Annotated in this window: 40 protein-coding genes (2 of these 40 cut by a window edge); 16 read left to right on the top strand and 24 right to left on the bottom strand. The window is 71.3% G+C overall.

Features of this window, described 5'->3' with window-relative positions; genetic code table 11:
- Positions 1–550, top strand: partial view of an SDR family NAD(P)-dependent oxidoreductase gene (locus AC07N1_RS04095; RefSeq protein ID WP_494670643.1) — the 3' portion only. 227 nt of this gene lie to the left of the window's left edge; 550 of the gene's 777 nt are visible here — the last part of the coding sequence; the start codon falls outside the window, past its left edge; its stop codon occupies positions 548–550.
- An 18-nt stretch (positions 551–568) separates the two neighbouring features.
- Here AC07N1_RS04095 and AC07N1_RS04090 read toward each other — a convergent pair whose 3' ends face one another.
- The 4 genes from AC07N1_RS04090 to AC07N1_RS04075 are packed head-to-tail and all read right to left on the bottom strand — an operon-like array spanning position 569 to position 6142.
- Positions 569–3133 carry a polynucleotide kinase-phosphatase gene (locus AC07N1_RS04090; protein ID WP_494670642.1) on the bottom strand — a complete coding sequence of 855 codons (2565 nt, stop codon included), beginning with the start codon at positions 3131–3133 and terminating at the stop codon, positions 569–571.
- Between the two features lie 39 nt (positions 3134–3172).
- Entirely contained in the window at positions 3173–4558 is a 1386-nt protein-coding gene (locus AC07N1_RS04085) for a 3' terminal RNA ribose 2'-O-methyltransferase Hen1 (protein WP_494670641.1), read from the bottom strand.
- A 20-nt stretch (positions 4559–4578) separates the two neighbouring features.
- Positions 4579–4824: a hypothetical protein gene (locus tag AC07N1_RS04080; RefSeq protein ID WP_494670640.1), complete on the bottom strand. Its 246-nt coding sequence runs from the start codon at positions 4822–4824 to the stop codon at positions 4579–4581.
- 1 nt (position 4825) lies between these two features.
- A complete protein-coding gene (locus AC07N1_RS04075) occupies positions 4826–6142 on the bottom strand; it encodes a TROVE domain-containing protein (RefSeq protein WP_494670639.1) in 1317 nt (438 codons plus the stop codon).
- An 857-nt stretch (positions 6143–6999) separates the two neighbouring features.
- Here AC07N1_RS04075 and AC07N1_RS04070 point away from each other — a divergent pair.
- From AC07N1_RS04070 to AC07N1_RS04050, 5 genes are all read left to right on the top strand, one after another.
- Positions 7000–7515 (top strand): RNA polymerase sigma factor, encoded by a 516-nt coding sequence (locus AC07N1_RS04070; protein WP_494670638.1) that lies wholly within the window; start codon positions 7000–7002, stop codon positions 7513–7515.
- An 87-nt stretch (positions 7516–7602) separates the two neighbouring features.
- Positions 7603–8550 (top strand): FecR family protein, encoded by a 948-nt coding sequence (locus tag AC07N1_RS04065; RefSeq protein ID WP_494670637.1) that lies wholly within the window; start codon positions 7603–7605, stop codon positions 8548–8550.
- A gap of 114 nt (positions 8551–8664) precedes the next feature.
- Positions 8665–11034 carry a TonB-dependent receptor gene (locus AC07N1_RS04060; RefSeq protein ID WP_494670636.1) on the top strand — a complete coding sequence of 790 codons (2370 nt, stop codon included), beginning with the start codon at positions 8665–8667 and terminating at the stop codon, positions 11032–11034.
- A gap of 106 nt (positions 11035–11140) precedes the next feature.
- The gene (locus tag AC07N1_RS04055) at positions 11141–11971 is read left to right on the top strand and encodes a glycosyltransferase family 2 protein (RefSeq protein WP_494670635.1); all 831 of its coding nucleotides are present in this window, start codon (positions 11141–11143) and stop codon (positions 11969–11971) included.
- A complete protein-coding gene (locus AC07N1_RS04050) occupies positions 11968–12723 on the top strand; it encodes a polysaccharide deacetylase family protein (protein WP_494670634.1) in 756 nt (251 codons plus the stop codon). The genes AC07N1_RS04055 and AC07N1_RS04050 overlap by 4 nt, the downstream gene beginning before the upstream one ends.
- 6 nt (positions 12724–12729) lie before the next feature.
- On the opposite strand, the gene AC07N1_RS04045 is transcribed toward AC07N1_RS04050, so the two are convergent.
- From AC07N1_RS04045 to AC07N1_RS04020, 6 genes are all read right to left on the bottom strand, one after another.
- Positions 12730–14151, bottom strand: coding sequence for a virulence factor family protein (locus AC07N1_RS04045; RefSeq protein WP_494670633.1), 1422 nt, complete (start codon positions 14149–14151; stop codon positions 12730–12732).
- Positions 14152–14223: 72 nt separating this feature from the next.
- Positions 14224–16815 (bottom strand): bifunctional lysylphosphatidylglycerol flippase/synthetase MprF, encoded by a 2592-nt coding sequence (gene mprF, locus AC07N1_RS04040; protein ID WP_494670632.1) that lies wholly within the window; start codon positions 16813–16815, stop codon positions 14224–14226.
- A complete protein-coding gene (locus tag AC07N1_RS04035; protein WP_494670631.1) occupies positions 16808–17398 on the bottom strand; it encodes a DUF1003 domain-containing protein in 591 nt (196 codons plus the stop codon). Before AC07N1_RS04035 ends, mprF begins: the two co-directional genes overlap by 8 nt.
- A 93-nt stretch (positions 17399–17491) precedes the next feature.
- A complete protein-coding gene (locus AC07N1_RS04030) occupies positions 17492–18853 on the bottom strand; it encodes a HAMP domain-containing sensor histidine kinase (protein ID WP_494670630.1) in 1362 nt (453 codons plus the stop codon).
- On the bottom strand, positions 18850–19533 hold the full coding sequence (locus AC07N1_RS04025) for a response regulator transcription factor (protein WP_494670629.1): 684 nt from the start codon (positions 19531–19533) through the stop codon (positions 18850–18852). The genes AC07N1_RS04030 and AC07N1_RS04025 overlap by 4 nt, the downstream gene beginning before the upstream one ends.
- 49 nt (positions 19534–19582) lie before the next feature.
- Complete coding sequence (locus AC07N1_RS04020; RefSeq protein WP_494670628.1) at positions 19583–19798, bottom strand: hypothetical protein; 216 nt, start codon at positions 19796–19798, stop codon at positions 19583–19585.
- A gap of 217 nt (positions 19799–20015) precedes the next feature.
- Between AC07N1_RS04020 and AC07N1_RS04015 the strand changes: the two genes are divergently transcribed.
- Together AC07N1_RS04015 and AC07N1_RS04010 are read left to right on the top strand one after the other, a co-directional pair.
- Positions 20016–20249, top strand: a complete 234-nt coding sequence (locus AC07N1_RS04015) for a hypothetical protein (protein ID WP_494670627.1) — start codon at positions 20016–20018, stop codon at positions 20247–20249.
- A gap of 128 nt (positions 20250–20377) precedes the next feature.
- Positions 20378–21157, top strand: coding sequence for a thioesterase domain-containing protein (locus AC07N1_RS04010; protein ID WP_494670626.1), 780 nt, complete (start codon positions 20378–20380; stop codon positions 21155–21157).
- 44 nt (positions 21158–21201) lie between these two features.
- On the opposite strand, the gene AC07N1_RS04005 is transcribed toward AC07N1_RS04010, so the two are convergent.
- Positions 21202–27849, bottom strand: coding sequence for a hypothetical protein (locus AC07N1_RS04005; RefSeq protein WP_494670625.1), 6648 nt, complete (start codon positions 27847–27849; stop codon positions 21202–21204).
- Between the two features lie 272 nt (positions 27850–28121).
- Here AC07N1_RS04005 and AC07N1_RS04000 point away from each other — a divergent pair, with 272 nt between their 5' ends.
- Together AC07N1_RS04000 and AC07N1_RS03995 are read left to right on the top strand one after the other, a co-directional pair.
- Positions 28122–31058 carry a M16 family metallopeptidase gene (locus tag AC07N1_RS04000; RefSeq protein ID WP_494670624.1) on the top strand — a complete coding sequence of 979 codons (2937 nt, stop codon included), beginning with the start codon at positions 28122–28124 and terminating at the stop codon, positions 31056–31058.
- Entirely contained in the window at positions 31055–33175 is a 2121-nt protein-coding gene (locus AC07N1_RS03995; RefSeq protein ID WP_494670623.1) for a tetratricopeptide repeat protein, read from the top strand. The genes AC07N1_RS04000 and AC07N1_RS03995 overlap by 4 nt, the downstream gene beginning before the upstream one ends.
- 60 nt (positions 33176–33235) lie before the next feature.
- On the opposite strand, the gene katG is transcribed toward AC07N1_RS03995, so the two are convergent.
- Complete coding sequence (gene katG / locus AC07N1_RS03990) at positions 33236–35416, bottom strand: catalase/peroxidase HPI (RefSeq protein ID WP_494670622.1); 2181 nt, start codon at positions 35414–35416, stop codon at positions 33236–33238.
- Between the two features lie 336 nt (positions 35417–35752).
- Here katG and AC07N1_RS03985 point away from each other — a divergent pair, with 336 nt between their 5' ends.
- The 4 genes from AC07N1_RS03985 (at position 35753) to AC07N1_RS03970 (ending at position 42303) form a co-directional block, all read left to right on the top strand.
- Positions 35753–36355 carry an RNA polymerase sigma factor gene (locus AC07N1_RS03985; RefSeq protein ID WP_494670621.1) on the top strand — a complete coding sequence of 201 codons (603 nt, stop codon included), beginning with the start codon at positions 35753–35755 and terminating at the stop codon, positions 36353–36355.
- A complete protein-coding gene (locus tag AC07N1_RS03980) occupies positions 36324–37307 on the top strand; it encodes a FecR family protein (RefSeq protein ID WP_494670620.1) in 984 nt (327 codons plus the stop codon). Before AC07N1_RS03985 ends, AC07N1_RS03980 begins: the two co-directional genes overlap by 32 nt.
- 105 nt (positions 37308–37412) lie before the next feature.
- Entirely contained in the window at positions 37413–40640 is a 3228-nt protein-coding gene (locus tag AC07N1_RS03975; RefSeq protein WP_494670619.1) for a carboxypeptidase regulatory-like domain-containing protein, read from the top strand.
- Between the two features lie 40 nt (positions 40641–40680).
- Positions 40681–42303 (top strand): alkaline phosphatase D family protein, encoded by a 1623-nt coding sequence (locus AC07N1_RS03970; protein ID WP_494670618.1) that lies wholly within the window; start codon positions 40681–40683, stop codon positions 42301–42303.
- 133 nt (positions 42304–42436) lie between these two features.
- On the opposite strand, the gene AC07N1_RS03965 is transcribed toward AC07N1_RS03970, so the two are convergent.
- The 9 genes from AC07N1_RS03965 to gltX form a co-directional block, all read right to left on the bottom strand.
- On the bottom strand, positions 42437–43453 hold the full coding sequence (locus AC07N1_RS03965; protein WP_494670617.1) for a Rieske 2Fe-2S domain-containing protein: 1017 nt from the start codon (positions 43451–43453) through the stop codon (positions 42437–42439).
- The gene (locus AC07N1_RS03960) at positions 43450–44577 is read right to left on the bottom strand and encodes a hypothetical protein (protein WP_494670616.1); all 1128 of its coding nucleotides are present in this window, start codon (positions 44575–44577) and stop codon (positions 43450–43452) included. Before AC07N1_RS03960 ends, AC07N1_RS03965 begins: the two co-directional genes overlap by 4 nt.
- Positions 44574–45749 (bottom strand): ATP-grasp domain-containing protein, encoded by a 1176-nt coding sequence (locus AC07N1_RS03955; RefSeq protein WP_494670615.1) that lies wholly within the window; start codon positions 45747–45749, stop codon positions 44574–44576. The genes AC07N1_RS03960 and AC07N1_RS03955 overlap by 4 nt, the downstream gene beginning before the upstream one ends.
- Positions 45737–46996 carry a cell division protein FtsA gene (locus tag AC07N1_RS03950; protein ID WP_494670614.1) on the bottom strand — a complete coding sequence of 420 codons (1260 nt, stop codon included), beginning with the start codon at positions 46994–46996 and terminating at the stop codon, positions 45737–45739. Before AC07N1_RS03950 ends, AC07N1_RS03955 begins: the two co-directional genes overlap by 13 nt.
- A complete protein-coding gene (locus tag AC07N1_RS03945; RefSeq protein ID WP_494670613.1) occupies positions 46993–47838 on the bottom strand; it encodes an MBL fold metallo-hydrolase in 846 nt (281 codons plus the stop codon). The genes AC07N1_RS03950 and AC07N1_RS03945 overlap by 4 nt, the downstream gene beginning before the upstream one ends.
- Entirely contained in the window at positions 47835–48836 is a 1002-nt protein-coding gene (locus AC07N1_RS03940) for an NAD-dependent epimerase/dehydratase family protein (RefSeq protein WP_494670612.1), read from the bottom strand. Before AC07N1_RS03940 ends, AC07N1_RS03945 begins: the two co-directional genes overlap by 4 nt.
- Positions 48836–49840 carry a 3-oxoacyl-[acyl-carrier-protein] synthase III C-terminal domain-containing protein gene (locus AC07N1_RS03935; RefSeq protein ID WP_494670611.1) on the bottom strand — a complete coding sequence of 335 codons (1005 nt, stop codon included), beginning with the start codon at positions 49838–49840 and terminating at the stop codon, positions 48836–48838. Before AC07N1_RS03935 ends, AC07N1_RS03940 begins: the two co-directional genes overlap by 1 nt.
- A 142-nt stretch (positions 49841–49982) precedes the next feature.
- Complete coding sequence (gene gltA, locus AC07N1_RS03930; RefSeq protein WP_116565931.1) at positions 49983–51263, bottom strand: citrate synthase; 1281 nt, start codon at positions 51261–51263, stop codon at positions 49983–49985.
- Positions 51264–51330: 67 nt separating this feature from the next.
- The gene (gene gltX, locus AC07N1_RS03925; protein ID WP_494670610.1) at positions 51331–52752 is read right to left on the bottom strand and encodes a glutamate--tRNA ligase; all 1422 of its coding nucleotides are present in this window, start codon (positions 52750–52752) and stop codon (positions 51331–51333) included.
- A gap of 178 nt (positions 52753–52930) precedes the next feature.
- Here gltX and AC07N1_RS03920 point away from each other — a divergent pair, with 178 nt between their 5' ends.
- Together AC07N1_RS03920 and AC07N1_RS03915 are read left to right on the top strand one after the other, a co-directional pair.
- Positions 52931–54991, top strand: a complete 2061-nt coding sequence (locus AC07N1_RS03920) for a ComEC/Rec2 family competence protein (protein WP_494670609.1) — start codon at positions 52931–52933, stop codon at positions 54989–54991.
- 50 nt (positions 54992–55041) lie between these two features.
- Complete coding sequence (locus AC07N1_RS03915; RefSeq protein WP_494670608.1) at positions 55042–55815, top strand: isocitrate lyase/PEP mutase family protein; 774 nt, start codon at positions 55042–55044, stop codon at positions 55813–55815.
- Between the two features lies 1 nt (position 55816).
- Here the strand turns inward: AC07N1_RS03915 and AC07N1_RS03910 are convergent, their stop codons facing one another.
- The 3 genes from AC07N1_RS03910 to lexA all read right to left on the bottom strand — a co-directional run.
- A complete protein-coding gene (locus tag AC07N1_RS03910) occupies positions 55817–56293 on the bottom strand; it encodes a DUF6882 domain-containing protein (RefSeq protein ID WP_494670607.1) in 477 nt (158 codons plus the stop codon).
- A gap of 79 nt (positions 56294–56372) precedes the next feature.
- On the bottom strand, positions 56373–57293 hold the full coding sequence (locus AC07N1_RS03905) for a bifunctional helix-turn-helix transcriptional regulator/GNAT family N-acetyltransferase (RefSeq protein ID WP_494670606.1): 921 nt from the start codon (positions 57291–57293) through the stop codon (positions 56373–56375).
- A 173-nt stretch (positions 57294–57466) separates the two neighbouring features.
- On the bottom strand, positions 57467–57671 hold the 3' portion of the coding sequence (gene lexA / locus AC07N1_RS03900; RefSeq protein ID WP_494670605.1) for a transcriptional repressor LexA. It continues 503 nt past the right edge of the window; 205 of the gene's 708 nt are visible here — the last part of the coding sequence; its start codon lies beyond the right edge, outside the window; its stop codon occupies positions 57467–57469.

The following is a 57671-nucleotide window of genomic DNA, read 5'->3' as shown; positions in this document are numbered from 1 at the left end:
CCAGGCGCTGATCGACAAGGCCGTGGCCCTGCACGGCGGCATCGACATCCTGGTCAACGCCGCCGCCATGGGGGTCTTCGCCTTCATCGACGACATGACCTACGCCGACTGGCGCAGGACCCTGACCGGCGAACTCGACATCGTCTTCCTGGCCTGCAAGGCGGCCTGGCCGCACCTGGTGGCGCGGGGCGGCGGCTCGATCGTCAACTTCGCCTCGGCCAACGCCCGCCAGGCCCTGCAAGGCTCGGGCGCGCTGGCCCACTGCGCCGGCAAGGGCGGAGTGCTGGCCATGACCCGGCAACTGGCCATGGAGGGCGGGCCGCACGGGATCCGCGCCAACACCATCTCGCCGGGCCTGATCGTCACCGCCGCCACCGCGCCGGTCGTCGCCGACCCGGCCTTCCAAGCCGAGGTCCTGCGCAAGAAGATGATCAAGCGCCTGGGTCAGCCCGAGGACGTGGCCTGGCTGGCGACCTTCCTGGCCTCCGACGAGTCCAGCTGGATCACCGGCGCCGACCACGCCATCGACGGCGGCGCGACGGCCTGGTGAGGCGGGCGCGAGGCCCGGCTACAGGCGCGGATCGATCGGCTCGCTCTCCATCGCCAGCACGCCGAAGACGCATTCGTGCACGCGGCGCAGCGGCGCGCGCTCGACGAAGCGCTTGAGCGCCTCGTGGCCGAGGGCGAACTCGCGCAGGGCCAGGTTGCGCTTGCCGCCCAGGCCCCGCGTGCGCAGCTGCTCCAGGTGCTCGGGCGCGTCGTACTCGGGACCGTAGATGATCCGCAGATACTCGCGGCCGCGCACCTTCAACGCCGGTTGCAGCAGGCCCTTGGCGCCGCGGGCGACGAAGTCGCGCGGCTTGACCACCATGCCTTCGCCGCCGCCGGCCGTCAGGGCTTCCCACCAGTCGATCGCGTCGGCGCAGGCGGCCTCGTCGGCCAGGGGAACGACGCGCCAGCGGGTGGGGGCGATCACCTTGTCGCCCGTCGCCGCCAAGCGCTCGGCCAGGCCCATGTGCCAGACGTGGTCCTGGTCGAACCAGACGCGACCCTCGCTGGCCAGCAGGTGGAACGGCGCGACCTTCAGGTCGTCGATCCCCGACACCGGCCAGACATAGGGCGCCCAGGCCTTGGCGTAGAGATCGGCGCGGCCCGCACGGTCCTCGACCCGCGCCAGCAGGTCGCCGACCGGCGCGCCGTGAGCCGCGGCCCGCGACAGCGCCTCGGCCGCCGCCGCCAGGCCCGCGCGCGATGAGGCGGCGACGGGCGCGTACTGGGCGTCGATCAGGGCGCCGGCCTTGGCCGACCAGGGCATGATCTCGGCGTCCAGCAGCAGCCAGTCGGTCGACAGCTCGTCCCACAGGCCGGCGGCGTCGACCGCGCCGCGCAGGCGGCCCAGCAGGCTCTCGGTGGTGTTTGAGTCAGCGAAGAAGGCCCGCCCGGTGCGGGTCCAGATCGCGCCCGTTTCGCCTTCCGCGGCGTCGAATCGCGCCTTGGCGGCCTCCGGCGTCCGGCACAGCGCGATCACCGCCCGCGAGCCCATGTGCTTTTCCTCGCAGACCACCTCGGCGACCCCGCGCTCGCGGTAGTGGGCGAAGGCTTCCTCCGGGCGTTCCAGCCAGCCCTCGCGCGTGCTGGTCTCGACCGGCGACATGGTCGGCGGCAGATAGGCCAGCCATTGCGGGGCCAGGGCGAAGCGGCTCATCACCTCGATCGCGGCCGAGGCGTTCTCCTCGGCCACCACCACGCGACCGCGCAGGGACGTGTCGATCCAGCGGCGGCCGCTGACGTCCTCCATGTCCAGCAGGTCGTCGGCCGCGGCCTGGGCCGAGCGGTCGCCGCCGGCCGGGACCAGCGGGCGCATGGGCTCGCACCAGACCTGGCGGGCGGGAACCTCGACCAGGTCCTTCTCGGGCCAGCGCAGGGCCGTCAGCTTGCCGCCGAACACGCAGCCGGTGTCGATGCACAGCGTGTTGTTGACCCACTGCGCCTCGGGCATGGGCGTGTGGCCGTAGACGACCGCCGTCTCGCCGCGATAGTCGGCCGCCCAATCGGCGCGGACGGGCAGGCCGAACTCGTCGATCTCGCCGGTCGTCTCGCCATAGAGGGCGAACTCGCGCACCGCGCCGGAGCCGCGTCCGATCATCTCGGCCTTCAGGCCGGCGTGCGCCACGGCCAGGCGCCCGCCGTCCAGCCAGACGTGGCTGCGCAGCCCGTCGAGGAAGCCGGGCAGGGCGGCGCGGAAGCCGCGGTCTGTCCCGTCATACTGGTCGATGGTCTGTTGCAGGCCGTGGGCGATCGTGACCTTGCGGCCTTCCAGCCAGCGGCCGAACTTGCGCTCGTGGTTGCCCTGCACGCAGTGGGCAGTTCCGGCCGCGACCATGCTCATGACGATGCGCAGCACGTCGGGCGAGTTGGGACCGCGATCGACCAGGTCGCCGACGAACACGGCCTTGCGGCCGGGCGGCGGGGTCACCTCGACCGAGCGCTCGCCGCCGGTCTCGCCCCAGGCCACGGCGTAGCCCAGCGCGGCCAGCAGGTCCTGCAGCTCGTCGGCGCAGCCGTGGATGTCGCCGATGATGTCGAACGGTCCGTGGTCGTCGCGCTTGTCGGTCCACAGCGGCTTGCGCGCGACGACGGCGGCGTCGATCTCGGCCTCGCTCGACAGCTTCCAGACCTGGCGGAATCCCTCCCGCTGAAGGCCGCCGAGGCCCCGACGGATCTCGGAAGTCATGCGCTGGACGACGCCGATCCCGAAGTCGCGATCGGGACGGGCCTTGTTGCGCGTGAAGCAGGTGTCGACGCCGGGATCGACGACGATCGCCACGGGCAAGGCGTGCCAGCGCCGGGCCAGCTCGATCCAGCCCTTGCGGTCGGCGGCGCGCACGTTGGTGGCGTCGATCACCGTCAGGCGACGGTGCTTGAGGCGCTTTTCGGCGATGGCCTTCACCAGGTCGAAGGCGTCGCCGCTGATCGACTGGTCGGTCTCGTCGTCGATGACCAGCGCGCGGCAACGGTCCGACGAGATCACCTCGGTCGGGGAGAAATGCCTGGCGGCGAAGGTCGACTTGCCCGAGCCCGAGGCGCCGATCAGCACGACGAGGGCGAAGTCGGGGATTTCGAGGGTGGTCATGGGGATGACTTCAAGCAGGAGAACGGGAGCGGAGCGGCGTCAGCCGCCCCGCGTGAAGACGGCCATCTGGGTCGGGGCGCCGAGCGTCTCGTCCAGCTTTCCGATGTCGTCATAGGCGACCGCATAGCCGTGAGCACACGCGACGCCCTCGGCCCAGGCGCGGAACTCCGCCCGCGTCCATTCGAACCGGTGATCGGGGTGGCGGAAGGCGCCGGCTGCAAGGTTCGGAAAGAGGGCGTTGTACTCGGCATTGGGCGTGGTCACGATGACGGTCTTGGGCCGCGCGGCGGCGAACACCACCTTCTGCAGCGCGGGCAGACGGTCGGCGTCGAGGTGCTCGATCACCTCGACCAAGGCCGCGGCGTCGACATCCTCCCAGCGGCGGTCGCGATAGGTGACCGAGCCGTGCAGCAGGGTCACCCGGCCTTCCGGCGGGCCGCCGGCCAGGTGCAGCTTCAGCCGCTTGGCCGCCCATTCCAGGTCGCGGGCCGCGGCGTCGACGCCGATCAGCCGTTCGACCCAGCGCTCGCGCACCAGGCGGGCCAGCAGCTTGCCCTCACCGCAGCCGAGGTCGGCGATCGCCCTGGCCCCGCTGGCGCGCAGGGTCTCGACCACGGCGGCCATCCGCTCGTCGTTCAGGCGCAGCGGCGCCTCCAGCGCGTCCTCGGCCCCGACCTTGCGCTCGGTCGGATCTATGGCCTCGTCGCGGGTCTCGGGCGCCAGGCGCTCCAGCGCGTCGCGGGCCAGGGCCCGCCGGTGGCCGAGATAGCGACGGACGATCAGGTCGCGGAACGGATGTCCGTCCAGCCAACCCTCGCCGCGCCGCAGCAGCTTTTCGACCTCGTCCTCGCCGACCCAGTAGTGCTTGTCGTCGTCGAGCACCGGGATCAGCACATAGAGGTGGGTGAGCAGGTCGCGGAGGCGCGCGGTCCCTGACAGGCGCAGGGTCACGTAGCGCGAGGCTTCGCCGTCGGCGCCGGCAACGGGCTCGATCCGGCAGGTCCAGCCCAGGGGCTCGAACAGCTCGCGCACCAGGCTCTCGCCGCCGCGCGCGGGCAGGGGCGCGACGACGGCCTCGAGCGGAATGGCCGCCTCGGCCAGCTCGGGACGCTCGCGCGAGGTTCCGGCCATGGCCGTGCGCAGGGCGCGGGCCAGGGCCACCGAAAGGAAGGACGAGGCCGCATAGGGGCGATCGTTGACATACTGGTCCAGCAGGCCTTCGCTGCGGCCCTTGCCGCGCACCAGGCCGACGGGATCGATGTCCAGCACCAGGGCCGCCTCGCAGCGGTCCTCGGCGACCTCGGGATAGAAGACGTGCGCCTTGCCGAACGGCAGCTCGGTTTCGTGGGCGCGGCCAGGATGCTTGTGCAGCAGGAAGCCCAGGTCCGTGGCGGGCCGGTGGGTCGTGGCGATCGACAGGAACATCGGAAGCTTTCGAAAACGCGTCAGTCGTCTTGGGTCGATGGATCGGCCGGGTCGAGCTGGTCGTACTCGCCCGGCCGAAGACCGGTCAGTCTGTAGAGGAGCAGCCAGGCCTCGACGGCGGCGGCGACCGGACCGGGAATCGGCAATCCCGCGAACCAGCGGGACACCGACGACCGATCCACACCCAGGGCCTCGGCGAGCCGGGACATCCAGCCCCGGTCGCCGAAGAGGGTGATCGCCGCTTGCCGCAAGGCCTCCGGATCCATCCTAGCGAGCCTCCGCCGTCAGACGTTCGTGCTCGCGGATGAAACCCAGGACGGCTTCGGAAAAACCGTCGACATGGACCCACCGCTCGCCGTAGCCGACGCCGTTCCGGGCGCTGGCGACGTTGACCATATAGGCCTTGGCCGCCTTTGGCGCGGGAACCCGGTCGGCCGACTGTTCGTCGGTGACCACGATCAGCCGGTCGTGGGGCAGGGCGTTGATCCGCTGGATCGCCTTGCCCAGTTCCGTGCCGCCGTGCGGCTGCGAGCCGATCACCGCGTCGACCCCGGCCATGCCGCGACGGGGAGGGACCTCCACCACCTGGTTGGAGAAGGTGAAGACCCGCACCTCGCCCGGAACGATCGAGGCCAGCGTGGCCGCCGCGTCCATCCGGGTCAGGTCCGACCGGGCCGACAGACGGGCGTCCATCGAACCGGAGACGTCGACCAGGATCAGCGTCCGCCCCGTGAAGACCGCGCCTTCCAGCACGGTCTCGGCCAGCGCCTGGTCGAGCCAGGGCTCGAACCTCGGCGCGGCCCGGGCGGCCGCCACGTAGCGGAAGGGCAGGACCCGTTCCGCGCCGCGACGCGCCAGGATCGCCTCCTTGACCAGGGCCTCGTCGACGCCGGCCTGGTCCATGTTCCGGAGGTTCCGGAGCAGGGCCAGGTAGCCCAGCTTCTTCTCGGCCAGCAGGCGCTGGAAGGTCTCGCGCTTGTCGGCCCCGCCCGAGAGCGCGACCTCCCAGGTGTCCGGCGCGGCCAGCGAGCGCGCGGCGACCTGCTTCCACAGGGCCGCCTGTTCCTCGTCCCTCGGCTTGGCGTGGACCAGGAACAGCACGTCGCGCAGCTTAACCGGACCGTCGCGGTCGTACTTGGCCAGCTGGTAGGCGTCGAACTTGCCGAAGGCGGCCGCGAGGCCCTTCTTCATCTGCTTGCTCAGCGGCCTGCGGCCGTGGCGCCAGTAGAGCGCGACGAACTCGGTGAGTTCGTCGGCCCGCTGGATCACGCGCTCGATGGTCTGGGCGACCAGCGGCGCGCCCGAACCCGTCCGGGTCAGGGCGCACAGCAGCATCAGCGGAGCGTGGCGCAGCTTGAAGGTCTCGCGCGCCTCGACGGCGAGCGCCGCAAGGGTCTCCGGCGCGACCGCGCCCGCCAGGGCGTCGATGCGATCGGCGATGGCCTGGCCGTCCTCGTAGAACTCGTTCTCCCACAGGAGGCACGAGAGCACCGACCGGCGCAGTTGTTGTTCAGCCGTGAGAACCACGGCGGGAGCGCCCTCGAAGGTGACGTCGGGGCGCTTGGCGAAGATGTTGAAGCGCATGGCGCTCTTCTCCTGACGTCGCTTGGGGTTTCCAGGCCGGTCGGGAGACGGACGAGACGTCCAGGCCCCGACGGCCGAAACCGGCGTCGGGGAGGTCTAGGGCGGGCAGCCCTGCGGACGTTCAAACTTCAGATTGCTCGAAGTCATGGTCTCGTTCGTCGCCTGATCGGGTCTCCGCGGCGCCGGCGGCGCCTCTTCGAAGACCGGGGTTCTCTAGCCATTCTTGTTGCGCAATGCAACAGGCAGAGTGAAAGAAATGTCGACGGGGAATGATTGGCCCGGGAGGGCGCTTCCGCCAGGTGTTCGCGCACCCGGACTGGGACGTAAGTCCCGGCCGCCCTGTCAGTTGGTGCGAGGAACCCGAAAGCCTTCGCCGCCGTCGACGATCTTTCCGGGGAATGAATGCGCCGCGGAGGTTTCACCCGAAGAAACCGCTGCGCTCGCCGCCGGACAGACTTGAATTCCCGAGGGGGAATATTCGGAAACGGAGTGGCGCTCTACCAGACTGAGCTACGGCCGACTTGCATCGTCCGGAGGGATTCGAACCCTCGACCTCCCGCGTTGCAGACGAAGAAACCGTTTCCTGCGCCGCCCTCGGTACCCGTCGCCGAAACGCCGGGAGCGTCCGTTTAGTGGCTTGCGTTGCGTTGTGCAACAACATTGTTCTCGAAAGTGACGGGCGCGCAGTCGGGGCGCCTCGGGGCTGCGGCCGGCTGGATCTCGGCTCCGAGATGCATATTGCTTGCATCGGCGGGATGTGGTGGTGAAAACGGACGTCGCCGGGTGCATCCCGTAGCGGGTGAATCGGAAAAAGAGCGGGGAGGTCGAGGCTGTCGTCGGTCCAGCGAGCGCCGTCGTTGCTGGCGCTTTACGAGGAAAAGCGCCTCAATCTCGTGCGCCTCTTCACCGCTCGACTGCGTTCGCGGACCGAGGCGGAAGATCTCGTTCAGGAGCTCTATTTCAAGGTCTCGGCGGTCGAGGGCGACGCAGCCTCCGCCGGCGGCGGCGCGGCCTTGCTTTATCGCATGGCCGAGAACCTGATGCTGGACCGCCTGCGCAGCGCCCAGCGCGGCCAGGCGCGGGACGAGCATTGGCGGCGCCTGCAGGGCGCCGAGGTCTCGACCGGCGGCGATCCGTCGGCCGACGCGCCCTCGGCCGAGGCCGTGGTGGAGGGGCGCCAGCGCCTGGCCATCGTGCTGGGCGCCCTGGAAGGCCTTCCGCCCCAGGCCGCGCGCGCCTTCCGACTGCACAAGCTGGACGGCCTCAGCCATTCGGAAACCGCCGCGGCCATGGGCGTGAGCCGCAGCGCGGTCGAAAAGTACGTCAGCACCGCGCTGAAAGCCGTCGCCAGGAGCCTTCATGAAAAATCGTGACGCGGCATGCGGGTTTTTTGGAGGTGATGGCGCGACGGTGACGTCTAGTGGATGGGCGAGCGTCGATGGGCGCGGGGACGGAGTGGCATGAGCCTTTCGCGAAGGGACATGGATGAGGCCGTCGATTGGCTGGTTCGCCTGCAAGGCGAAACGGTCACGGCCGACGACTGGCTGGCCTTCGACGCCTGGCTGAGCGCCGCGCCGGAGCACGGCGAGGCGTATGACGCCGTCGCGGCCCAGGACGAGGCCCTCAAGCGTCTGGCCGAGCTTTCGCCGCCTGCCGCGGTCACGCGCCTGCGTCCTCGGGTCTCCCGGCGCGCCTGGATGTGGAGCGGCGGCGCGGCCCTGGCCGCCGCCTTCGTGGCCGCGGCGGTGCTGGCCCCTGGGTTCGTAAACGCGCCGGCCGGAACGGTCTATTCCACCAGCACCGGCGAGCGGCGGACGATCGCGCTCGAGGACGGCTCGCGCATCGAGCTGGCGCCCGGATCGCGCGTGACGGTGCGCTTCTCGCGGGGGGAACGTCACGTGGACCTGGGCGACGCCCAGGCCTTTTTCGACGTCGCCAAGAACCCGTCGCGTCCCTTCGTCATCGCCGCGGGCGACACCCGGGTGCGCGTGGTCGGCACGCGATTCGACGTGCGCCGGCGCGACGGCCAGGTGACCGTGGGCGTCGAGCGGGGCCTGGTCGACGTGTCGCCGGGCCATCAGAAGACCTATCGCCTGGTTCCCGGGCGCGCCCTGAGCCATGCCGAGGGCGAGACCGGGGCCAAGCTCGGCGATCTGGCTTCCGGCGAGGTTTCGGCCTGGCGCAACGGCCGCCTGATCTATCGCGACCGGTCGCTGACCGAGGTGGCGGGCGACCTCAACCGCCTGTTCCGCAAGCCCGTCCGCATCGTAGGCGCGAAGGCCGGCGAGATGCGACTTTCCGGCGTGTTGATCGTCGACGAGCAGGATGCCATGGTCTCCCGCTTGGCCAAGCTCCTGCCGCTCGAGACCACGGTCGCCGAAGACGCGATCGAACTTCGCGCGCGCTAGCGCCGCCAGGACTTTCCAAGGCGGGCCCCGCGGGGCCAGGGGTGCGGCGTCGACATGCAGGGGGCAGGGGGACGAATGGCGCGGCCGTCATGGCCGTCGCGACTCGCTCGCGCCTTGCTGGCGTCCGCCGCGATCTCGGGCCTTGTCGCCGGCTCCGCCGCGGCCGCCGACCTGAACCTGCACATTTCGTCCAAGAACCGCAGGGACGCGCTCATAGACTTGGGCGTCCAGGCCGGGGTCAGCCTTGGCGGCGCCTCCAACTGCACGGGCCGCGCGCCGGCGCTCGAAGGCCGGATGAGCCTGCGCAAGGCGCTCGAAAGCCTGACGGCCGGCGGCGGCTGCGATTTCCAGATCATCGACGCGTTCACGGTCAGGGTCGTCGACCGCGCCGCGCCGCCCGCGCCGCCCGCCGCGGCGCGTCCTTCTGCGCCGGCCGAGGCATCGACCCAGGTCGACAGCGTGGTCGTCAGCGCCACCAAGCGCGGCGCGCCTCTGAACGCCGCTCCCGGCGGCGTCAGCGTCGTGCATGGCGAGCGCCTGCGTGAACTCGACGCGGTGGACACCACCGGGGTTTCTCTGCGCACGGCCGGCTTCCTGACCACCAACCTGGGCGCGGCGCGCAACAAGATCATGCTGCGCGGCCTGTCGGACGGGGCCTTCACCGGCCGCACCCAGCAGACGGTCGGCACCTATCTCGACGACGTCCCGCTGACCTACAACGCGCCCGATCCGGACCTGCGCCTGATCGACGTCGAGCGGGTCGAGGTGCTGAGAGGGCCGCAGGGCGCGCTCTACGGCGGCGGTTCGCTGAGCGGCATCTACCGCATCGTCACGCGCCGGCCCGAGCTGGACGCCTGGTCGCTGGAGGCGCGCGCCGTCGGCGCGTCGACCGAGTCCGGCTCGGCCAGCGGCAAGATCGAAGCCGTCGCCAACATGCCCCTGGTCGCCGACCGTGCGGCCCTGCGCCTGGCGCTCTTCGACGACGTCGACGGGGGCTATGTCGACGACGTGAACCTGCGCCTGTCGAACGTCGATCGCACGACCCGCAAGGGCGGCCGCCTGGCGGTGACGGCGCGGCTGAACGACGCCTGGACGCTGGACCTGTCGATCGCCGCGCAGGACCTGGCCTCGAACGACACGCAGTATACGACCCCCGACCTGGGCGGTCATCGCCGCGCCAACCAGGTGCGCGAGACGCACGGCAACCGCTTCCGCGAAGCCGCCGCCACCCTGACGGGGGCGGGCGACTGGGGGCAGTTCGAGTCGTCGACCGGCTTCGTGCGCCACCGCTACGCCAGCCGCTACGACGCCACCGCCGCCGTCGAGCAGATGAGCGACACGGCCGTCGATCTCGGCATGTTCGACGAAGGCAGCGACGTGCGCCTCTGGGTCGAGGACATGACCTGGACGTCGCCGTCCGACCGGCGGCTGACCTGGCTGCTCGGCATCTACGGCCTGGTCGGCGAGGAGCGCAGCCGGGGCGAACTGCGGGGCAGCACCACGCGCCAGACCCTGCGGCTGTACTACGACGAAACCCGCGTCGATCGCCGCCGCGAAGGCGCGCTCTATGGCGAGACGACCTGGGCGATCGGCCGGGGCTGGTCGGCCAGCGCGGGCGCGCGGGCCTTCGACAGCGAGGTGCGCACGGTCGCGTCGATCATCGCGCCTTCGCCGGGCCGGTCGCGCGACTTCGACAGGCAGACCGGCTTCTCGGGCGTCTCGACCAAGCTCTCGATCCAGAAGACCCTGAGCGGGGGAGGGATGATCTACGCCCTGACCTCGGAGGGCTATCGCTCGGGCGGCTTCAACTCTGGCGGGCTGACGCCGCCGTCGTCTAGCCTCGACCACTTCTCGCCCGACCATCTGCGCAACTACGAGGTCGGCGCCAGCCTGCGGCCGCTGGCCGGGGCGGTGACCCTGCGGGCGGCCCTGTTCCACGACTTCTGGCGCGACATCCAGACCGACCAGTATCTGAGCTCGGGCCTGTCCTACACGGCCAATGTCGGCGACGCGCGCAACACCGGCCTGGAGCTGGAAGGCCTGGCGCGGCTGGGCGCCGGCTGGCAGGTGCAGGCCAACGCCCTGCTGAACCGGCCGCGGATGGTGCGCATCGCCCCCAGCTTCGCCTCGGTCAAGGACGCGGCCCTGCCCGGCGTGCCGGACCTTTCGGCGGGGGCCACTGTCCGCTACGAGCGGCCGTGGGGCGCGCATCGCCTCGTCCTGACGGCCGACCTCAACTATGTGGGCCGCTCGCGCATGACCTTCGATCCGCGCTATTCGCCGGAGATGGGCGGCTACGTCACCGGTCGCCTGGGCGGACAACTGCACGGCGACGACTGGCGGCTCGGCCTGGCCGTGACCAACCCGGCCAACACCTCGGGCGACACCTTCGCCTACGGCAACCCGTTCTATTTCGGCCAGGTGCGGCAGGTGACGCCGCTGCGGCCGCGCACCTGGACGGTGGAACTCGCCAAGGCCTTCTGACGTTCTTTAGAGTTATCTCGCGTTTTCCTTGAGGGGGTGTTCGCCCGGCGCCGTCTGACCCATGACGGATCTGCGACATGGCGGATCCGATCGGGGGAACTAACCGATGATCGCACTCTCGGGCCTGGTCTGTGCGCACAACGAGGAGGCGCGCCTGGCCGAATGCCTGGCCGCCTTGTCCTTCTGCGACGAGATCGTCGTGGTGGCCGACCGCTGCTCGGACCGTACCGAGGCCATCGCCCGCAAGATGGGCGCGCGCGTCGTTTCGGGCATCTTTCCGGTCGAAGGCGCCCGCAAGACCGCCGGCGTCGCCGCCTGCCGCGGCCAATGGGTGTTCGAACTCGACGCCGACGAAGGCGTGCCGCCGGAGCTGGCCCGCGAGATCCGCGCCGTCGTCGACGCGGCCGACAGCGCCGACTGGTACCAGGTGCCGGTCGACAACTATATCGGCGAGCGACTGGTGCGCCGGGGCTGGGGCGGCTCGTTCGGCGCCTCCTCGGTGGCGCGCCTGTTCCGCAACGGCGTCAAGACCTGGAAGAACGATCGCGTGCACCCCGGCACCGTGTTCACCGGGGAATTCGGCGGCCGCCTGCACGGCGCCATCGCCCACAAGGTGGACGACGACCTCCCCGACATGATCCAGCGCCTGAACCGCTACACCGACCTGCGCGCGCAGGACCTGGCCGAGAAGGGCAAGGTCAAGGGTCTGGCCGACGACGCGTTCCGCGGGGTGCGCCGGTTCTTCAAGTGCTACGTGTCGCGCCAGGGCTACAAGGAAGGCGATTACGGCTTCGCGATCGCCCTGATGGCCGCTCTTTATCCGCTGCTCTCGAACCTGAAGGCGCGCGAGCTGATGGCCGCCCGCCGCACGGTGGTGGTCAGCGCCGAGCCGTCGAGCGGCTCGACCGCCGAACTCGTCCTCGGCCAGGCCGGATGATCGATCGCCTGCTCATCCTGGCCATGCTGGGCCCGGAGCTGGCGCTGTGGCGCCGCGCCGGCCGCCGACCCGTGGTCTGGTGGCGCGACGACGACGCCCGGTGTCCCGGACCCGCGCTGACGCTGCTGCTGGCCCTGTCGGCCCGCCATGCCGCGCCCCTGACCCTGGCCGCCATTCCCGACGGCGACCTGCCGGCCCTGGCGGCCGCCTGCGCCCGGACCTCTGACGTCGAACTGGCCATCCACGGCTTCCGACACGAGAACCGCGCCCCGGCCGACCAGCCGTCGGGCGAGGTGGTCGACGGCGACAGCCTGGCCGACGTGACCGCGAGCCTGGACGTCGCCCTGGCCGCCTTCGGGCGCGCGGGAACGCGGCCCGTGCTGTTCGTGCCGCCCTGGAACAACATCCACCCGACGCTGGAGACGGCCCTGGCCGCCCGCGGTCTTGGCCTTTCGGGCTATGACGGTCCGATCCTGCCGGACGCCGCGCCGCCGCGCGTCGACGCCCATCTGGACCTGATGCGCTGGAAGCCGACGGCCCGGTTCCGCGGCGCGCGCCGCTTCCTGGACCGCGCCCGTCGCCTGCTGGCCGATCGCCGTCGCCGGCAGGCCTGGGACGAGCCCGTCGGCCTGCTGACCCACCACCTGGACCATGACGAGGCCGCCTGGCGGTTCCTCGAACTGATCCTGCCGGTGCTGCGGCCGGTCGCCCGCCCGTCGCTGCCGTTTCGCGTCGTTTCCCAGGCCGCCTGATCCGGGTCAGCCCTGCAGGCCCGCCGCCTGGCTCAGGGCGCGGCCCACGGCGTCGTAGTCGCCGTTGAAGTGATGGTCGCCCGGCAGGCCGATCTTGCGCACCTCGGCGGGGAAGGTCGGGCAGGCGTCGCCGTGCTCTTCCGAGCCGTAGACGCAGACCACCTTCAAGTCCTTCAGCGAGGCCAGCACCGGCGCGATCGGATAGCTGTCCTTGGCACCGACATCGAGCCAGTCGCCGGGGTGGAATTCCAGCTCGCCCGTGGAGTCGGTTCCCAGCAGGGCGACGACGCGGACCTGGCCGCGCAGGTCGGCGGGCAGATGCTGGACGATGATCGGCAGGGCGTCGGCGCCGAAGGAATAGCCGGCCAGGATCACCCGCTTCTTGCCCCAGGCCGCCTGGTAGTGGCGGATCACCGCGGCCAGGTCGTCGGCCGCGGCCTGCGGCGTCCGACGGCTCCAGAAGTAGCGCAACGAGTCGTAGCCGACGACCGGCACGCCGGCCTTCACGAAACCTTCGGCCAGACCCCGGTCGATGCCCGCCCAGCCGCCGTCGCCGGAATAGAACACCGCCAAGGTGTCGCCGTTCGACGCCGTCGGCACCTCGACCAGGGGCAGACCGGCCAGCCGCGCGGCCGAAGCCTGCGGCGCGGCGGGGGAGACGGGCGCGATCGTGGCCAGGGCCTGAGCCGGTGTCGCCGCTATGCGGCCCTGCGGCAACCGGCCGACGAAGTCGCGGATGCTCGCCGCATCGGCTTGGCCGACGATGACGAACGGCGTGCTCAGCTTCGGGTTCGGGGCATAGGCGAAGCCGCCTTGCGGCGCCGTCGCATGGACCAGTCCGCCGTCGCCGGCCAGCAGCGGACGGGTCGTGGCCAGGTCGGCGCTGAAGTCGAGGCCGGTGCCGCCCTGGAATATGCCGGTGGGCGATTGCGCCAGCGTGCCATAGGCCAGCGCCGCGCCGTCGCCCTGGCCGATCAGGATCGGGCGGTGATAGCCCGAGAACTTCAGGGCCTTCTGGGCGGCCTGGGCCAGTTCGGAGAAGTCGCCAGCTGGATAGAGCCCGTGGCTTCCGGCGGCTTGCTCGGCGGCGGGCAGGAAGCGGCGCAGGTCGACGCCGACCACCGTCGCGTCCTCGGCGGCCAGGCGGCGGGCGAGGTCGGTGAACTGGGGCGTCCACCCGGCCTTGTCGGAGATCAGGATGACGAACCGGCCAGGCTCGGCCGTGCGCCGATAGATCGTCACCACGCCGAACGAGCCGTAGCGGTAGGGCGTCTCGGTGAGCGGACCCATGGGGACGGGCTGGGGCGCAGGCGCGGCGACCGGCGCCGCGTCGGCGGTGGCGGCGAGCCGGCCGTGCAGTACAAAGAAGCCGCCGGCGCCCAGGACCAGGGCGGCGCCGGCGCCCAGCAGGATCTTGCGGATGGACATGGGGGAGGCTCTCTCGAACGTGACTGCGAGGCTGTTGTCCCAGGCCCGGCTGTCGCCGGCCTGCCGCCGACCTTACGGATTTGTGAGGGAGGGCGGTTCGCGGCCGATCAGGCGGGTGGCGTCGATCAGGGCCGGCGCCAGGCCCGACGGCGGGGCGGCCAGGTAGCGCGGCGTCCAGACCGGATCGAACTTGCTCTTGAAGGCCCGCAGGCCCTCGAAGCCGTAATAGGCGCCGCCGCGCCGGGCGATCTGGCGTCCGACCTTGTGCCAGAAGGGCGCGAGCCTATGGTCGACCAGGCCCGACAGCGGGGCCATGCCGAGATTGAACCAGTCAAAGCCCCGGGCCTTGGCCCACAGGATCAGTTCGACGAACAGGAAGTCCATGACGCCGCGCGGCGCCTCGGCGACGTGGCGCATCAGGTCGATGGAGGCCTCGGTCTCGCCGCCGGTCCAGATGTTGGCGAAGGCGACGATCTCGTCTCCCTGCCGAACCAGCGCGATCGGATCGTGGCGCAGCACCGCGGCGTCGAACCGGCCCAGCGAAAAGCCCTTCTCGCGACCGCCGTGGTCGCGCAGCCAGGCGTCCGACACCGTGCGCAGGCGCGCCAACAGGTCGTCGGCGATCGGCGGCTGGACGACCTCGAAGGTCAGGCCCTCGCGCTGGCCGCGCGCATGGCTCTGGCGCAGGTTGCGGCGCGCGCCGCCGGCCAGCTCGAAGTCGGCCAGGGGCACGCGGGCCTCTTCGCCCAGCTTGATGGCCGACAGGCCAAGGTCGAGATAGTCGGTGATGCGCTCGCCGCTGGCGTGATAGGCGACCGGCCGGGCGTCCTGGCGGTCGGCCAGTTCGCGGAACTTCCAGAGCAGGGCCTTGCCGGCCTCGCGGTCGCCGACCGGATCGCCCAGCATGATCAGGCTCGCGCCCTCGGCGCCGTACATCAGAAAGGCCGAGCCGTCCTCGGCGGCCAGGATCGCCTTGTCGCCGGTCAGGGCCAGGCGGGCGGTCGTATCGGGCGAGGCCGCGACCAGCGGGCGGATCGCTTCCAGCGCCTCGCGCAGGGCGGGGCGGGCCTCGGCGTGCGGCAGGCGCGCCAGCCGCCAGATGCCGCCGGCGAAGATCAGCGCGCCCAGGAAGGCGATGCTGCGCATGAAGCGGGCGTGGTCGGCGTGATAGCCGAAATGGGTCAGCAGCCGGGTCTCGAACGGCGCGCGCTCGTAGATCCAGGCGCCCAGGGCGATCGAGCCGACGAACACCGCCAGCACGCCGGTCGCCAGCCACGGCGCCAGGGAGTCGCGTTCGATCGCGCCGCGGCGGGTGAACAGGCGTCCTGAGGCGAAGATGGCCGCGGCCAGGGCGAGCGCCACGCAGGCCGGCGCGAAGTCCAGGCCGCGCAGCAGGGCGGTCGAGGCCGCGAGCAAGGCCACTGGCATGGCCGCCAGTCGCGCGGTCTGCAGCCGCCGGAACAGGCCCAGCGACAGCACCATCAGCGCCAGGCCGCTGGCCAGCGAGATCAGGTGGCTGGTCTCGACCACGATCAGCGGCACGACAGACTTCAGCAGGCCCAGGCGGTCGGTGGGGATGCGGCCGACGGCGATCAGCACCAGGGCCCCGCCCAGCACGAAGGAGACGGCGGCGATGGCGGTCGGCCCCGTCGCCCGCCAGGCGCGGCGAACGGCCAGGAGCGCGCCGCGCGCGCCGGACTCCAGGCTCAGCAGCAGGCCGGCGGCGAGCAGCAGCGGGCCGATATAGTAAAACAGGCGATAGCCGACGAAGGCGGCGGTCAGGGCCGCGCGGTCGAGGTTGGGCAGCAGGGCCAGCATCGCGCCTTCGAACACGCCGACGCCGCCGGGCAGGCCCGAGAACAGCCCGGCCGCGGTCGAGACCGCATAGGCGCTGGCGAAGGCGGGGAAGGGCGGCGCAGCGTCGCCGACCAGCAGCCAGACCAGGGCCGAGGTCGCGAGGTTGTCGGCCACGCCGATGACCAGTTGCGCCAGGCCCCAGGTCAGCGGCGGCAGGGTGAAGGCGCGGCCGAAGATCCGCAGCGTCCCACGCTGGGTCGCGCAGGCGACGAGGTAGGCGGCGGGAAAGCTCAGCAGCAGAACACCGACCGCGTGCGCCAGCCCCGGATGCAGGCGCAGCGTCGCGAAGGTCGCTGCCGGGGCTGTCAGCAGGCTGACACCCGCGAGGCTGGAGAGACCCAGGGCGAAGGAGACGGCGCAGTAGAGCGTGGTGCGCGCCACCTTGCCGACGTCGGCCCCATGGCGGCCGTAGAGCCTCGCCCGGACGGCCCCGGCCACGATCGGGGTCAGGCCGATGCTGTTGGCGAAAGCGTAGGCGATGAACGAGCCGGGCAGGCCCACGCGCAGCGGCGCCTTGACGCCAGCCCAACGCAGACCCAGCTGCTCGTTGGCCGCCAGGAGGCTGTAGCTGAGCGCGACCAGCCCGCCGGCCATGGCCAGCCGGGCCGCGCCCCAATCGTGCATTTCGCGGCCGATCTCGGCCGGCGACAGATGATGCAGCTCGCGCCAGAGCACGAAGGCCGCCGTTGCCAGCAGGGCGATCGGCAGCAGTCGCGAGAGGATCGTCCTTAGCGTATCCGCACCCATGGCGGGCAGGGGAGCGGCTTTCGCGTCCGGGGTAAAGGCGGTTTGCGCGACGTCAGACACGGGCGACCTCTTCAGCGGCGGCTTCGGCCCGGCGGGCGGCTTCGGCGGCCTGCTGACCGAGCACGATCAGGTGGGCGGTCATGTCGGCCAGTTCGCGCGTGCGCAGGGCGTCGAGCTTTTCGTGCAGGGCCATGATCTCGAGTTCGGACTTCAGGTTGACCTCGTAGTCGTGTTCGGCCGCGGCGCGATCCTTCGAGGCCTGGCGGTTCTGGCTCATCATGATGATCGGCGCTTGTACGGCCGCGACCATCGATAGGATCAGGTTGAGGAAGATGAAGGGGTAGGGGTCGAACGGGCGCAGGCCCATGCGCGGCAGGACGCCCGCGTTCAATCCCGCCCACAGGACCAGGAAGAAGGCGAAGCTGATGATGAAGCCCCAGGAGCCGCCGATCTCGGCCACGCGGTCGGCCAGGCGCTGACCGAACGACATCGCCTCGTCGGTCTCGTCGGCGATGTTGCGGGCGATGGCGGCGCGGCGGACGATCTGCAGGATCACCCGGCGTTCCTCGGATTCCAGGTCGCGAAAGCCGTGGCCCAGCAGGCGGCGGGCTTCGGCGTCGAGTTTCTGGATGGCGTCACGCATGGCCTTGTCCCCTCTGCTGTCGTGGACGACGAGGGGCTTGATCGGCCCGGCGTCTCACCGGGACTTGGCGTGAACCTGGATTTTCTGTGAGGTTCAGTCGATCGGGGCCGCGGGCAGGTCGAGCACCACGCGCAGGCCCGGATGGTTGTCGCCCAGGGTCAGGCGGCCGCCGTGCAGCTTGGCGCAGGCCGCGGCGATGGCCAGGCCCAGGCCCGAGCCCGGCGTGCCGCGCGTCTCGTCCAGCCGGACGAAGCGCTCCAGCACGCGGCCGCGCTGGGCGGCGGGCACGCCTGGACCGCTGTCGGCGACGACGAGGCGAGGGCCGCCGGTCTCTCCGGTCTCCAGCGACAAGGCGACGCGGGCGCCGTCGCCGGCGTAGCGGGCGGCGTTGTGCAGCAGGTTGCCCAGGGCCTGACGCAGGATCAGCTCGTGGCCGACGAACGGGACAGGCTGGTCGGGCGCGGTCACGGCCAGGCTCTGGCCCGCGTCCTCGATCACCGGCTCGAAGAGGTCGCCGATGTCGCGCACGATCTCGGCGAGGTCGAACGGCGCCATAAGGTCGCGCGACAGGCCCGTTTCCGCCCGGGCGATGTCGAGCAGGGCGCTGAAGGTGGCCAGCACCTGGTCGCACTCGGCCTCGGCTTCGGCGATCAGCGCCAGGCGGCCCTCGTGCGGAAGGTCCTCGTCCAGGGCGCGGTTGAGCGCGCCGCGCAGGCGGGTCAGCGGCGAGCGGAGGTCGTGCGACAGGCTGTCGGTGACCGTGCGCATGCCGGTCATCAGTTCCTCGATCCGCGTCAGCATGGCGTTGATGGCGACCGCGAGGTCGTCGAAGACGTCGCCCGCGCCGGCGATCGGCGCCCGGGCACCCAGGTCTCCACCGGCGATGTCCTCGGCCGCGCGGGCGATGCCCTCGGCCCGGCGCATCAGCAGCCTGCCAAGCAGCAGGGCCGCGCCGGCGACGATGACCAGGCTGACCAGCAGGGTGGCGGCGACCGCCGACACGATCGCCCAGTGGAAGGCGCGGCGGTCGGCGAGGTTCTCGTAGATCACCAGCGTCCCGCCCACCGACATCGGCTGGACCAGGATCTCGTAGTCGGCGTCGCCGATCGCGCGCACGCTGTAGCCGGGTTCGGGCAACTGCTCGGCGGTCAGCAGGCCGGCGCCGCCGACGCGCCGGCCGTCATTGTCGAAGGCGGCGTAGTCGAAGGCGCCGCCCTCGCTGCGCGTGCGGCGGTCCAGCGCCCGGGCCATGGCGGCCAAGCCGTCCTCGTGGGCGAAGGCGACGAAATAGTCGCGGGCGGTCTCGGCCACCAGATGCTGGCGGCGCTCGATCAGCCGCTCGCCGGCGAAGTCGACGAGGATCAGGCCGATGCTCATGGCCAGCGCCACCGCCCCGGCGACGATCAGCGCCAGGCTGGCCGGCCTGGCGCCGCGGACGGACGCGCGGCGGCTCAAGGCGCTTCCGACAGGCGATAGCCCGAGCCGCGCACGGTGTGGAGCAGGGGCTTGTCGAAGCCTTCGTCGATCTTCTTGCGCAGGCGGCTGATGTGGGTGTCGATCAGGCTGGTGTGCGGGTCGAAGCGATAGTCCCAGACCTCTTCCAGCAGCATGGTGCGGGTCACCACCCGGTCGCGGTGACGCAGGAAGTATTCGAGCAGCTTCAGTTCGCGCGGCAGCAGCTCCAGCGTCCGGCCGCCCCGGCTCACCCGCCGCGACAGCAGGTCGAGCGTCAGGTCGCCGCAGGCCAGGCTGGTCTCGACCGGTTTGGCGCCGCCCCGGCGCATCAGGTTCTCCAGACGCGCGGCCAGTTCGGCGAAGCCGAACGGCTTGGTCAGGTAGTCGTCGGCCCCCGCGCGCAGGCCCGTGACCCGCTCGTCCAGGTGGGCCAGGGCGCTGAGGATCAGGATCGGGGTCTGCACGCCGGCGGCGCGCACCGCCTTGGTCACCGACAGCCCGTCCATGCCCGGCAGCATGCGGTCCATCACCACGGCGTCGAAGTCTGAGCTGCTGGCCATGTAGAGGCCGTCGCGGCCGTCGGCGACGTGCTCGGCGGTGAAGCCCGCCTCGCGCAGGCCCTTGAGGATGTATTCGGCGGTGTCGGCGTCGTCCTCGACCACCAGGATCCGTCGGCTCATCTATGCTCCTTGGACGAAGGTCCAGAGTGCCCCGCGTCGCGGCGGGGGGCTAGCCCTTGGCGGTGCAGGCGGCGACGAAGGCCTGCCGCGAGCCGTGGCGCACCTTCTGGGCGGCCCAGACCTTCTCGCAGGCGGCGCGCTTGGCGACCTCGGCGCGGGAGGCCGGCGGCTTGCGGGCGGGCGCCGCCGCGGCCAAGGCCGGCGCGGTCGACAGGCCAAGCGACGCCGCCAGAAGGGCGATGGCCGATAATCGAGGGGAGGGCATGGCTGGACGTTCCTGGACCGCGCCCGTGAGCGTCGGCGCGTTAGCATGAAACCCTACGGCTCTTGCGGGTTTACGGCGCCCGCCTCGCAGATTTGTAAGGTTCGGCGGCGGTTCCTGGCGCCGTTGTAAGGTTGGTGAGCGCAAGGCGTCAGGGCGCGGCTTCAGGGTGATCTTCATCGGCGCCACCCGCCGCAAGACAGCCCTAGGAGAGATCATCGTGACCATCCGCGCCATCCTCGCCGCCGCCGTCCTCTCGACCGCAGGCCTCGCCTTCGCCGCCACGGCGAGCGCCGCCGTCGCCCCGGCCTCGGCGCCCGCCAAGCCCGCCAAGAGCGTGGCGACCACCAAGGCCGCGACCCCGGCCAAGACCGCGAAGGCCGTCAAGCCGGCCATGCACAAGACCGCCGCCAAGAAGAAGGCCCACGCCATGCGCCACGCCAAGCCGGCCTGATCGCCGCGCCCGTCCGTTCCAGACACAAGAAACCCGAACTCTAGAACCTATTCCCCAAACGTCCCCAAGAGGCCGCGGCGCTCCGTCCCCCCAAGCGCCGCGGCATTTCCCTGTTCGGAGCACGCCGCATGCCTCTTCCTGTCGTCGCCATGGCCGCCGCGGTCGCCGCGCTTTCCGCCTCCGTTCCCGCCGAGACGGCGCGCTACCCGACCCCCGACCTTGGCGCGGTGCATGTCTTCGCGCCGCAGGGAGCCCCGCGCGGCGTGGCCGTGATCCTGTCGGGCGACGGAGGGTGGAAGCCTGCCGAGGCCAGCGGGCGCCTGGTCGAGGCCCTGGCGCAGCGTGGAATCCTGGCGCTGGGGCTCGACGTCAATCCGACCATGGCGCGGATGGCCAAGGGCGACGGGCCCTATGATCTGGCCGCCGAGATGCAGGCCGTCGCCGCCGACGGCGCGCATCGCTACCACGCCGAAGGTCCGGTCTATTTCGGCGGCTATTCGGCGGGCGCGACCCTCGCCTACGCCGCCGCCGCTCAAGCCCGGCCGGGCGAGGTCGCGGGCCTGGTCACCGCCGGTTTCTGTCCCGACCAGGAGACCGTCAATCCCGTCGGCGACGCCCAGGGGCGGTCCATGGCGTTCCGGATGAAGCGCGTCGCCGGCTGGGTCTATCGGCCCGTCGACATGAAGGCCCCCTGGGGCCTGGTCGAAGGCGGCAGGGAGCACGGCTGCCCGGGCGGCGACGTCGAGGCCTTCGTCGCCAAGGTTCCTTCGGCGCGGCTGTTCACCGCCGCCGGCGTGCGCCACTCGTTCATGCCGCCGTCCGCCTGGAAGGGCGAACTCGATGCGGCGCTGGATCAGGCCCTCGGCGAAGCCGGCCGACCCGGCGCTGCTCCGGTTTCGGTGCGTTAGACCGTCGGCGACGCGGCGGATGAGCCGCCGCGTCGCCCGGTCGATCAGTACCGCAGGCGCAGGCCCAGCGAGACGCCGGCTTCGCTGTAGGCGTCGTTGGCGCGCAGCTTGGCGTCCACGAAGCCGGTCCAGCCGCTCGTGCTGCGGCTCGACAGGTTGAAGCCGAACTCGCCATAGGCGCCGTCGAAGGCCTTGTCGGTGATCTTGAACGGCGCGCCGGCGCTGAGCAGGGTCACGTCGTTCTTGCCCTTCAGTTCGTCGACCACCCGCACCGAGACGGCGTAGCGGGTCGTCCGGGCCTCGCTGGGAGCCAGCACGCCGGTGACGCGGGCGCCGAGGCTGGCCCGCACGCTCTTGGCGTCCTCGAACCGGAAGGTCGAGCCGGCGGTCGAGACGTCGTCGATGCTGGTGTCGACATAGGTCACGGCCAGGCTCGGCTCGATCACCGCGCCGCCGAAGAACGGCCTGCGCAGGCCGGCCTCGACCGCGCCGCCGAGCGAGGTCACGTCGGCCTTCTGCTGGGTCCAGCCGGCCAGCTGCGAGGCGGCCAGCTTGGCGTTCAGCTGGCTGGCCGCGACAGTGGCCGAGACGAAGGTCCCGCCCGACAGCCAGCTGGCGTAGCCGCTCAGCACCGGACCCTGCAGCTTGGTCAGGGTGTCGTACTGGTCGAAGCGGGCCTTGGCCTGGGCGTAGCCCAGCGCCGCGCCCCAGGCCAGGCCGCCGTCCGACGCAGCGTTGACGGCGTCGAAGCCGATCGTCGCGTTGGTGGAGTCCTGCTTGTACGAGGCGTCGTAGGCGTAGGTGTTCGACAGCACGGTCAGCGACTGGCCGGTCTGGCGTTCGGCGCGGGCGGCGTCGGCCTTGAACCAGAAGCCGGTCTTGGCGGACGGCGCGTCGGCCTTGGCCGCCGGGTCCAGCGCGTCGCGCAGTTCGGCGTTGCGGGCGCTGCGGTCGGCCGCGCCGTGCCACAGGCCCTGGGCCTGGGCCGCCAGGGTGGCGAACTGGTAGACCTGGGTCTTGGGGGCGCTGACCAGCACGGTTCCGGTCGAGGCGTTGGCCAGCTGGCTGAAGAACAGGCCCGGCTTGTCGATCGCTCCGCCGAAGATGGCGGCGTTGTACCAGGACGAGCCGCTGTCGAGCACGAAGTCGCCGGCGTGGGTGGTCCCAACGACGACGGCGGTTCCGGTCAGGTTCAGCGCGCCGAAGCCGCTGGCCCGGTCGGCGACCCGCACCTTGGTGACGCCCGAGCTCTGGCCGATGGTCAGGGTGTCGGCCTTGCCGCCCGAGGACAGCGCCGCGTCGATCGACAGCAGCGCCGCGCCCGAGCCGACATAGCTGGACCCGGTCGCCACGATGCTGTCGCCGATGACGCCGTTGGCCATCTCCAGCGCGCCGCTGTTGTTGAACCGCGTCAGGCTCTTGAGGACGAAGCTCGAGCCGCCGACGGCCACGGGGTTGAAGCCCACATAGACCGTGCCGCTGTTGGTCAGGACGTTGGTTCCGCCGCGGAAGTCGAAGGTGGTCAGGGCGCCCAGGGTGATCAGCTTGCCGGAGTTGCCGAAGGCGTCGTCGCCGGCCGCGAAGATCGACTCGCCGCCGGTCTCGAAGTTGGTGCCGGCGGCGCTGACCAACTGGCCGCTGTCGGCGCCGGTCAGGGCCGAGAAGTCGACCCGGCCGGCGATCGTGCCGCTGTTGTTGACGACGACCGAGCCGCCGGTGGCGCGCAGGGCCACGTCGTAGACCGAGCCGCTGACCGACTGGATCTTCGCGCCCGACGCCACGTTGAGGGTCGAGTGCTCGCCCTTGGCGGTGTCGAGGGTGATGACCGCCGAATTGGCGTTGTCGATCTTGCCGGCGATCACCGCGCCCGAGGCGATGTTGATCGTGCCCCCGCCGGTCGAGACGGCCTGGATGGCCGGGCCCGTGGCCGAGATCACGCTGCCGCCGATGTTCAGCTCCAGCCCGCCCGTGCCCGAGGTGGCCGCGATGCCGACGCCCGAGGCGCCGCTCACCGAGCCGGTGGTGGTCAGGCTGGTCGAGCCCACGCCGCTGGTCGAGACGACCAGGCCCTGGGTCGAGCCGCTCACCGAGCCGGCGTTGACGACGCTGACGTCGCCGCCGGCCGAGGAGACGACGAAGCCCGCGCCGTTGAAGCCGCGCACGACGGCCCCGGCGGCGGTGTTGACCGTCACCGTCCCAGAACCGGTCGAGACCACCGAGGCGCCGATGTCGCCTTCGGCCACGCCGCCGGCGGCGGTGTAGGTTACGTCGCCCGCGCCTTCCACGACCACGCCGTAGGCGCCGGGATCGATGATTCCGCTGGTCGTGACGCTGACCGCGCCCGTGCCGTGGTTGACGGCGTAGATGCCCGCGCTCTGCTGGCCAGAACCGGGGGCGACGTAGATGCCGCCGCTGGAGTTGATGACCAGGTCCTGCGAGCCGCCGAGGATCTCGGCGCGGATGCCCGTGCCGACCCAGCCGTTGTCGCCGGCCACGCCGATCGAACCGGCCTGGTTGATGGTGATCGAGCCGGTGGCGGTGCGCGCATCGATGCCGACGGCCGCGCCGGGCGAGATGGTCCCGGTCGCACCGGTGCCGACGACGATGTCGCCGGCCTCGGTCGTGGCCAGGATCCCCGTGCCCGCCGTGACGATGGCGGCGTTGTTGGCGATGGTGATGTCGCCGGCGCCGACCGTCGCGGCCGAGACGCCGATCGCGCCCTTCAGCGTGGTTGCTGCAGCGGTCGTGACGCTGGCGTTGCCGACGCCGCGCACCTGGGCGCGGATGGCGGCCTGGCCGCCCGTGACGTCGCCGCGGGTCTCGACGATGACTCCGCCGTTGGCGCCGCCGACGCCCGAGATCGCCTCGATCCCGTTGTAGCCGCCGGACACCGCGCCGCGGGTCAGGATCGAGATCAGGGCCGCCTGGTCGCTTTCGGCGTAGACGCCGTCCCAGGTTCCGTTGGCGGCGTTGTTGGCCACCGCGCCGTTGGCGTCGATGGCGATGTCGCCGCCGACGGTCTGGGCGCTGATCGCCGACCCGCCCGTCGAGGTGACGGTCCCGGCCGAGCGGATGGTCAGGCTGTTGACGTTGAGGACGCCGTTGTTGCGGCCGACAATGCCGAAGGTCGAGGCGGCGTCGATGTCGCCGCCGATGTCGATCAGCACCTTGCCGTTGGGGTTGTCGCCCTGGCTGGAGGCCACGACGCCGCGCGTGCCGGCCTCGATCGTGCTGGCGTAGACGTTGACGTCGCCCGAGCCGGTGGCGAACAGGCCCGTGCCGCCGGCGCTCACCGCGCCGATGCGCTGGCTCGCCGAGCCGAGCGTCACCGCGGCCGCGCCGCCGCGCACCCGCACGCCGTCGGTCTGGGCGGTGATCGCGCCGGTGGTGACGCTGACCGCGCCGCCGGCGCTCTGGATCTCGACCGCGCGACCGGTCGCGGCGGTCACGCCCGCCGTGGCCACCGTGATCGCGCCGGTTCCGCCGGTGGTCTGGGCGAAGACGCCGCCCGCCGCGCCGCCGGTGACCAGGCCGCCGGTCGCGACGTCGATCGCGCCGCCGCTGGACAGGGCGATGACGCCGTAGCCGCTGGTCTGGCCGACGCCGGTGACGTCGCTGAGGTTGTTCTGCGACACGCCGCCGCCGCCCGTTGCGGTGACCGCGCCGGTCGAGACCGACACCGCGCCCGCGCCGCTGGCGAAGACGCCGGGACCGTTCGTGCCGGTCACCGCCGCCAGGTCGAGATCGATCCCGCCCCTGCCGGTGGAGACGGCGATCACGCCGGCCTGGCCGCGGATGGCGCCGTCGGCGTCGATGGTGATCCCGCCGTGGTCCACCGCGCTCTGCAGGAAGGCCTCGACGCCGTTGAACGAGCCGGTGACCGTGTCGCGGGTGGTGATGGCGATGTTGTTGTCGCCGTAGCCCCGGGCGTAGACGCCGTCCCAGCTTCCGGTCGCCTGGGTGGCGTTGGCCTGGATCGCGCCGTTGGCGGTGATCGAGATGTCGCCGCCCACGGCCTGGCCGCTGATCGCCGTACCGCCGGTCGAGGTGACCGCGCCGGTGGTGATGTTCAGGGTGTTGGCGGCCAGCACGCCGTTGTTGACGGCGGCGACGCCGAAGCTCTGGGCCGTGGCGTTCGGCTGGCCGGAGACGATCGCGCCGCTGACGTCGACCACCACCTTGCCGTTGGGCGAGATGCCCTGGCTGGAGGCCACGACGCCGCGCGTGGCGGCGGTGACGTCGGTCGCGTAGACCGAAACGTCGCCCGAGCCGGTGGCCAGGATGCCGGTGCCGCCCTGGGCGATCACCGGACCCAGGCGGTCGTTCGAAAGCCCGACGCTGATCGGACCGGCGGTCGCGCCGTCGCCCCAGCCCCGTACGCGCACGCCGTCCGTGGCCGCGGTCACCGCGCCGGCGGTGAGGGTCACCGGGCCGGCGACCGAGCTGACCTCGATCCCGCGGCCGTTGGCGGCCTTGACGTCGGCCAGGTCGAGGGTGATCCCATTGGTGGTGTTTGAGACCTTGGCGTAGAGGCCGCCGGCCGCGCCGCCCGTCAGGGTTCCGGTCGCGGTCACGTCGATCGTGCCGGTCATCGACAGCGCGTTGATCGCGTAGCCCGCGGCGCCGGCGACGCCGGTCGCGTCGTTCTGGGCGTCGTAGGTCACGGCGCCGCCGCCCGTCGCGGTCACCGCGCCGGTCGAGATCGAGATTTCGCCGTAGGCGTTGGCGAAGGCGCCGTGGCCCTCGGTGGCGACCACGTCGGCGAGGTCGAGGGTGATCTTGCCATCGCCGGTGGACTCCGCGCCCACGCCTTCATAGCGGCCGGTCACGGTCTTGGTCGCCGTGATGGAGATCGCGCCGCCGGTGTTGGCGCCGGTGGCGTTGGCGTAGATCGCCCAGACGCCGTCGACCGTTCCGTTGGTGACGACGCTGATGTCGCCGTTCTCGTAGCTCTTGGCCCAGACGCCGTTGCTGCCGGTCGACTTCAGGGCGCCGTCGGCGATGATCGAGATGTCGCCGTTGACGGCTTCGGCGCTGATGGCTGTGCCGGTCCCGGCGGTGATCGCGCCCGCGGTGCGGATCGTCAGGTCGTTGCCGACCGCCTCGCCGTAGTTGACGCCGATGACGCCGTAGGAGCCGGCGTTGATCATGCCGCTGACGTCGACGACGACGTCGCCGTTCGGCGCCGTTCCCTGGCTGGCGGCGACGATGCCTCGCGTGCCGGCGGTCACCGTGGTGGCGTAGACGTTCACGTCGCCCTGGCTGGAGGCGAAGATGGCCGTGCCGTTGGTGCTGGTCGCCGCGCCCAGGCGGCGGTCGGCCGTGCCGACGTTGACCGTGCCCGTGCCGCCGACGGTCGAGTTGTTGGCCGAGACGGCGTTGCCCGTGAGGGCGCTGACCGAGCCGGCATGGACGGTGATGTCGCCCGCGCCGCCGGTGGCGACATAGACGCCGACGCCGTCGCCCTGGACCGAACCGGCCACGTCGACGTCGATCCGGCCGCCCGCGCCGCGCAGGTCGACGCCGTTGCCGGTCGCGCCGATGAACGACGAGCCGGCGTCGGTGGCCGTGACGCTGAGCGCGCCGCCGCCCGAGGTGGTCAGGTAGACGCCCGTGGCGCCGGTGACGGCGCTTGGTCCGTTCAACGTGTAGGAAATGTCGCCCGAACCGGTGGTGCGGCCGAAGACGGCGTTGCTGGACGAGGCGTCGACGCCCCGGGTCGAGATCGCGATGTCGCCCGCGCCCGAGGTATTGGCCGAAATTCCGCCGGCGCCGCCACGGATGGCCGCGGTCGCATCGACCCCGACGTCGCCGCCGGCCGACTGGGCGTAGATCGCCGCATAGGCGCTGCGCGTCGTCGCGCCGACCGTGTCGCCGAGCGTGACCTGGACGTCGCCGGTTCCGTCGGTCACGGCGAAGACGGTGTTGCCGCCGCCTTCCAGCTTGCCGCCCGCGGCCGTGGTGACGGCGATGCCGCCCGCGCCCGAGTTCGTGGCGTTGATGGCCGAGCCGGCGGACGTGGCGGTGATCGCCGTCGTCACGCCGCCGTCGGCGCCGACGGTCACCGCGCCGCCGTAGGACAGCGCGCGGACGCCCACGGCGCTGATGATCGCGCCGCCCTTCGACTCGATGGAGACGTCGCCGGTGCGGTAAGCCGCGCCGAGCACGCCGACGGCGCCGCCGCTGACGGTGTTGGCGCCGTTGAGGATGGCCACCGAGCCGTTCAGCGAGCTGGCGCTCAGGCCGGTCCCGTTGGCGACCGCGCCGACATAGGTCCCGTTGCCGCCGCTGGCGTCGAGCAGGATGTCCTGGGTGTCGGAGTAGACCCCCACGGCCGCCGATCCGCCCTGAATGCTGTTGACCCCGTCGAGGGAGACGAGGATCTGGCCGGCCGTGGCGTCTAGCGCCGAAACGCTGACGCCGTTCCAGGTGCTGGCGGTGACGGCGATCACCGCGTCGGTGACGCTGACCTGGCCGTTGACCCCCGTGCTGACGGAAACGCCGCTGTTGGCGCCGCCGTCGAGTATGCCGCCGCCGTTGCTGGTGGTGATGGTGCCGGCGGTCAGGGCCTGGCCGGGGGCGCCGTTCAGCACCGCCTGGGCGCCGGCCAGGCTCGGCGCGAGCGCGCATAGGGCCGCGATCGAGGCGCTCGTCATCATCGTCCGCGACAGGCGGTCGTTGGTCTTCTTCATATGGTCAGTCCCCCGAAGGATCGCGATCCGGCATCGCGACCCCGACGGCGCGTTTCACGCGCCATTGTTGCAGCCTGGACCGCTAGCATCGTGTTCGAAGAGCGTCGTGTTCCAAACCTGGAACATCCGTGACGCTTGCTGAAACAAAAGGGAGGGGGAGGCGGCCCCGGCCGCGCCGAAGCGTTGCCGTCTAGCGAAAGCGCGCGACAATGGATAAGCACGCAAGGTTGCGGTGTGTTTGGGTGCTCGCGTGGGCATCGTGGGGGCGTAAGGTGTCGAGATACGGAAGCGTCGCGGGGGCGGCGTTGGTGATGGGCGCGGCCCTGCTGGTTGGGCCGGTTTTCGCCGAGGAGCCGGCCAAGGCCGTCTCGAATTCAGCGCGCGCGGAACAGGCCAAGGCGACCGAAAAGGCCGCCGACAAGGCGTCCGGTCGGGCGGATCCGACGATCGCGACCGATCCGGCCATCCGCCAGGGCGTGCTGCCCAACGGCCTGCGATACCAGGTGATGCGCAACGCCGTGCCCAGCGGCGCGGTCTCGCTGCGCCTGGCCGTCGACGTCGGCAGCTTCGAGGAGGCCGAGGCCGAGCGCGGCGTCGCCCACTTCATCGAGCACATGGCCTTCCGCTCGACCCGCCGCTATCCGGACGGCGCTCCGGACCGGATGTTCGCGCCCTGGGGCGTGGTGTTCGGCCGCGACCAGAACGCCGGCACCGAATACTTCTCGACCTCGTACATGCTGGACATGCCCAAGCCGGACGACGCCCAGCTGAAGACGGGGCTCGGCTGGCTGCGCGAGGTCGCCGACGGGGTGATCTTCACCGACGACGGCGTGGCCCGCGAACGCGGCGTGGTCCTGGCCGAGATGGAGACCCGGGGCGGTCCGCAGCTGGACGCCCAGATGGCGGTCGCCCGCTTCCAGGCGCCGGAGATGCGCTCGGTCGAACGCATGCCGATCGGCACGCGCAAGACGCTGGAAGCGGCCACCCCCGCCAGCCTCAAGCGGTTCTACGACGCCTGGTACCGTCCCGAGCACGCCGTGGTGACCGTGGTCGGCGACCGGCCGGTCGAAGCCCTCGAGGCGCTGGTCCGCGAGACCTTCTCCGACTGGGCCGGGCGTGGGCCCAAGCCCGTGCGGGCGCCGGTGGCGACGCTGCGGGCCAAGCGCGACCTGGACGCCTTCGTCGTCGCGCACGAAAGCCTGCCCACGGCCATCAGCGCCTGCCGTCTGCGGCCCGGCGCTCCGCCGCAGATCGACACCGTGGCGTTCCTGCGCCGCGAAATCCTGTCCCAGGCCTGGCAGGGCGTTCTCAACCAGCGCCTGGCCCGCCGGGTCTCGGCCGGCGAGACCCACCTGCTGGGCGCGGGCGCGTTCGGGGTGCAGACCCGCGAGATGTCGCTGACCTGCCTGATGGTCATGCCGACCAACGACGACTGGGAGGCGGCGCTGGCCGAAAGCCAGGCCGAGTTCAACCGCCTCGCCAAGACCGCGCCCACCGACGTCGAGTTCGAGACGGCCATCGAGAAGCAGCGCTCCATGGTGCGCGGCGCCACTTCGGGCGCGGCCTCGCGCAAGTCGCCCGACCTGGCGTCGGGCCTGCTGGCCAAGGCGCTGGCCGAGCGGGTCTCGCGCTCGCCCGTCGACGCCCTCTACGCCTTCGACCGCGCCGTCGAGGACGCCACGGTCGAGGACATGCAGGCCGTCTTCGCCGAGGACTGGAGCGGCACGGGCCCGCTGCTGTCGATGACCGGCGTCAAGCCGCCGACCCGCGAGGCGCTGATCGCCGCCTGGACCCGCAACGCCGAGGTCGTCAGCACAGCCCCGGTCGACAAGCCGGCCGCCAGCGCGGCCTGGGCCTATGGCGACTTCGGCGCCGCCGGCCGGGTGGTCAAGCGCGAGGTCGTGGCCGATCCGGGCTTCGTGCGCCTGTCCTTCGCCAACGGCGCGGTGCTGAACTTCAAGCAGACCGACATTCAGCCCAACAAGGTCGAGGTGCGGATCAATTTCGGCGCCGGGCGTCGCGAGATCGCCGACAAGGACGCTACGGTCGCCCAGTTCGGCCTGGCCATGCTGACCAGCGGAGGCCTGGGCAAGCATAGCGCCGAGGACCTGCAGGCGCTGTTCCCGACCGGCGGGCTGCTGAGCTTCGACGCCGACATGGGGGTCACGACCTTTTCGGTCCGCACCGCGATCTTCAGCGACACCCTGGCCCGGCAGCTCGAGATCCTGGCCGCGTTCATGACCGATCCCGGCTTCCGCAGCACGCTCGACGCGCGCCTGCCAACCGCCGTGGACCTGGCCTATCGCTCGATCGCCAGCCTTCCGCCGTCGGCGCTGTCGGAGGCCATGGCCAAGACCTTCGATCCCGGCGGCGCCAGCAGCCTGCCGCCGCGCGCCGAGCTGGCCGCGATCCGCGCGTCGGACTTCGTCCGCGTGCTGCGCCCGGCCCTGACCACCGCGCCGCTGGAGCTGACCATCGCCGGCGACATCGGCGAGGCCGACGCCGTCCAGGCCGCCGCCCGGACCTTCGGCGCCTTGCCGCAGCGTCCCGCGACCAATCGCGATCGCGCCGGCGTCCATTTCCTCACCTATCCCGAAGGACCGGTTCCGCCGATCCGCATCGAGCATGCGGGTCCCGCCGACAAGGCCGCCGCTGCGCTGCTCTGGCCGCTCTACGTGGCCTCGCCCGAGCGCCGCAAGGAGGAGTACGCGCTGAAGCTGCTGGCCTCGGTGTTCGACACCGCCCTGCGCCGGCGCATCCGCGAGGAACTGGGCAAGACCTACGCCCCGGTCGTCACGACCAGCACCCCGGATCACGGCGACCAGGGCGTGCTGATGGTCGCGATCGAGGCGGATCCGCGCGACCTGGCCGAACTGACGACCGAGGCCGAGGCTGTGGCCGCCCGCCTGCGCGCCGGCGAGATCACCGAGCAGATGCTGATCGACGCCCGCCAGCCGGTGCTGGCGACGATCCGCGCCAACCGCGAGACCACCGCCTGGTGGGCCGGCGCCATGGCCGGTTCGGCCGCCGATCCCGCCGTCCTGCAGGAGGCGCTGCTGGTCGAACCGCTGATCAGCGCCCTGACGGTCGATGACCTGCGCGCGGCCGCCAGGACCTGGCTGGGCCGCCCGCCGATCGTCGGCCTGGCCTATCCCGCCAAATCCGCCGAAGCCCAATCCGTCGAAGCCCGGACGGGAGCCGCCCGATGATCCGCCGCGTCCTGCCTTCCGCCCTGGTCATGGCCCTGGCCGCGGCCGGCGCGGCCCACGCCGCCGCCGATCCGCGCGAAGCTTGCCTGGCGGCCGACACCTCCAAGCGCCTGACCGACCGCGAGGTCGTGGTCGCCGACTGCACCGCCGCGCTGGACGCCGGCGTCGCCGATCCGGCGGTGAAGACGCGCCTGCTGGTGGCCCGCAGCCAGGCCCGCTGGCGGCTGGATCGCAATACCGAGGCCCTGGCGGACGCCGACGCGGCCCTGAAGCTGACGCCCGGCCAGGCGGACGCCCAGGTGGCGCGCGGCGCGGCCCTGTTCCACCTGGATCGCGACGACGAGGCTCTGGCCGTTCTCGACGCGGTGCTCAAGCTTCAGCCCACGCGCACCGACGCGCTGCTCTATCGCGGCCGCGTCAGGCAGAAGCGCGACACGGCCGGCGCCCGCGCCGACTTCGACGCCGCCATTGCCGCCGATCCGCGCTTCGTGCGCGCCTATGTGCAGCGCGCCGACCTGCTGGAAGACACCGATCCCGTGGCGGCCGAGCGCGACCTGAAGACGGCGATCGGGGTGACCGACGATCCCTACGGCCCCTTGCTGCGCCTGGGCGAGTTCTACGAGAACCAGGAGCGCTACGCCGAGGCCAGGGCGGTCTATGACGGCCTGATCAAGACCAATCCCAAGAGCGCCTATCCGCTGACCTCCCGGTCGATGCTGAAGGGGGGCACGGGCGACAAGTCCGGCGGCCTGCGCGACGCCAAGGAAGCCGTGCGGCTGGACCCCAAGGAGGCGCGTGCGCACTACGCCCTGGGCGTCGCCTACGAGCGGCTCGACGAGGTCGAACCGGCCTTGGCCGCCTATCGCGAGTCCCTGAAGATCCAGCCCAAGGACTCGACCGTCCTTCGCGCCCTGGGCGCGCTGGCCCGCCAGGCCAAGGCCTATGACGAGAGCCTGGCGGCGCTGGACAAGGCGCTGGAAATCTATCCCAAGGACGTCAATGCGCGGTTCGAGCGGGCGATGGCGTGGAATTCGAAGGGCCAGGCCGACAAGGCGCTGGCTGACTACGACATCGTGATCGCCGACAAGGCCGAGTTCGCCGCCGCCTATTACAATCGCGCCCTGCTGCTGCAGGACAAGGGCAAGTACGAGGCTTCGCTCGCCGACTATCGCAAGGCGGCCGAACTCGATCCCAAGGACCCCGACGCCCTGAACGGCGCCGGCATCGTCCTGGGCGAACTGGGCCGCGGGGACGAGGAACTGAAGGCCTATGCCGACGCCCTGAAGGTCGATCCCGCCAACGTCGCCGCCTATGTCAACATGGGCATCGTCTACTACGGGCGAGAGGACTGGCCGCGCGCGATCGACGCCTATCGCGCGGCGTTACGGCTCTCGCCGAAGCGCTCGGACCTGCAGACTTCGATCGGGAACGCCCTGGCGCGGCAAGGCGACGCCGCCGCCGCCCGCAAGGCCTTTGACAAGGCCATCGCCATCGATCCCAAGCGCGCCGCCAACTGGGCGGCCCGGGCGGCGCATCATCGCGGCCAGGGACGCAGTCGCGAAGCCCTTGCCGACTACGGCCGGGCCCTGAAGCTGACGCCCGACGACATCGACTACCGGGTGGCGCGGGCCGGCCTGCTGCGAGGGCAGGGGGATTTCGCCGCCGCCCTGGCCGATCTGGACGCGGCCTTGGCCGTCGATCCGAAATCGGCCTTCGTGCAGAACAATCGCGGCCTGACCTACTTCGCCGCCAAGGACGACACGTCGGCCCTGGCCGCCTACGACGCCGCCGTGGCCGCCAAGCCCGACTACGAGCCGGCCTACTACAACCGCGCCGACGTCTTCATCCAGCTGGACCGCTACGACCGCGCCATCCGCGACCTCAATGTCTCGCTGAAGCTGTCGCCTGGCGACGTCCTGACGCTCACCCGCAAGGGGGCGGTCTACTGGATGCTGTCGGACTATCGCCGCGCGGCCGAAGAACTGGACGCGGCGATCGCGGCCGATGCGACCTATGCCGATGCGTGGGAGTGGCGCGCGAAGGTCAAGACCAGCCAGGGCGATGCGGCCGGCGCGGCGCTGGACCTCAAGGAGGCCCAGCGCCTGAGCGGGAACTGAGGTTCCGGCGGGGCAGGCAGGGGGACGCCGACCGGAAAGACGGCGTCCCGTCGTCGAGGGTCAGCGCAGATCCAGGCGATCGGCGTTCATGACCTTGTTCCAGGCCGCCACGAAGTCGGTGACGAACTTCACCTGGGCGTCGGCGCCGGCATAGACCTCGGCGATGGCCCGAAGTTCGGCGTGCGAGCCGAAGATCAGGTCGACCCGGGTCGCGGTCCAGCGCGACTGGCTGTCCTTGCGGCCGGCGCCCGAGAAGGCGTTGACGGCCGTCGGGCTCCACACCGTGCCCATGTCGAGCAGGTTGACGAAGAAGTCGTTCGTCAGAACCCCCGGATGCTCGGTGAATACGCCGGCCTTCGAGCCGCCGGCGTTGGCGCCCAGCACCCGCAGGCCGCCGACCAGCACCGTCAGTTCCGGTCCGGAAAGCCCCAGCAGTTGCGCCCGATCGACCAGGGCCTCTTCCGGGGCCATGAACTGCTCGCCCGCGCGGCGATAGTTGCGGAAGCCGTCCGACAGCGGCTCCAGCGGCGCGAACGAGTCGGCGTCGGTCTGTTCGGCCGAGGCGTCGGTGCGCCCGGGGACGAACGGAACCTGAATCCGCGTGCCGGCGGCCTTGGCGCCTTCCTCGACCCCCGCTGCGCCGGCCAGCACGATCAGGTCGGCCAGCGAGATCCTCTTGTCGCCCGCGGCCGCGCCGTCGAACTCAGCCTTGATGCCTTCCAGCACGCCGAGCACCTTGGCCAGGGTCGGGGGATCGTTGACCTCCCAGTCCTTCTGCGGAGCCAGGCGGATGCGGGCGCCGTTGGCCCCGCCGCGCTTGTCCGAGCCCCGATAGGTCGAGGCCGAGGCCCAGGCCACGCCGACCAGTTCGCCGACGGAAAGGCCCGAGGCCAGGATCTTCTGCTTCAGGGCGGTGACGTCCGAGCCGTCGACCAGCGGATGGTCGACCTCCGGCACGGGGTCCTGCCAGATCAGCGTCTCTTCCGGCACGAGCGGGCCGAGGTAGCGGGCCTTGGGGCCCATGTCGCGGTGGGTCAGTTTGAACCAGGCGCGGGCGAAGGCGTCGGCGAACTGGTCGGGGTTCTCCAGGAACCGGCGCGAGATCTTCTCGTATTCCGGGTCGAACCGCAGGGCCAGGTCCGTCGTCAGCATCCGCGGCAAGTGCTTCTTCGAGGAATCATAGGCGTCGGGAATGTCGGCCGGGGCGTCCTTGGCCCGCCACTGCTTGGCGCCGGCCGGGCTTTCGTGCAGCTCCCACTCGAACTTGAAGAGGTTCTCGAAGAAGAGGTTGCTCCACTTGGTCGGGGTCTGGGTCCAGATCACTTCAGGGCCGCCGGTGATGGCGTCCGCGCCGATCCCCGTGCCGTGCTTGCTGGTCCAGCCCAGCCCTTGGGCCTCGATCTCGCCGCCCTCGGGCTCGACGCCGACGAAGGACGGGTCGCCCGCGCCGTGGGTCTTGCCGAAGCTGTGGCCGCCGGCGATCAGGGCGACGGTCTCCTCGTCGTTCATGGCCATGCGGGCGAAGGTGTCGCGGATGTCGCGCGCCGCCGCCTTGGGGTCGGGATTGCCGTTCGGGCCTTCCGGATTGACGTAGATCAGGCCCATCTGCACCGCGCCCAGGGCCGGATGCAGCTGCCGCTCGCCGCTGTAGCGCTCATCGCCCAGCCACGAGCCTTCCGGACCCCAGTACAGCTCCTCGGGCTCCCACTGGTCGGCCCGGCCGCCGCCGAAGCCGAAGGTCTTGAAGCCCATGGACTCCAGGGCGACGTTGCCGACCAGCACATAGAGATCGGCCCACGACAGGTTGGCGCCGTACTTCTGCTTGATCGGCCACAGCAGGCGCCGGGCCTTGTCGAGATTGGCGTTGTCCGGCCAGCTGTTGAGCGGCGCGAACCGCTGCTGGCCGCCGCCGGCGCCGCCGCGGCCGTCGGTGATCCGATAGGTGCCGGCGCTGTGCCAGGCCAGGCGGATGAAGAGGCCGCCGTAGTGCCCGAAGTCGGCCGGCCACCAGTCCTGGCTGTCGGTCATCAGGGCGTGCAGGTCGGCGATCACCGCGTCGAGGTCCAGGTGCCTGAACGCCTCGGCGTAGTCGAACGCCTCGCCAAGGGGATTGGAGCGCGGCGAATGCTGGTTCAGCCCCTCCAGGCGCAGACCTTGGGGCCACCAGTCACGATTGCCGTGGCCGCGGCCGTGTCCGACGGGGCATTGGCCCTTCGCGCCGGTCTCGACATTCCCATCCATCGTCGTCTTCCTCCCTGGCTTTTGTCCGCCTCTTGAACCCGACGCCGCCTAGTCAACCCGCATCCGCCGATAGGTAAAATTGATTGTTCCTATCATCGCGATAGACGCCGCCAACTGTAGCGAGGTCGAGATCGCAATAGAGTTGCGAGTAAATCGCAAGAGCATTTGAGTGCTGGGCGCCGATTACGCCGGACGCGGAGGAACTGCTCCAATCTCGTCACCGCAGCGGGACTGTCATGAAATCCGTCTAGGCATGCCGCCCAATCGAGGCGTCGGCCGGTCAGCGACCGCGGCGCGCCCTTCCAACGTCCAGCAGCGGATCAGGCCAGTCAGCGGATGAGCGGCCCCGACAGGGAAAGAACACGATGGTTCCTGCGGACCATCCTGCCTCATGAGCCCGCGCTCAGGGGGTGGCTGGCGCGCGCCGCGCCGTCCGGCCTGGATCCGGAGGACGTGATCCAGGAGGCCTATACGATCCTGGCCGAGCTGGAGACCGTGGAGGGCATCCGTCATCCCAAGGCCTATCTCTTCCAGGTGGCGCGCTCGGTGATCATGCGGCACGTCCGCCGGGCTCGCATCGTCTCGATCCACGCCGTCGACGACCTGGAAAGGCTGGAGCATCCCGACGACGACGCCTCGCCCGAGCAGCGGACCATCGATCGCGACGAGCTTCGCCATCTGGCCCGGGCCATAGCGGCGATGCCGCTCAAGACCCGCGAGGCCTTCGTGCTCAGGCGGGTGAGGGGGCTGCCCCAGCGCGAGATCGCGGCGCGGATGCGCATTTCGGAGAATACGGTCGAAACCCACATTTCCCGGGGCGTCCTGTTCTTGATTGATTGGTTCGGCCGTGGCGGAAACAAGCGGTCCCAAACCTCTAAGTACGCGGAACCGGAGATTGCCCCGCGAGATGGCCAGACCAGACACCAGTCGCGACATTGACCAGGCGGCGTCGCAATGGACGGCGCGACTGGACCGTGGACCGCTGACTCCAGAGGAAGAGGCGGCGCTGCAGGCCTGGCTGGGCGGGGATCCGCGCGCCAGGGGCGCGCTGCTGCGCGCCCGGGCGCTGTCGATGATGAGCGAGGCCGCCCAGGCGCTGGGCGACGACTTCGATCCGGTCGCGTTCGAGGCGGACGAGCGTCCACCGGCGCCGGCGCGATCCCGCCGACAGGCGCTGTTCTGGGCCGGCGGCGCGGCCGCCGCGGCGGCGCTGGGCGCGTTCGGGGTCGGCGTGGCCACGGCCGGAACCGTGGTGCGCACCCGTCGGGGCGAGATCCGGCTGACGCCGCTGGAGGACGGTTCCAGCGTGCTGCTCAACACCGACAGCCGCATCCGCATCCGCTACGACAAGGGCGAGCGCCTGGTGGCCCTGCTTGAGGGCGAGGCCTATTTTTCGGTGGCCCGCGACGACGACCGGCCCTTCGTGGTCGAGGTCGACGGCCGGCGGCTGAGCACGCCCCAGGCCGGCTTCAGGGTGCGCAAGCTCGACCGCGCGCCGGTCGAGGTGCTGGTCAACCAGGGACGGGTCGATGTCGTGGGCGCCGCCGGGCCGGGTCTGGCCCTGGGCGCCAATAGCCGGATGGCCCTGTCCGGTCCCGCCGCCGGACGGCCCCAGCCCCTGGCGCCCGAGACGGTGACGCGCGAGCTGGCCTGGCGCGACGGCAAGCTGGCCTTCGAGGGCGAGCCTCTCGCCGAAGCCGCCCGGGCCTTCGCCCGCTACAGCGACACGACGATCGAGGTGCGCGACCCCGTCCTGGCCCGCGAGCCGGTGACGGGCCTCTTCGCCGCCAACGATCCGGTCGGTTTCTCCCGCGCCGTGGCCCGGGTGTTCGACGCCCAACTGCAGGTCGAGCGCGGCGGGGTCGTCCTGACCCGCGTCCCGGCGTCCTGACGGCTCATTCCGCGAAAGTTTTGTGAACGATAGCGGAAGGCCCCGGGCCGGCGGCTCTCAACGGCGAACGTCGCGAGCCGAGCGACGATTGGGGGCTACCAGCCGATGCGTTCTCTTCACTCCGTCCTGACCTGCGGCGCCGCCGTCTGCGCGCTATCGATCGCCCTGCCGGCCCAAGCGCAGGAGCGGGTGTTCGACATTCCGGCCCAGCCGGCGGTGCGCGCCATCCCCGAACTCGCCCGCCAGGGCCAGGTGCAGATCATCGCTCCGGCCCGCGGCCTGGAAGGCGTGCGCACCCCGGCCGTGAAGGGCAGGATGGACGTCCGCACGGCCCTGGCCCGCCTGATCGCCGGCACGCCGTTGCGCATCGACTCCGACGACGGCCAGATCATCACCCTGCGCGCCGAAGGGCAGGGCGGGGCGCGTCCCTCGGCCGGCGCCGGCGTGGTCCGCGGCCGCGTCCTCAACACCGTGACCGGCGAGTTCGTGCGCAACGCCGAGGTTCGCGTCGTGGGCACGCCGATCGTGGCCTACACCGAAGCGGGCGGCGACTTTCGCCTGGTCGGCGTTCCGGCCGGCGACCTCACCGTCGTGGTGAAGTACGCGGGCCTGCAGGAGGCCCGCGCGGCGGTCAACGTCGCCCCCGGCCAGGTCTCGGCCCTGAACTTCGAGCTTTCGGCCTATGTCGCGGCCGGTGACGAGGTCGAGGCGATCACGATCACCGCCAAGCGCGACGGCCAGGCCAGCGCCATCATGGAACGCCGCGCCTCGACCAACGCCAAGAACGTCGTCGCCGCCGACAACTTCGGCGCCCTGACCATGGGCGACGTGGGCGAGTTCATGAAGAACATGCCGGGCCTTTCGCTCGACTACACCGAGGTCGACGCCACCGCCGTGCGCATCGGGGGCCTCGACCCCAAGTACTCGACCTTCACCACCGACGGCGCGCGGATGGCCACGGCCACCTCCAACAACAACGCCGGCCGCCAGAACTCCTTCGAGCAGATGTCGATCACCGGCGTCGACTCGATCGAGCTCAACAACACCCTGACCGCCAGCATGGACGCCGACTCCCCCGGCGGCGCCATCAACCTGCGTTCCAAGTACGCCTTCCAGCGCAACGGCCGCCTGCTGCGCTTCCAGGTCGGCGGCGTCGGCACGTCCGACTCCGGCGTCTCGCGCATCTATTTTCCCGACGACCAGACGCACGCCCGCATCTTCCCCTCGGCCCAGATCGGCTATGGCGACGTGTTCCTGGACGGGCGCCTGGGGATCGCGTTCAACGCCAGCTACAACGCCAACTACGTCCAGCAGGACCGCGTCCAGACCGACTGGTCCTATCTCGCCAACGGCCGGGTCATGCCCTACCAGGTGATGTGGCGCCCGGGGCCGAAGCTGACCCACCGCCAGGCCGCCAATCTCAGCGTCGACTACAAGATCACCGACAAGCTGGCCTTCAGCCTGCGCAGCAACTACTCGTTCTACGACGTCGAGTACTTCAACCAGTACACCTACCTGATCTTCGGAACCTCGACGACGTCGCAGGCCACGGCCGATTCCACGCCGACCCACATCGTCGTCAATCCGAACACGACCAACACCCGTCTGCACACCCAGTATTCCCACCGCTACGCCGGCACGCCGTCGTGGCTGGTCGCGCCCAAGCTGGAATATCGCGGCGACACCTGGGAGGCGGTGCTGCGCGGCAGCTACGCCGCCTCGGAGTTCAATTTTCGCGACAACAGCAAGGGCTTCTTCCAGCGCACCGACAGCTACCTGACGCGCATCGGCTTCACGCTGGACCGCGCCTCGGAGGACTCCAACGCCTGGACCCTGAAGCAGACCGCCGGCCGCTCTTGGAGCGACCCGACCAGCTTCAACCGCGACGACGACATCGGCAACAACATCCGCACCGCCGAGTCCGACGCCAAGAACAACATGTACGGCGCCTATTTCGACGTGAAGAAGCGGCTCGAGGTCGGCGACGTGCCGGTCACCCTGCTGGCCGGCTTCGGCGGTCGCAGCAACGACTGGCGCACCAACGAGGGCTCCTACCAGCAGTTCCAGTACGTCGGACCGACCGGCGACCTGACCCAGAAGGCGCCCGAGGCCGTCATCCCCTGGACCCGTAACTACCAGTTCAAGATCCTCGGCTTCGACGCCGGCAACATGAACGCCCAGGGCTGGCGCGCCGACAGCAACTACGGCGTCTACGACATCTACCAGGCCCATCCCGAGTACTTCGTCGCCGACACGGTGGGGAACCTCAAGCGCCGGCTCGACAACAACAAGCGCATCCAGGAAGACATCACCTCGGCCTATTTCGAGGTCCAGCCGCGCTACGGCCGCGCCAAGTTCGACCTTGGCCTGCGCTATGAAAAGACCGAGACCGCCGCGCGCGTCGCCGACATCCGTCCGGCCAAGGAGGTCACGGCCGCCGGCCTGTCGACCAGCACGGTCGCGGGCCTGCTCTACCAGTACCACAACGGCGTCTACACCACCCGCCACGGCGAGTACGACGACTGGTTCCTCAGCGGCGGGGCCAAGTACGAGTTCACCAAGCGCCTGGTCGGCCAGCTGGCCTTCAGCCAATCGATCCTGCGTCCGGACTACGCCAACCTCGGCGGCGTGGTGGCGGTCGACGACAACAACCTGATCGTCACCGTGCCCAACCCGCTGCTCAAGCCCGAGCACTCGACCAAGTACTATGCGGGCCTGCAGTACTTCCTCGAGCCGTCCGGCGTCGTCGGCGTGTCGGTCTACCAGCTCGACATCAAGGACATGCAGGTCACCGGCATGACGGTCGAGCCCGAGGACGTCGGCTACAGCGCCGGCGACTATGTCGGCTACACCTTCCGCAGCGCCCAGAACCTGCCGGGCGCCAGCACCAACAAGGGCGTGACCCTCGAATACGACCAGCAGCTGACCTTCCTGCCGGGCATGCTGCGGGGCCTGGGGCTGCGCGGTTCGGTCACCCGCGTCGATCCCGACGGCGAGCGGGTGAACATGCCCAAGGTCTCGGCCAACTGGGGCCTGCGCTACAGCTACGGCTCGTTCGATTTCCAGCTGACCGGCAATTCGCAGTCGAAGTATCGGACCAGCGCGCTCAGCAACACACCGACCACCGCCGCCAACGGCATTCTCTACCACGCGCCGCGCGAGCTCTGGAACATCAGCGCCAGCTACAAGATCAACAAGCAGTTCGAGGTGATGCTGGCCGGTCGCAACATCTTCAACGCGCCCGACGTCGTCTATTCGAACATTCCCAGCCGCGTGCAGCAGTACAGCATCTACGGCTCGATGTGGAACATCGGGGTCAAGGGCTCCTTCTGATCCGCCGCCTCAACTCATCACGCTCTTCGGAGGACCAGACATGGTTCTGAACATCGATCGCCGCAGCCTGGTGCTGGGCGCGGGCCTGGGCCTCGGCGCGCTGCTGCTGCCCGCGGGCGCGGCCCTGGCCGCCGGCCTTTCCGGCGCGACCGGCTTCACCCACAACGTCGCCAGCGGCGAGCCCGCGGCCGACTCCATGCTGCTGTGGACGCGCTACGTCCCCGTTGGCGGCGACGGCGTCGTGCGCCTGCAGGTCGAGGTGGCGCTCGACCAGGGCTTCGCCCGCATCGTTTCGGGCGGCGTCGTGCGCACCGGCGCCTATCGCGACTGGACCGCCAAGGTCACGGTCGATGGCCTCCAGCCCGGGACCGCATACTGGTACCGCTTCGTGGCGCCGGACGGGACGCGCTCGCCGGTGGGCCGCACCAAGACCCTGCCGGAGGGACAGGTCTCGCGCTTCAACCTGGCGGTCTTCTCCTGCTCGAACCTGCCGTACGGCTACTTCAACGCCTATGGCCACGCGGCCGCGCGGAACGACCTGGATCTGTGGCTGCACGTCGGCGACTACATCTACGAGGGGCCGGGCGTGCTGCGCGAGGGCGGCGAGCCCGACCGCGTGCCACTGCCGGCCAACGAGATCCTGGCCATCGCCGACTATCGCCTGCGCTACGCCAGCTACCGCGCCGATCCCGACCTTCAGCGCCTGCACCAGATGGCCCCGATGGTCGCCCTCTGGGACGACCACGAGTCGTCCAACGACAGCTGGGAGGGCGGGGCCCAGAACCATCAGCCGGCCGAAGGCGACTGGAACCTGCGCCGGGCCGCGGCCATGCAGGTCTATCGCGAGTGGATGCCGGTCTCGGACGAGCCGTGGAAGGCCTATCCGATCGGCGCCCTGGCCACCCTCTACCGCACGGAATCGCGCCTGCTGGCCCGCACCCAGCCGGCCGACATCGGCGCGACTTTCAAGGCGGCCGATCCCGACGCGGCCCTGAAGGCGTTCCGCGACGGCCCCTGGCGCGATCCTTCGGCCACCATGCTGGGCACGACCCAGGAAAACTGGCTGGCCCACGCCTTCAAGGCCAACGCCAAGGCCACGGCCTGGCAGCTGGTCGGCATGGGCACGATCATCGGCCGCACCGTCATGCCCGGCGACGCCGTCGACTGGCTGAAGCCGGACACCAGCGAGCGCAAGGTCGCCGGCTACCGCAACAACATCCGCGCCGCCCGCCAGGGCCTGCCCATGTGGATGGACCGTTGGGACGGCTATCCGCAGGCTCGCGCACGGTTGCTGAAGGCGGCCCAGGCCGCCGACGCCGACCTGGTCATGCTGGCCGGCGATAGCCACAACGCCTGGGCTTTTTCCCTGGTCGAGGACGGCCATCCCGCCGGCGTGGAGTTCGCCGGCCACAGCGTCACCTCCAACGGTCTGGAGGGCGACATGGGCGCCGATCCGGCCGTGGTGGCGCGGGGCTTCATGGCCGCCAATCCGGAGATGAAGTGGGCCGACACCAGCCGCCGCGGCTACATGATGATCGAGGTCACGCCCCGCCGCGTGACCGGCGAATGGCTGTTCATGAAGACCATCAAGACCCGAGAGGTCGAGGTGGCGGGCTCGCACCGCATGTCGGTCGAGCGCGGCCGGCGGATATTGGCGGCCTGACCCGGGGGCGTTGTGCGTGGTCCTCGTCCTTCGACGGGCTCAGGATGAGGACCAAGGCAGGCCTGGGCAGAAGAAAAACCTCATCCTGAGCTTGTCGAAGGACGAGGTTTTCGCCTTGGTCGGCGCCTGATCCTCAGAGCCAGATGGTGTTGGGGCCGTCCACCGACGGCTCCAAAGCCTCGCCCTGATAGAGGCGCGTCAGGGGCGTGGTCACGCGATCGGTGGGGCCGGACTTGAACCGGGGGCCTCCGAAGGCGGCGATGGTCGCGTACTGCCGCTCCAGCGCGCGGCGGTCCTGGGCCGCGACCGGGCGCACGAAGGCCATGATCGCCTGGCGCTTCAGCCAGGCCGGCGCGCGGCCCTTCGGCGTCGTCCAGCAGCCGAAGCCCCGGAAACGGTCCTGCGTCTCGGGAACGAAGAAGGCCGTCGCGCACAGGGTCAGGCGGTCCTTCTTCTCCCAGCGTCCCTGGAACACCACCGGCGGATAGTAGCGGCCGACGCTGCGCTGGCGGTCGCCCTCCAGCAGGCGAGACATCCAGCCCCGGTCGGGCTCGTCCTGCTCGTAGACCACCTCGACGCCGTCCGTGTGCTGGATCACCGTCTGGCGCACGGCCTGGCGCCTGCCGCTGACCCGGATCAGGCCGTCGTGGACGAAGTTGGTGTGGAACGGGTCGAGGATGTTCTCCAGCGCATCGAGGGCGCGGGCCTTCCACGGCGGCTGGCTCCACCAGAAATGATCATGGTCGGGGTCGCCCAGCAGCGGCGGCAGGACGAGGTCCGGTTGCTCCGGATTCGGCTCCAGCCGCACGAACACCGCCCCGTGCCGCTCGACCAGCTCGATCCGCCGCGCGCTGAGGCGCTCCGCATTGATGTCTTCGCTGGTCCCGGGGATCTCCACGCATCCGCCTGAACCGTCGAACTTCCAGCCGTGATAGGGGCAGCGGATCGCGCCATCGACCACCTTGCCGTCCGACAGCGGATAGTTGCGGTGCGGACAACGGTCTTCCAGCGCCGCGGCCGCGCCCTCGGCGTCGCGGAACAGCACCAGCGGCACGCCGGCCAGCTGGCGCGCCAGGGGCTTTGCCGTCAGCTCCCTGGACAGACAAACGGGTAGCCAGGTTCGGGTCAGGCCGGCGGGGAAGGGCGTCATCCGGCGGCGATCCTTTCCAGGGTCGGGGTCAGGGCGTCGAGGGCCTTGGCCAGCAAGGCGTAGCCCGCCCGCCGCCAGGGGGGAAGATGGTCGTCGAACACCATCTGGTGCTCCAGCGCCGGCGTCGCGCCCCGGTGGCGCTTGAAGGCCGCCGCACCGGCAGAGCCATTGACCGCCAGGCCGTGCTCGACCGCGTGCTGGACCGACAGCGCCATGGCGATCCGGAACAGGCCCTCGGCCTCGGGACGGCTTCTGTCGTGGCCCAGCATGGGCGTGGCCAGTTCGCCGCCGCAGGTCTGGTCGGCGGCGAAGGCGATGATCTCGCCCGACGCCGCGCGCACCAGCGACAGGCGCAGCACGCCCGACGTGATGCCGGCCGCCAGCGCCGCCGGCGTGTAGCGCGGATTGGCGCCGGAATATTTGTCGATATAGACGCCGGCATAGAGCGCTAGCAGCCGCTCGATCTCCGCTGGCGTCGGCCTGGCGTCGATCTCGACCGCGAAGCCCCCGGCTTGCGCCAAGGCCAGGTCACGCCGCACGTCACGGCGCGGCGCCCATTGCCGCTTCGGATCGGGCAGGCGCCAGATCAGCCGGCTCAGCAGCCGCCGCCCGCCGGTCGCCTGCATCCGCGCCAGCAGGTCGGCGTGATCGACGACGTTCAGGCTGCGCCAGACGATCGTCCGGTCGGGATAGGCCGCCCGCAGGGCCGCCAGCGCCTCGTCGAGCGCCGCCCCGTCCCAGCCGCCGTGCAGGCTGGTCGAGAACAGCAGGTGGTTCACATAGACGGCGTCGTCGGCCCGGGTGGCCCGCAGCAGGCCCTCGGCCAGCCAGGACGCCGCCTTGGCCGCCGAGGCCTCGCCGCCCTTCAGTTCGCGGTCGACCTCCTCGCGCAGCGTCCGCCCGTAGGTGACGCTCGGCGCGGTCAGCCAGCAGTCCTGCCGCCCGTGCGGGACGACCAGAAGCAGCGCCCGGTCGCGCAGCTGCAGCGCCGCCAGGTCGAAGCGGGCGTTTTCCAGCGCGCCGTCCGGTCCCAACGCGGCCAGGGCGCGGGCATAGGCGCCGACCGCCGGATCGTCCCAGTCGAGCGCCGGATCGTCCACCGCTGCGACGCGCACGGCGCTCACGACGGCTCTCCGTTCCACTCGATGTCGGCGGTCATGGCCGCGGCCAGCGAGCGTCCGCTTGCCAGCGCCTTCAGGCCAAAGCCGGCGCTGTCGAGCAGCGCTCCGAACAACGGCGCCCGGTCGCCCGGCGCGGTCAGCACGTCGCGGCCGTCGCGCCGCAGGGCGTTCCACTCGGCCAGGCGATGCTTCCGAAGCGCGGCGGGCAAGCCCAGCAGCCACAGGGCCGGCGCGACATGCAGCGGCGGCGGATCGATCGGCTCGACGCACGGCCCGTCCTCTAGGAAGGCTCGGCCGAACGCGGCGCTTCTCTGGAACAGGTGAACGCCGCTGGTCGCCCGCGGATTGCACTCCAGCAGCCAGGGCCGCCCCTCGGCGTCGAGAATGACGTCGCAGGCGAACTGCCCGTCGCCCACGATCCGCCCGGCCAGCCGGGTGGCGAGGTCGCGCAGGACCGCGACGATCTCGGCCGGCGGCGCGACGAACGCGTAGCTGGCGCCGCCCCGGTCGCGCCAGGCCGAGCCGTAGGCGCTGAGCGCCGTCAGACGTCCGCCCCGCGCCACGGCGTAGAACGAGACCTCGGTCCCCACCACGCAGGCCTGCGCCACCCACGGCCGCTCGGGCGAGATCGACAGGGCCGCGACCTGCTCGACCGTCGGCCGGATCAGGGCGTGGACGCCGAAGCGGGAATATTCCGGCTTCAACACGAGCTCGTCCGCCGGCGGCAGGCTGGCCAGGTCGGCGGGGCTCGTCAGGCTCCAGGTGCGAGGAACCGGCAGGCCTTCGGCGACGCAGGCCTGCGCGAACAGCCGCTTGGAATGCAGCCTTCGCAGCGTCGAAAGCGGCGGCGCGAACAACGTCGCGGCCAGGGTCGGACGCCGCTCGGCCAGCGCCGCCAGATGGAACACCTCCTCGCAGGTCGGCACCACCAGTGTCGGCGTCAGCGTGTCGATCAGGTCCTCGACGTCGTCGGCGAAGGCCTCGGGCCGCGTCACCGGTGAGGCGTAGGCGTGCACGGACTCAGGCGCCTTCGACAGCCGCGCCGCCCGGGCAGGGCTGCAGTCGGCCATGCGCACGCGGATGCCCGCCGCCCGGAACGAGCGGGCCAGGTCCAGCGCCGCCGGCGCCCGCGCGCCGGTGATCAGGACCAGCGGCGCGCCGCTCACGCCCGCCACCGCACGCGCCGCCGCTTGGGCCGGGTCTCGACCTCGGCCGAGGCTTCCGCCGCAACCGGCCAGTCCACGCCATGCGTCGCCAGCAGCGCCTCGATCGCCGCGCGGGCCGGCGCGACGTGCGCGGCCTCTTCGACCAGCACCCGAACCTCGCCCGGCGAAGCCTCCGCCCGCCACGGCGCCAGCGGCGGCAGCGCAGCCTCCAGCGCCGCCTCGACCTCGCGCGGGAAGATCATCGTCTCGCCCGCCCGCCAGACGTCGCCGACGCGCCCCTCCACCGACCGGATCGCCAGCCGCGGCGAGCCGCAGGGGCAGGGCGGCGCGGGCTCGATCAGGTCGTCCAGTTGCACCCGCACCATCGGCTGGGCCGTGCGGCGCAGGTCGGTGACGATGGGCCGAAAGCGGGTAGAGCCGGGCAGGGGATCGCGCTCGACGATCAGGTTCTCCTCGTTGAGGTGCAGGGTCCCCAGGCGGCATGGCGCGCCGAGAAAGCCCTCGGTGGCCTGATAGAGCGGCGCGGGCCGGCGGCCGAAGGCTCTGGCCAGGACCTCGCCCTCGCGCTCGCCCATCGGCTCGGCCCCGTAATAGAGACCCTCCAGCCGATCGACCCAGCCTTCCGTCTCGCCCAGCCGCGCCAGTCCGGCCAGCACGTGCGGCGGCGCCACCAGATGCGTCGGCGCGAAGGCCCGCAGGGCGGCGGCCTGGGCCTGCGGGCTCTCGTCCAGACCGATGAAGGCGAAGGCCGCCCCCGCGCCGCCGATATCCGCGTAGAGCCTGTTGTTGGCCCGCAGGATCAGGGCGGCGCGGATCGGGGCCAGCAGCCGCGCCGGCGCGACCAGCTGGCCCAGCAGGGTCCCGATGTAGTGGTCGCGCTCTGCCGGCGTGGTCAGGAAGACGCCCCGCGCGCCCTCGCTGCCGGTCGAGAACCCGGCCTGCGCCCCGCCGGGCAGGGTGGCCTCGCCCCCATCCTCCGCCGCCTGCGCCGCCGCCAGGATCGAGGCTGTATCCAGCCCAAGGCTGTTCCAGGCCGAAAGGTCGCCGCGCACGTCGGCCGGTTCGCGCACCGGGAAGTCCTCCAGTGGCCGCCCGGCCAGCGCCGAGAGCGCCGGCGTGCGGGCCAGGGCCGGGGTGAGCCGCCGCCACAGCTGGGCCTGCCGCCGCTCCAGCGCCGCCCGGTCGCGCAAAGACCGCTCGGCCAGCCGCGCGTCCAGATAGGCGGCCGCGATCCGAACGGCGCGCCCCAGGCTCAAGCGGTTTCGGCGGCGGCCGCCGCCTCCCGGCAGTGCGACGGGGTCAGCACCACATCGGGCGACCGCGCGTGCAGGGCGTGCAGGTCGCCCAGAGTTTGACGATAGCGATCGGTGCGGCCCAGCAGGGCGGTCGTGAAGGCCGGCGGCGGGCGGTTCTCGCGGATCGCCTTCAGCGACCAGGCCGCGTCACCGACGAAGAACCACAGCCGGTCATCGCTTCCCCGCGCCGCCAGGCCCCAGTGGCCGGGACAGTGCCCGGGCAGCTCGACGGCGATCAGGCTGCCGTCGCCCAGCAGGTCGGCGCCGGTCTCGAACGGTGCGAGCTGCGCGGGCAGGGCGCACCGCGGCCGGTCCTCGAAGAACACCGCCCGCGTCTCGACATCAGCCGGCAGCAGCCCGGCCAGCAGCCCCCGCCGCACGCCGGCGAACCGGCCCAGGCCCTGGATCTGCTCCAGCCCCGCGCGGGCGCAGAGGATCTTCGCGTTCGGAAACGCCGGCAGGCCCGCCACGTGGTCGCCGTGGAAGTGCGAGACGATCACGCCCCGGATGTCGTCCGGCGTCAGGCCGAAGCGCCCGATCTGGCGGGCCACGGGCTCGTCCTCGCCCAGGGTCACGGGCGTGGCCAGCGCATAAAGCTTTTCGGGCCAGCGGCGGGTGGCGCGGAAGAAGGCCGGGTCGTAGCCCGTGTCCCACAGCAGCGGCCCCGCCGTCGGGTGCAGGATCAGGGCGGTCAGGGCCGGAAAGTCGACCGGGCACAGGCTGCCGCCGCGCAGGGCCGCGGCCTCCGGATGCACGCAGGCGCCGGCCTTCAGCAGGTGGATCTCGCAGCGCACGGCGGTCATGCCCGTGAGCCTTCCGCCCAGCGGCGGGCCAGTTCAAAGGCTGCGGCGCGGGCGTCGTGGCGGGGCGCCCAGCCGAGGTCTCGCCTGGCGGCGGTCAGGTCGAAGGTCTGGGAAAAGGCCAGGGTCGCCGCGCCGTAGCGGGTGATCGGCGGCTCGGGCCGTTCGGGCAGCACGGCCGCGACGCCCTCGGCCAAGGCCGCGCCCGCGTACAGCAGCGCCCACGGCGCGGAGACCAGCCGCAGCGATCGCCCGGTCGCCGCGGCGAGGTCCAGCGCGAAATCCCGCACGCTGACCGCCGTCCCGCCCGAGATGTTGAACGCCCGACCGCCGACCGCCCCGCGCCGCCGGTCGGCCAGCAACAGGGCGTCGGCCGCGTCGCGCACATCGGTCAGTTCGACCAGCGCCCGCCCGCCGCGCGGCAGGGGCGCGCGTCCCCGGGCGACCAGCGCCAGCAGGCGCGGCAGCAGCACCTTGTCGTCCGGCCCCACCAGGGCGCGCGGCCGCACCGACACGGTGAAGAAGTCCGGGCCATTCGCGGCCAGCACCAGCCGCTCGGCCGCCAGCTTGGTGCGGGCGTAGGCGTTCATCGGCCGCGCGGCGGGGGCGTCGGCCTCGGTCAGGTCCAGCCGGTCGCGCGGCTCGGTGTAGATCGACGGCGAGGAGACGAAGACCAGCCCTTCGCAGCCGCCGGCGCGGGCGGCGGCCAGCAGGTCGCGCGTCATGCCCACATTGGCCCGCTCGAAGGCCTCGTTGGGTCCCCACGGGCTGGACAGGGCGGCGGCATGGAACACGACGTCGACGCCTCGGCAGAACTCGACGGCGCGCCCCGGATCGGCGACTAGGTCGGCCTCGATCGTCTCGACGCCCATCGCTCGCAGTCGGGCGACGGCGCCGACGTCACGCCCCGTCGCGCGCACGGCGTAGCCTTCCGCCAGCAGGGCGGCGGTCAGGGCCAGGCCCAGCCCGCCCGTGGCGCCGGTGACGAGCGCCCGGCGCATCAGACCCGCAGCACCATCGCGCCGATGCTGATGCCGGCGGCCGTGCCGACCAGCAGCACGCTCGAGCCCGGCGCCAGCCGGCCTTCACGCCAAGCGTGGTGCAGGGCGGTGGGAATGGAGGCGGCGATCTGGTTGCCGTGCTCGCCGAACACGTCGACCACCCGGGCCGGATCCCCGCCGACCAGCTTGCGCAGGTGATCCAGGCCCGGCCGGCTGGCCTGGTGCGGCACGATCAGGTCGACGCCTTCGCGGTCGAGGCCGGCGTCCTCCAGCACCTTGTCGATCACAGGCGGCAGCCGCTTGGCGGCGGCTTTGAAGATGCCGAACGGGTCCATGTGGAACTTGGCGGCGTCCTCGAAGGCCTCCAGCCCGTCCTCCAGCCGCACGCGCGAGCCGCCGGCCTTCAGGGTGGCCAGGTCCCGGCCCTCGCCATAGCTCTCGAACCGGCGGGCCAGCAGGGCGGGACCGTCCGCGTCGTCGCCGGCCTCCAGGCAGGCGGCCGCCGCGCCGTCGCCGAAGATCGCGCTGGCCGTCGGCTGGCGCCAGTCCAGCCCCGCCGAGGCGATGTCGCTGGAGACCACCAGGGCCCGCCGCCAGCGCCGGGTGGCGAAACCCATGGCCGCCACGTCCAGCGCCGCCAGGAACGACAGGCAGCTCTGGTTGACGTCGAAGGCGCTGATGGCCGAGCGGCCCAGGCCCAGGGCCTGCTGCACCAGAATCGAGGTGCCGGGGATCGGCTGCTCCATCACCCCGCCGGCGCCGATCAGCACGTCGAACTCGCCCTCCGCCCAGCCGGCCGCGGCCAGGGCGTCGCGCGCCGCCGCCGCGCCCATCATCGAGGCCGTCTCGTCGGGCGAGGCGAAGCGTCGCGAGGTCAGGCCGAACTGGCTCTGGGTGAAGCCGGGCTCGCGCCCATAGCGGGCGTCCAGCTCGTCCGATGCCACGGTCAGGCGCGGTTCGTAGACGCCCAGGCCGCACAACCGCAGCGGCGTGACACCAGACATTACGCGGCCCTTCCCAAGCGCTACACAGGTCAACGCTTAGTCGCATGCGCCCGCCGCCGCAACGCGAGCCGCGAGGGGTGCGCAAACAAAAAGGCCCCGCTTTCGCGAGGCCTTTCCGTAATTCCGAAGCCGGAAGAAGCGCTTAGCCGCGCTTCTCGACGTCGATGTAGTCGCGCTGGGTCGAGCCCGTGTAGAGCTGACGCGGACGGCCGATCTTGCGGGTCGGATCCTCGAACATTTCCTTCCACTGGCTGATCCAGCCGACGGTGCGGGCCAGGGCGAACAGCACGGTGAACATATTGGTCGGGAAGCCCATCGCGCGCAGGGTGATGCCCGAATAGAAGTCGATGTTCGGGTACAGCTTGCGCTCGATGAAGAACGGATCGCTCAGCGCGATCTTCTCCAGCTCCATGGCCACTTCGAGCAGCGGGTCGTTGATGCCCAGCTGGCCGAGGACCTCGTGGCAGGTCTTCTGCATGACCTTCGCGCGCGGGTCGAAGTTCTTGTACACGCGGTGGCCGAAGCCCATCAGCTTGTGCTTGCGCGCCTTCACGCCCTCGATGAACTCGGGGATCTTGTCGACCGTGCCGATCTGCTCGAGCATCTCCAGGGCTTCCTGGTTGGCGCCGCCGTGCGACGGGCCCCACAGGCAGGCGATGCCGGCGGCGATGCAGGCGAACGGGTGAGCGCCCGACGAACCGGCCAGACGGACGGTCGAGGTCGAGGCGTTCTGCTCGTGGTCGGCGTGCAGGATGAAGATGCGGTCCATGGCGCGGGTCAGGACCGGGTTCGGCTTCCAGTCCTCGGCCGGGACCGAGAAGCACATGCGCAGGAAGTTTTCCGAGTACGACAGATCGTTGCGCGGCGTCACGAACGGCTGGCCGATCGTGTACTTGTAGGCGCGGGCGGCGATCGTCGGCATCTTGGCGATCAGGCGATGAGCGCTGATCTCACGTTCGCGGGCGTCGTCGACGTTCATGCTGTCGGCGTAGAAGGCCGACAGGGCGCCCACGGCGCCGGTCATGACGGCCATCGGGTGGGCGTCGCGACGGAAGCCTTCGAAGAACCGGTCGAACTGCGCGTGCAGCATCGTGTGGTAGGTGATGTTGTTCTCGAACTTGGCCAGTTCGGCGGCCGTCGGCAGTTCGCCGTTCAGCAGCAGGTGGCACACTTCGAGGAACGACGACTTCTCGGCCAGCTGGTCGATCGGATAGCCGCGGTGCAGCAAAACGCCGGCGTCGCCGTCGATATAGGTGATCTTGCTCTCGCACGACGCGGTCGAGGTGAAGCCCGGATCGAAGGTGAAGTGGTCGCTTTCGCCATAGACCTTGCGGATGTCCAGAACGTCCGGACCCGTGCTGCCCTTGAGGATCGGCAGGTCGTAGCTCTTATCGCCGATCGTCAGCGTGGCTTTGTCGGTCATGCGAGAGACCCTTTCAATAATGGAACGATCAGTCCAGTTTTGTATTTCGCGGCTGCGTTATAGCGCCTCATGCGCGCGACGCCAGCGCGTCGTCAAGACGCCCCAGCGACTCGTCACGACCAAGGGCGGTCATGATCTTGTTCAGGTCGGGCGCCTGGGCCCCGCCGGTGAGGATTCCGCGCAGCGGCGGGCCGAACTTGCCGAAGCCGACAGCCTCCGATTCCGCGAACGATTTCAACAGCGTCTCCAGCTCCGAAACGCCCCAGGCCGGGGCGGCGGCCAACTGGTCACGAAGTCGTGCGAGGCGCGCGACCGTTTCCTCGGAAAGCTGCTTGGCGGTTTTTTCTTCGAGGGCCAGCGGGCGCACCTTGAGCGCGAACGCCACGTGTTCACCCAACTCCAGGATGGTCTTGGCGCCTTCCTTGACCTGCGGAACGGCGCCCGCGATGCGCGCTTCGGCGTCGGCCGGCAGGTCGGTCCCGGCGGCGGTCAGGGCCTTCAGCGTCAGGGCGGTCAGGCGCGCGTCGTCGGCCTGGCGCAGGTGCTGGCCGTTGATGAAGTTCAGCTTGGCCCAGTCCAGGCGGGCAGGGGCCTTGACCACGTCCTTGACGTCGAACCAGCTGATCGCCTGCTCGTCGTTGAACACCTCGTCGTCGCCGTGGCCCCAGCCCAGGCGCGCCAGGTAGTTGCGCATGCCCTCGGGGATGTAGCCCATGTCGGCGAACTCGCCGACGGCCTGCGCGCCATGGCGCTTGCTGAGCTTGGCGCCGTCGGGGCCGTGGATCAGCGGGATGTGGCCGAAGGCCGGCACGGTCCAGCCGTTGGCCTGGTAGATCAGGGTCTGGCGGGCGGCGTTGTTCAGGTGGTCGTCGCCGCGGATCACGTGGGTGACGCCCATGTCGTGGTCGTCGACCACCACGGCCAGGTTGTAGGTCGGGGCGCCGTCAGCGCGCAGCAGGACGAGGTCGTCCAGGTCGGCGTTGTTGAAGGTCACCGGACCCTTGACCTGATCGTCGACCAGGGTCGTGCCCTCGGTCGGGCCCTTGAAGCGGATGACGTGCGGCAGGGTGGGATCGGCAGGCGGCGGGGCGTCGCGCCACGGCGAGCGCAGGGCCGGCCCGCCGGCCCGAGCCAGTTCGCGGGCGGCGGCCAGTTCCTCGACGGTCATCCAGCAGCGATAGGCGCGGCCGGCCGCCAGCATCTCCTCGACGACGGCCCGATGGCGGTCGGCGCGGCTGTACTGGAAGACGACCTCCTCGTCGGACTTCATGCCCAGCCAGTCGAGGCCTTCGAAGATCGCGGCCACGGCCGCTTCTGTCGAACGCTCGCGATCGGTGTCCTCGACGCGAATAAGGAACTTCCCACCCGTATGGCGTGCATATAACCAGTTGAACAGCGCCGTTCGGGCGCCGCCGATGTGCAGGAAGCCGGTCGGCGACGGGGCGAAGCGGGTGACGACGCCGCTGGGGGCGGGGGAGGAACTGGACATAGGCTTCGAAGCTGACGGTCTGGAGGCCGCGGGGGCGGCGGGAGGCTCGGCGGCTGCGCGCGACGCAGGCGCCGGCCGCTGGGCGGCGCGTCTTAGCACGGCCGTTCGAGGCTGGCCTAGTCCCGCCGCTCTCGCTTCGCGCGTGATCGACGAGGCAAGGCTCAACGCGAGCCGCTGGATGCTGTGGGCGCCGGTCGCCTTCGGCCTGGGCGCTGCCGGCTATCTGGAGCTGAAGGTTGAGCCGTCCTGGTCGCTCTTGGCCCTGGTCGCGCTCGCCCTGGCGGTGCTCGCCGTCTGGAGCCGCGGCTGGCCGCGCTGGAGCAGCTTGGCCGTTCCCCTGACCTTGGCCGCCTTCGCGGCTTCGGGCGCCTTGGCCGGCAAGATCCGCTGCGACCGCGTCGCCGCGCCGGTCATGCCGGTCGAGCGGAGCGTGCGGGTCATCGACGGCTTCGTCGTCGACGTTGTCTCGCCCGGCGCGGCCGGACCGCGCCTGCTGGTCGCGCCGGTCTCGATCTCGCGGCTGTCGCCGGAAGCCACGCCGAACCGAATCCGGGTCAGCCTGGCCGAGGGGGAGACCGCGCCGCCGCCCGGCTCGGCGTTGCGCCTGAAGGCGATGCTGTCGGCCCCGCCCCCGCCCGCCGCGCCCGGCGCCTACGACTTCGCCCGCGACGCCTGGTTCAACGGTGTCGGCAGCGTCGGCTTCGTGGTCGGCCAGATCGAGGAAACCGCGCTCGATCCGCCGCCGTGGCGGCTGCGCCTGGCCATGGCGATCAACGCCGTGCGCTGGGACCTGGCCTCGCGCATCGTCGAGCGGCTGGGACCCGACAGCGGCGGCATCGCCGCGGCCATGGTCACCGGCCACGAGGCCTGGGTGACGCCGGAGCAGGCCGAGGCCATGCGCGCCTCGGGCCTGGCGCACATTCTCTCGATCTCCGGCCTGCACATGGCCATCGTCGGCGGCTTCGTGTTCGCGGCCGTCCGGCTGCTGATCGCCGCCTGGCCCTGGGTCGCCCTGCGGGTCTCGGGCAAGAAGATCGCCGCCGTCGCCGGTCTGGCGGCCGTCGGAGCCTACCTGATCATCTCCGGCGCGCCGCCGCCGGCCCTGCGCGCGGCGATCACGGCGGCCGTGGCCTTCCTGGCTATCCTGGCCGACCGACAGGCCGTCAGCCTGCACGGCCTGGCCCTGGCGGCGCTGATCATCCTGGTCGCCCAGCCCGAGTCGGCCGGGGCGCCGGGCTTCCAGATGTCGTTCGCCGCCACCGCCGCCCTGGTCGCCCTGGCCGAGGCCTGGCCGCGCCAGCCGCGCGAGATGTCGGTGCCCTGGCCGATCCGTTTCACCCAGGCCGCCATGGGCTGGCTCGCCATCAGCGTCGGCGCCAGCTTCGTGGCCGGCATGGCCACCGGCCCGTTCGCCATGCAGCACTTCAACCGCGTCGCCGTCTGGGGGCTGCCGGCCAATCTGGCGGTCTCGCCGCTGTCGTCCTTCGTGATCATGCCGTTCCTGGCGGTCGGCGCCGTGCTGGAGCCGCTGGGCCTGGGCGCGCCGTTCCTGGCCGTGGCCGGCTGGGGCATCGACGCCATGACCGCCATCGCCCGCTGGTTCGCGAGCGCGCACGGCGCCCAACAGGTCGTCGCCAGCGGCCCGCCCTTCACCCTGGCTCTGTCGTTCCTGGGCATCATGCTGCTGTGCCTGTGGAAGGGCCGGCTGCGCTGGCTGGGCGTTCCGCTGGCCCTGGCCGTCGCCCTCTGGCCGCGCCCGGCGCCGCCCGATCTGTGGATTTCCGCAGACGGCGCCACGGCCGCCGCGCGCCGGGGCGGGGAGGCCGTGCTGCTGCGCCCCGACGCCCGTCGCTTCGGCGCCGATCTCTGGGCCCGCCGCCGGGGTCTGACGCCCATCGCCGGCAAGGACTTCGCCTGCGACCGCGTCTCCTGCACGCCGCTGCCGTCGGCCCCGGTCGCAGCCAGTCTGTCCTGGACCCGCCGTGCGCCCGACTTCGCCGCCTTGCAGCGCCTTTGCGCCGGCGCGCAGGTAGTGGTGCTGCGCGGACCCCGGCCCGCCGTCCTGCCGGCCGCCTGTCACGACGCCGTCGTGCTGGCGGGCGAGGATTTCGCCGCCGGCGGATCGGCGGAGCTCTGGCGTCGTCGCGACGGCTGGTGGATCGTCTGGGCCCAGCCCCTGCGCGGCGCGCGACCCTGGGTGGCGACTGCTGACAGGAATGCGCAAGAACCGGGCGGATAGTCACGGCCGGCGGCCGTAAGGACTCGCGCCTCGTACTGAAGGAAGACCCGATGACCGACGCCACTGAGTTCGCCGCCAAGTTCGCTGGAAGGCGGGCCGCCTTCCGCGCCCTGCACGCCGACGGCTTCTTCGCCCTGCCCAATCCGTGGGACGCCGGCGGCGCGGTCCGCCTCCAGAAGCTGGGCTTCAAGGCCCTGGCCTCGACCAGCGCCGGCATGGCCTGGTCCTGGGGCCGCGCCGACGGCGAAGTCAGCGTCGACGAGGTGCTGGAGCACCTGCACGGGCTGGTCGCGGCCACCGACCTGCCGGTCAACGCCGACTTCGAGGCGGGGTTCGCCGATACGCCCGAGGGCGTCGCCGCCAATGTCGCCCGAGCGGTCGAGACCGGCGTCGCCGGCCTCTCCATCGAGGACCGCACCGGCAGGGACCTCTACGACCTGCCCGAGGCCGTCGCCCGCATCGCCGCCGCCCGCGCGGCCATCGACGCCTCGGGCCAGGACGTGATCCTGGTCGGCCGCACCGAAGGCTTCCTGATCGGCCGCGACGACCTCGCCCCGACCATCGAGCGGCTCAAGGCCTACGCCGAGGCCGGCGCCGACTGCCTCTACGCGCCGGGCGTGACGAAGTACGACGACATCGCCGCCATCGTCGCGGCCGTGGCGCCCAAGCCGGTCAACGTGCTGCTGTGGGGGCCGAACATGAAGCTCGCCGACCTGCCGGGCCTGGGCGTTCGCCGCGCCAGCACCGGCGCGGCCCTGGCCGCGGCGGCCTGGGCCGGCTTCGACGCGGCGGCCAAGGCGTTGGCGGAAGGCGCGGGGCTCTAGGTCAGCTCGCCCAGGCCACGCTGGTGTAGGTCAGGAACAGACCGCCGCCTTCGTCCCTTGGCGGCCGATAGCCGCCCAGGGCTCCAGTGACGCGGGCCATGACGGCGGTCAGTTCCCACCCCAGCGCGTTGAGGTCGTCGTCTTCATTGACATAGTCGTGGGTCAGTTCGCAGACGCCGTGTTCCTCGCCGAAGGCGCGGACGCGTTCAGCCTCGGCCGTCACGCCCTCGGGCCAATGGCTGTTGGCCCACGACCACAGCCAGTTGCCAGCCTTCAGGCTGGTGGTGCCGACGACCTGGATCTCGGCGATCACCTTGGCGACGCCGTTTTCCGAGAAGGTCAGGGTTCCCGCATCGACGTCGTAGTCGAAGCGCGGCCAGTCCCCGAGCCTGAATTCGGCCCGCAGCCGCGCGTTCTTTTCCTCAAGCTCATGGACGGCCTCATGTCGCCAGTCGGGATACCAGTCCGGGTGGTCCATGCAGCCTTCGCGGTCGTGCTTGCGGGTGGCGCAGGCTGTCAGCTTGGCCGTGGAGGCGCAAGCCGGCCAGGCCGACGCTCTACAGGTCCAGCGACCAGGTCTGGTCGATCAGGTCGTGACCGAACTGGCGGCCGGGCGCCTCGTGGGTCAGCTGGAAACCGGCTTGCTCGTAGAGCCGGCGCGCGGCGGTCAGCACGCTGACGGTCCAGAGGTCCAGCCGCGCATAGCCCAGCGCCCGGGCGCGCGCGACGCAGGTCTCGACCAGCCGCCGGCCCACGCCGAGCCCACGCGCCTGGGCCTCTACATAGAGCAGGCGCAGCTTTGCGACGCCGGGCGCATCGCCGCGCACCAGGAAGATCGAGCCGACCATCCGGCCGCCCGCCTCGGCGATCCAGGCGTCGTCCCTAGCGGGATCGAAGTTGCGGTGGAAGTCGGCCAGGATGCCGGCCACCAGGGCCTCGTAGTCGCCGTTCCAGCCGTATTCGCTCGCATAGAGCACCGCCTGGCGCGAGGCGACCAGGCCAAGATCGCCGGGCCGCAAGGCCCGCAGCACGACCTCGGGCGCGCCGCCCTCGAACACCTCGTTGATTGCCCCGGCCGCATCCAGCAGCCGCGCCCGCTGCAGCGGATGCAGGCCCTCGATAAGGGCGCCGATGCTGGCGCGGGTGTTGGCCTCCAGGGCGGCGAAGGTCGCGCGGCCCTCGTCGGTCAGGGTCAGCAGCTGGTGGCGGCCGTGCGCCGGGTTCTCGCGCGCCGTGACCAGGCCCCGTTCGGAAAAGCGCTTGATCGTGCGGCTGACCTGGGCCGGATCCAGCCGCAGGGCGCGGGCAATGTCGGCGGCCATCGGGGCGGTCCGGTTCGCCAGTTCGTAGAGAATGCGCGCCTCGCTCAGCGTGAACGGGCTGCCGTCATAGCTGGCGTCGAGCAGGCCCAGGCGGCTGGTGTAGACGCGGTTGAAGGCGCGCAGGGTGGCGACGTCGGTGTCGTGGCGATCGGTCATGCGGCCCCCAATGTTGATTGCGTCAATATTAGGTGATTATTGATCGAGTCAACACTGGCCGCGCGACGCCCTGGATCGCATGCGCTCGTCAGCGACCACGGCGCGCGTCCCCGCAACGGAAAAGGGCGCGACCTTGCGATCGCGCCCTCGAACCGTCGTGTCGGCCTGAACCGTCAGTGATAGCGGCGGATCAGACCCACCAGCTTGCCCTGCACCTCGACCTGGTCGGGGCCGAAGATGCGGGTCTCGTACTTGGGGTTGGCCGCTTCCAGAGCGATCGAGCCGCCCTTCTTGCGCAGGCGCTTCAGCGTGGCTTCCTCGCCAACCAGGGCCACGACGATCTCGCCGCTGTTGGCCGTGTCGCCCTTGCGGATGATC

The sequence above is a fragment of the Caulobacter sp. GW821-FHT09B11 genome, assembly GCF_059418205.1.
This window is presented reverse-complemented; position numbering and strand designations above follow the sequence as displayed.

Excerpts from the sequence above, each read along its gene's own strand:
- AC07N1_RS04090 (WP_494670642.1), bottom strand. The coding sequence starts at position 3,133 with ATGACCACCCTCGAAATCCCCGACTTCGCCCTCGTCGTGCTGATCGGC.
- AC07N1_RS04085 (WP_494670641.1), bottom strand. The coding sequence starts at position 4,558 with ATGTTCCTGTCGATCGCCACGACCCACCGGCCCGCCACGGACCTGGGC.
- AC07N1_RS04080 (WP_494670640.1), bottom strand. The coding sequence starts at position 4,824 with ATGGATCCGGAGGCCTTGCGGCAAGCGGCGATCACCCTCTTCGGCGAC.
- AC07N1_RS04075 (WP_494670639.1), bottom strand. The coding sequence starts at position 6,142 with ATGCGCTTCAACATCTTCGCCAAGCGCCCCGACGTCACCTTCGAGGGC.
- AC07N1_RS04065 (WP_494670637.1), top strand. The coding sequence starts at position 7,603 with ATGAGCCTTTCGCGAAGGGACATGGATGAGGCCGTCGATTGGCTGGTT.
- AC07N1_RS04055 (WP_494670635.1), top strand. The coding sequence starts at position 11,141 with ATGATCGCACTCTCGGGCCTGGTCTGTGCGCACAACGAGGAGGCGCGC.
- AC07N1_RS04050 (WP_494670634.1), top strand. The coding sequence starts at position 11,968 with ATGATCGATCGCCTGCTCATCCTGGCCATGCTGGGCCCGGAGCTGGCG.
- AC07N1_RS04045 (WP_494670633.1), bottom strand. The coding sequence starts at position 14,151 with ATGTCCATCCGCAAGATCCTGCTGGGCGCCGGCGCCGCCCTGGTCCTG.
- AC07N1_RS04035 (WP_494670631.1), bottom strand. The coding sequence starts at position 17,398 with ATGCGTGACGCCATCCAGAAACTCGACGCCGAAGCCCGCCGCCTGCTG.
- AC07N1_RS04025 (WP_494670629.1), bottom strand. The coding sequence starts at position 19,533 with ATGAGCCGACGGATCCTGGTGGTCGAGGACGACGCCGACACCGCCGAA.
- AC07N1_RS04020 (WP_494670628.1), bottom strand. The coding sequence starts at position 19,798 with ATGCCCTCCCCTCGATTATCGGCCATCGCCCTTCTGGCGGCGTCGCTT.
- AC07N1_RS04010 (WP_494670626.1), top strand. The coding sequence starts at position 20,378 with ATGCCTCTTCCTGTCGTCGCCATGGCCGCCGCGGTCGCCGCGCTTTCC.
- AC07N1_RS04005 (WP_494670625.1), bottom strand. The coding sequence starts at position 27,849 with ATGAAGAAGACCAACGACCGCCTGTCGCGGACGATGATGACGAGCGCC.
- AC07N1_RS03995 (WP_494670623.1), top strand. The coding sequence starts at position 31,055 with ATGATCCGCCGCGTCCTGCCTTCCGCCCTGGTCATGGCCCTGGCCGCG.
- katG (WP_494670622.1), bottom strand. The coding sequence starts at position 35,416 with ATGGATGGGAATGTCGAGACCGGCGCGAAGGGCCAATGCCCCGTCGGA.
- AC07N1_RS03985 (WP_494670621.1), top strand. The coding sequence starts at position 35,753 with ATGAGCGGCCCCGACAGGGAAAGAACACGATGGTTCCTGCGGACCATC.
- AC07N1_RS03980 (WP_494670620.1), top strand. The coding sequence starts at position 36,324 with ATGGCCAGACCAGACACCAGTCGCGACATTGACCAGGCGGCGTCGCAA.
- AC07N1_RS03975 (WP_494670619.1), top strand. The coding sequence starts at position 37,413 with ATGCGTTCTCTTCACTCCGTCCTGACCTGCGGCGCCGCCGTCTGCGCG.
- AC07N1_RS03970 (WP_494670618.1), top strand. The coding sequence starts at position 40,681 with ATGGTTCTGAACATCGATCGCCGCAGCCTGGTGCTGGGCGCGGGCCTG.
- AC07N1_RS03965 (WP_494670617.1), bottom strand. The coding sequence starts at position 43,453 with ATGACGCCCTTCCCCGCCGGCCTGACCCGAACCTGGCTACCCGTTTGT.
- AC07N1_RS03945 (WP_494670613.1), bottom strand. The coding sequence starts at position 47,838 with ATGACCGCCGTGCGCTGCGAGATCCACCTGCTGAAGGCCGGCGCCTGC.
- AC07N1_RS03940 (WP_494670612.1), bottom strand. The coding sequence starts at position 48,836 with ATGCGCCGGGCGCTCGTCACCGGCGCCACGGGCGGGCTGGGCCTGGCC.
- AC07N1_RS03935 (WP_494670611.1), bottom strand. The coding sequence starts at position 49,840 with ATGTCTGGTGTCACGCCGCTGCGGTTGTGCGGCCTGGGCGTCTACGAA.
- gltA (WP_116565931.1), bottom strand. The coding sequence starts at position 51,263 with ATGACCGACAAAGCCACGCTGACGATCGGCGATAAGAGCTACGACCTG.
- gltX (WP_494670610.1), bottom strand. The coding sequence starts at position 52,752 with ATGTCCAGTTCCTCCCCCGCCCCCAGCGGCGTCGTCACCCGCTTCGCC.
- AC07N1_RS03920 (WP_494670609.1), top strand. The coding sequence starts at position 52,931 with ATGCTGTGGGCGCCGGTCGCCTTCGGCCTGGGCGCTGCCGGCTATCTG.
- AC07N1_RS03915 (WP_494670608.1), top strand. The coding sequence starts at position 55,042 with ATGACCGACGCCACTGAGTTCGCCGCCAAGTTCGCTGGAAGGCGGGCC.
- AC07N1_RS03910 (WP_494670607.1), bottom strand. The coding sequence starts at position 56,293 with ATGGACCACCCGGACTGGTATCCCGACTGGCGACATGAGGCCGTCCAT.
- AC07N1_RS03905 (WP_494670606.1), bottom strand. The coding sequence starts at position 57,293 with ATGACCGATCGCCACGACACCGACGTCGCCACCCTGCGCGCCTTCAAC.